The following is a 57,671-nucleotide window of genomic DNA, read 5'->3' as shown; positions in this document are numbered from 1 at the left end:
TTATCTCTCAAAGTTCTTTCCGTTAATTTTTCTGACGGATGCAGCCTTGTGAAGACAATTTCGGGCTATTGGTAATCAAGCGGGACATTTTGCTGAGGAAAGGGAACTCCTAAACAGGGAATGGGGAACAGATTTATCCCGATTTAGGTTGATAGCCTGTTAGTTAGCTTTTAGCTATGAGCAGCCATTGCCCCAACCAGAGCGATCGCAGCCTCACTTTCAACTGGCCTTGAGAAAAAGTTTCCTTGCCCATATAAGCATTTTAGGGATCTCAGGCAAGTAATTTGGTCAGTTGTTTCTATCCCAGTGGCAATGATATCCATTCCTAGTTCATGAGCGGTTGCCATGATTTTCTTGATAATATCTAAGCGCCCATTGCCAGTATCTATTTGACCGACGAGAGAGCGATCTAACTTCAAGGTATCAAAGTGACCAAGTTTCAAGTTCAATACCTGGCGGAGATAAATGAGTGAGAAATCGCTGAGTCCGCAATTATCAATTTGTAATTGCACGCCTAAACTTTGTAGTTTAAGAAGTACAGCGATAGCAAGTTCAAAATTCTTGCTAATCACGCCTTCTGGAATTTCTAATCTTAAACTACTGGCATTTAGGCGAGTTTCCTCCAAAATTTGGCAGATTTGCTTGACTAATTCGGGTTGGAAAAACTGTTTGCTTGTCAGATTAACGCTGATGGTTAGAGTTGGCTCCATCGGACATTCTAGATGCCAAGCACGCATCTGGCGGCAAGCTTCCCACAGTACCCACCAACCAATAGGGATAATTAGGCCAGTATCTTCAGCCAATGGGATGAATTCTGTTGGGAAAATTAAGCCACGAGTTGGGTGCTTCCAGCGCAATAGAGCCTCAAAACCAATTACTTTATCAGTGGCGAAGCTGATAATGGGTTGATAGTGGATCTGAAACTCGTGATACTCGATCGCTTGCTGCAAATCAGTTGCTAACTCAGGGGATGCTAAAGTCAGGTACTTTATCTTAGTCTCTGACTCTACATTTGTTTTTGTCGTCGAACTATCTCCACCTAAATTAGCTGTTGAATAGAGCGGGGTATATTCAGGTATCAATTGTTCGAGCAAAAACATAATCAAATTAGCATCATTTCGTTCAGCTGCTTCACATAGGGTTGCTATTTCCAGATCAATATTGTCTGGAAGTATCTGACTAGCATTAATGACTTTCAGAATCTTGTTGTGTTGAGTTCGTTCATATTTCTCGCCCGCAATAAACAATTCTTCAAATAATTTTTCTCCTGGACGAAGACCAGTGAAGACAATATCAATGTCTTTACTTACTTCATATCCTGAAAGACGAATTAAATCTGTAGCCAAGTCCACGATTCGCACGGGTTGTCCCATATCAAGCATGAAGACTTCGCTACCGCGACCGATCGCTGCTGCTTGCAAAACCAGTTGAACAGCTTCTGGAATCGTCATGAAATAGCGACGAATGTCTGGATGGGTAATTGTGACTGGCCCACCCTGAGCAATTTGTCGTTTAAAAGTGGGTATAACGCTGCCTCTACTGCCAAGAACATTACCAAAGCGAACCACAACAAAGGGCTTGTTGCTCTTTTGGGCAGCTTGCAGTACTAACATTTCCGCAACTCGCTTGCTAGCTCCCATAATATTGGTGGGGTTAACTGCTTTGTCTGTGGAAATCATGACAAAGTTCTGCACTTCATAGTGCAATACTAGGTCTAGTAAGTTTTTGGTTCCTCGCACGTTGTTTGTTATTGCTTCTGGTGGGTTTAATTCCATCATGGGAACGTGCTTGTGTGCCGCAGCGTGAAATACTACTTCAGGATGGAATTGTTCAAACACATACTTCATTCGTGGGAGCATTCTGAGGTCGGCAATGAAGGCAGTAATTTGAGGTAAATCTTCTGGTTCTTCGCCATGTTTTTTCCGTGATTTAATGATACCTCGCAGTTCTTGTTCAATGGTAAATACAGAATTTTCTCCATGCCCCAGTAATACCATTCGAGCAGGTTTGCATTTGAAGATTTGCCGACAAAGTTCACTACCAATTGAGCCTCCTGCACCTGTAATTAAAACTGTTTTTCCTTGGAGAAGTTGGGAAACTTTTTGGATATCGGTTTGGATTGGTTCGCGACGCAGTAAGTCTTCAATTTGTACTTCTCTAATGTTACCTGGGTTGGCACGAGAATAGATAATTTCATGGATTCCAGGTAATGTACTGGTGAGAATTTCATGGGATTGACAAATATTGACTATTTCCCGGATTACACTGCCAGAAGCACTAGGCATAGCAATAATTACTCGGTGAATATGTAGGGAGCGCACGATTTGGGGAATTTGGCTACGATCGCCAACTATATTAATGCCACAAATCTGTAAATTACGTTTTGTCGTGTCATCGTCAATAAACGCAACTGGATAAAGTCCTAATTGAGGATTTTGTTGTAATTTCTTGACTAAGGATACACCAGCACTACCAGCACCAACAATTAGCACGCGATCGCGACGATGAAATTTTTTATGTTGGTTGCTGATTCTTTCTAGAACTGGCACAGTGAAACGAATACTCCCAATTAACAAAAAACTGAGTATTCCATCAAGTAATGGCAATGACTTAGGTAGGCTGTTAACTAAAGGATTATGTAAATAAAAGATTTTGAAAATGATTACTTCTGCTACTACAGCAATAATCATGGCAAAACCTATCTGTTCGAGTTCATCAAGTCCCGCATAGCGCCAGCAACGTTTGTAAATACCAAGATAATAAACCACGGCAATTTTTACTAGGAAAAACAGGAGCGTTACTACTATTAATCCTGGTAGGTAAGGCGCGATCGCTACTTCATCATCTAAGCGAATATTTAAAGCAACTAGGGGACTAATTAAAAAAACGATTGAATCCAGTAGTAAAAAATGTCTATTTCTTAGCCCCCAAACTACTTTGGTTAATTTGTTTTTCATGCAGTTACCATCAACTATTTTTTCTAAACAGTTATTATGGAGAGATATTTACTGTAACAAACCCTAAATAAAATTTTTTATTGACCTAATACATAAATAACGTAGCGATCTCTAGAATGAAAATAGTTAGGGGTAAATTTCATTAAATCTTTAATCATTTTAATATAGCTCAGCAATTCTACGTAATTAGAATTACTTATTAGGCTGGCATACATCTTCCCATACTTAAACTAATTTATTAGTTGTGAAAATAACTCCTGTCTACTGCAAACTATTACTACATTTTTAGATAATTGAATACTTGATAAATTTATCATTTGCAGATGTAAGTCAATCCCATGAGCAGGCTATAGCTAAAATGAATAGGTAATTCTCAATAAACCAGCTGTATCTTTTTTCGACTAAAAATGTCACTTTTTATTATAGCCGAAACAGATTTTTTCTGGAAGCCAGGAAACTTGACGAAAAACGTTACATTTAATATCTTGACAAACTTTTTCTCTTTTCATAAGATAGATAAGGCTTAATTTTTGATAAATATATCTACCGAATTACTCGGATTAAGTAGACATTGAGATAATGAAAATTTATTAATTATCAATTGGTATATAAGTGCCTAAACTTTACAGATTCTTCATAATCATTAGCTTTGGAGTTCTGAAAGCTATCCAGTCAAGGTCTGCTGGGACGGGAGTTTCCTGGCGACATTTGAGATAAATATATTTTTCCAAATTTTAGTATGAAAATTTGTATAATAAGCTACTTATTAGTAACGAAGCTACCTGACTCACTACAGCTAGAATCTTTATAATGGTGCCTAATATAAGGGAAGAGCAAGTTTGGGGAAAGTTTACCGGAAAACTTTCCCAAATTTACGAATGTTGATACTTAAAGCCCCATTTTTTAGCTGGGAGTGGATGTCAAAATTTTCCCTACTAATTCATTGGTACTGAAAGAGGTGATAAATAACTATAGCTAGGTGAGTTAACATAAATCTATTCGGGAAAAGATTTTCATCCACTGTATATACTTGACTGGAGTCACAGATGGAATCTACAGAAACTTCCATAGGGTTGCAGCATTACTGGCTAATTCTCAAACGACGTTGGCAACCAGCCTCCGCGGTATTTATGTTAGTTGTTGTACTTTGCAGCCTAAGTACGTTACGAGAAAAGCCAGTTTATGAAGCAGTGGGAAAACTTTCTTTTAAAAAGATCAGTCCTACTTCTTCTTTAACAGGCTTAGGAAAAGAGATAGGAGAAGTTACTGCTATAGGGGAGAGTAATCCATTAAATACGGAAGTGGAAGTAATCCGATCGATGCCGATGCTCCAAAAAACCATTAATCAGCTAAACTTAATAGATGAAAAAGGAAAACATTTAAAAATTAAAGATTTTTTAGCAAGACTGAGCGTAACTAATATTAGGGGAACAGATATACTCGCTGTTTCTTATAAAGATCAAAATCCCCAGATAACCGTAGCAGTTGTAAATACATTAATTAACCGATATATAGAAAACAATCAAATCGTTAACCGCATGGAAGCAGCGGCGGCTCGCGAGTTTCTGGAGAAACAATTACCTCAAGCAGAAGCGTCTTTGCGGCAAGCAGAAGCGGCTTTGCGAAAATTTAAAGAACAAAATAAAGTAGTAGCTTTACAGGAAGAAGCTAGATCGGCAGTAGATGTAATTGCTAGGTTGGAAGAGCAAATTGGCACGGCAAAATCTCAATATGCGGATCTAGATGCTCAGATGCGTTCTTTTGCAAAAGAGTTGCAGATGAATTCTCAACAGGCTTTAACAGCAACTTCTCTGAGCCAATCTGCCGCAGTACAGGAAGCTTTGAAAGAATATCAACAGGTAGAACGTCAGTTGGCAATAGAAGCAACAAGATTTCAGGAAACACACCCTGTAATATTGGATTTAAGAAGTAAGAAAGCAACTTTGAAGGCTTTACTAGGGAATCGAATTAAAACAGTTGTTGGTGAAGAGGCAAAATTAAATAATGGAAATTTACAAATTGGAGATTTAAAACCAAAATTAATTGAAGAATTTGTGAAAGTGGCAGCAAAACGCCAGGGTTTAGCTAATCAGATTGTTGCTTTATCAAATGTGCAATTGGCGTATAAGCAAAGGATGAATGTTTTACCCAGGTTAGAGAAAGAGCAAAGAGAATTAGAAAATAGATTACAGGTATCACAATCTACTTATGCGCTACTGTTTCAAAAACTTCAAGAAATCCGCATTACAGAAAATCAAAATGTAGGTAATGCACGGATTATTGAAGCGCCGGAAGTTCCCGAAGAACCTATTGCTTCTCGGAAGAAGTTGTTTATTGTTTCTGGTATTCTGTTGGGTAGTTTGCTGGCGATGGCTACGGCGCTGGTTTTAGAAGCGTGGGATAAGTCTTTGAAAACGGTTGAAGAAGCAAAGGAATTTTTTGGGTTGACTTTGTTGGTGGTAATTCCGGCAATGAGAAAACCGGATAAAGTTGCTAAGGGTAATTTATTCTGGCGAGGTAAGTCTGATGATAAAGAATCTGAGCGACCAATTCCAAAGATTATGGTGAAAAATGATTTGCATACGCCAATTAGTGCTGCTTATCGGATGTTACAGGCGAATTTGCGGTTTTTGAGTTCTGATAAGGAGCTTAAGTCGATCGTGGTGAGTAGTTCGATTCCGCAAGAGGGTAAATCTACGGTGTCGGCGAATTTGGCGGTAGCGGTGGCGCAGGTGGGACGTAGGGTGTTGCTGGTGGATGCGGATATGCACCATCCGGTGCAACATCGGATTTGGGATCTGACTAATCAGGTGGGTTTGAGTAATGCTATTGTGGGACAGGCAGAATTGAGGATGGCTATTCGGGAGGTGATGCCTAATTTGGATCTGCTGACTTGTGGGGTGATTCCGCCTAATCCGATGGCTTTGCTGGATTCTCAAAGAATATCTTCGTTGATTGATGAATTTACGAGTTTGTATGATTTGGTGATTATCGATGTGCCTTCTTTGAATGTGGCTGCTGATGCACTGATTTTAGGTAAGAAGGCGGATGGTCTTTTGTTTGTGGTGCGACCTGGTGTGGTTGATTTTGCTAGTGCTGCTTTTGCTAAAGAGCTTTTGGAAAAGTCTAGTCAGAATGTGTTGGGTTTGGTGGTGAATGGAGTAATTCCTAATCACGAACCTCATAGTCGTTACTATTTCGCGAATGAGTCTTATGCAGACTCAGAAAATATGACAAATGTCAAGGTGAGTTGAGTGGTGCTTTATGTTGTCACTAATGTACCCTGCAAGAGGTGAGGGTGGGAAGTTAAGAAAATAAAATGCTGAAATGAAGTAACTAATTGAGCATAATATAGTTTCATACTCGATAGTAATGATCGGATGGCAGCTGGCTTGTGAAACTATTTATTTACCATACTCCTGAACTCACTCCTTCTAGCGGTGTTCCCGATTGTGCGATCGCAATTGATGTTCTGAGAGCGACAACTACAATGGTGACTGCTTTGGCGGCGGGGGCTGAGGCGGTTCAGGTTTTCAGTGATTTAGATAAGTTGATTAATGAGAGCGACAGTTGGCCCACTGAAAAGCGCATTCGCGCTGGCGAACGGGGAGGGGCCAAGGTTGCTGGTTTTGATATGGGTAATTCTCCGTTGGATTGCACTCCTGAGCAAGTTCAAGGGCGAAGGTTGTTTATTAGCACTACTAATGGTACGCGCTCTCTGGAACGAGTGCAAAAGGCTGGGGCTGTGATGGCTGGGGCTTTTGTGAATCGTCGGGCGGTGGTGAATTATATTTTGTCTGAAGCACCGGAGACGGTTTGGATTGTGGGATCTGGTTGGGAAGGTAGTTTTTCTTTGGAGGATACGGCTTGTGCTGGGGCGATCGCCCAAAGTTTAGTGACAGAATTAAATTTACCTGTTGAGCAAGTGGCTGGTAATGATGAGGTGGTGGGGGCGATCGCTCTTTATGAGCAATGGAAAGATCGTTTACTAGAGTTAATGCACCAGGCTAGTCACGGTCAACGCTTGCTACGCTTAGATTGTGATGAAGATTTGAAATACTGTGTGCAAATGGATTTGTTGGATGTTCTACCGATCCAACGGGAACCAGGAGTTTTAGTGAAAAGACGTTAAATTATCTAATGAGCGTCTAAAATTAAACGATTGGAACTACCTTTAAAAATATGCCCAGATCACAACGTAACGATAATTTCATTGACAAAACTTTTACGGTCATGGCAGATATGATTCTCAAAGTTCTGCCTGCTAATAGGAAAGCTAAGGAAGCTTTTGTTTATTACCGTGATGGGATGTCTGCACAGGCGGACGGAGAATATGCGGAGGCTTTGGATAACTATTACGAAGCTTTGAAGTTGGAGGAAGACTCTTATGATAAGAGTTATATTCTTTATAATATTGGGTTGATTCATGCTAGTAATGGTGAACATGAAAAAGCTTTGGAATACTATTACCAAGCGATTGATTTAAACCCACGTCATCCTTCGGCTTTGAATAATATTGCGGTAATTTATCATTACCAGGGAGACAGATTGAAGGAAGAGGGAAACTCGGAAGAGGCGGAAGCTTTGTATGATAAGGCTGCGGAATACTGGCGAGAAGCGATTCGGATTGCGCCGAATAATTATATTGAGGCGCAAAACTGGCTGAAGACTACTGGGCGATCGCAAATTGACGTATTCTTTTAATCTTATGATCCCTGACTTCTTGAAGAAGTCGGGATCTATAACCACCAACAATTAAAGTGAAGTTATGAGTATCGATCGCGAACAAGTTCACAAAGTTGCTTTACTTGCCCGTTTGGAATTAACCCCGGAAGAGGAAGAGATGTTTACTACTCAAATGGGCAGTATGTTAGATTATTTTCAACAATTGAGTGAGTTGGATGTTAGCAATGTTCAACCCACAACGAGAGCAATTGATGTGAGTAATATAACTAGGACGGATGAGTTGAAACCTTGTGCTGAACGGGAAGCTATTTTGAAGAATGCTCCCGATCAAGATGGAGATTTTTTCAAAGTACCACAAATTTTAGGTTCTGAGGAATAATTTAAAGTATTGTTACATAAAACTGGGAGGAAACACCTGCTTTTTGAAGTTAGAAGTTTCCTCCTTTTTTTTATAGTTTATTTTTAGAATTAAAGCTAGTTTTTTCCTGAGCGTTAGCAGTTAAGTAGGTAAGTAGAATGTAGCTTAGTTTCTAATTTGGTGTGAAGTAAAAGTATTATCAAGAACAAAAGAAACTAAATAAATCCTTGATTTCAGGTGCATCTCTATTGGTTGAAAAGTTCATTGCACACCTGAATAAATATGGCTACAAAACTTTTAATTGTTGGCAACACTATTCTCAAACAAGAACCAATTGAAAGCAGCTTATTGCCTCCAGAAAAAAAGTTCGGCATCAATGTAGGGAAAGAAATAGAACTGCAACGCTGGACAACAACAAATAATTCTCATATCAAAATTGAGCTAGCTGCACCAATTAACGGCAAGGAAACTTGGTTTGCTTTTTCTGACCACGTACAAATTCGCGAAAATGGAATTGATGTCCGGTTAGATGAAAGTCGCACAACCTCTGTAATGCTGAAAAATTACCAAAGTTGTTCTACTGCTGGACTCAAAGGACTTGACCAACAAATCATTGCTGAAATGAATGAAATTACACCTAATTCTTTAGTTAGGTTTGATGATTTGAATGTTAAGTTAGGGGCTGCGGCTTGGCCTTTGTTGCAGTTACCAGCGAAAAGAGCTTTGGCGAGAGCAATTGCCGATCGCGGTAGACAAATGTTTGTTAATTCTGGCTACCGAACTATTGCTCAACAACAAGTTTTATTCAATCATTATCAAGCTGGTCGATGCGGTATTCCGATCGCGGCACGTCCACCACGCAGTAATCATCAAAGTGGGTTAGCAATTGATGTCGAAGATTGGCGTGGTTGGAAACCATTTTTAGAAAGACATGGTTGGAAGCAATTAGCTGGAGATCCGGTTCACTTTGATTTTTTGGGAGGTGGAACTCGCGATATTCGCCGATTATCTGTTTTGGCTTTCCAACGGCTTTGGAATAAACATAATCTCAACGATCGCATTGATGAAGATGGGTTCTTTGGGCCGCAAACTGAGAGACGACTAAAGAACAGTTTTGTGGAGGGTTTTGATATTTCAAATCCCGAAGGTTTCCGAGTTCTTCGGTTGACTGAACCTTTAATGCAAGGTGATGATGTTCGCCAAGTTCAACAAGCATTAATTAAACTTGGTTACTCAGTTGGAGAGTCAGGCGCAGATGGTTTTTATGGCATGGAAACGGTAAATGCTGTGCGGAAATTCCAGCAAGATAAAGGTTTAGAAGTTGATGGGATTGTTGGCCCTGCAACTCGGCAAAAACTCGGACTTTAATTAACAATAAACACAATTTTCGGAGTTGGTAAAATGGGAAGAATTTTTATTTCTGCTGGTCATGATTTGAGTGACCCTGGAGCAGTAGCTTTTGGTACAACCGAAGCCAAAGAAATGATGCTCACCCGCGATTTAATCGTCAAAGAATTAGAAGCGCAGAGAGTAGAATTCTATTCGGTTCCTGACGATCTCTCTCTCAAAAGAACTATTGAATGGATTAATTCCAAAGCGAAAAAAGGAGATGTTGCTTTAGAATTACACGGTAATGCTTTTAATGGTAGTGCGCGAGGAACTGAAGCTTTTTATATTGCCGGAAATGAAAGGCGGAAACAGGATGCCGAATTGATATTAAAAGCTTTATTGGCGGAAGTTCCCGAACTGAATTTACGAGGACGAGTTTTATCTCGTGGTGCTAAAACTGATACTACGACACCGCATGGTAGGCTCGCTTTTTGTCGTCAGGTGGCTGTTGCTTCTATTCTAATTGAGTTGTGTTTTGTGGATAATCGAGAAGATTTGAGTTTGTTGCAAAACCATCGCGATCGCTTTGCCAAAGCAATAGCTAAAGCATTAATTGAATGGAGTGGGCAAAAAGGTCAAACACCAGAAGTTACTCAAGTTAGTCCGATTAATATCCGCATCAATAATTACGAATATGAGGAGAAAGGAATTTTAGTAAATGGTAATTCCTTTATTCCAATTGACTTAGTTGAACAGTTAGAAATTCCGCTGGTTAATCATCCCGAAGTTCGACAAATTCGTTATGGCGGCATCGTCTATGTTAAGGCTGTAGATCTGCAACCTTTTAATGTATCGGTAGGTTGGGATAGTGGAACAAGAACCGTAATTTTAAATAGAAAGGGTAACGGCGAACTGGAAGAAATTATGGGTTTTGGAAATGCTTCCGAAGTGCAACTGAATACTTTTTTAGAATCCCAAAATGAGGAAGCGTTGGCAAGGTTTCCTTTGTTACCCAAAGTGTATATTGAAGAAGCACAAATTGAGGGAGTGAACTACGATATTGCTTTCTGTCAAATGTGTTTAGAAACTAACTTCTTGCGCTTTGGAGGACAAGTTAAACCGGAACAGAATAATTTTTGTGGTTTGGGTGCGGTAGATGGTGGTGCAGCTGGTGCTTTCTTCCCGGATATGAGAACAGGAATTAAGGCACATATTCAACATCTTAAAGCTTATGCGAGTACCGATCCAATTAATAAAATGCCGATCGTCGATCCTCGTTTTCATCTAGTAAGGAGAGGGATTGCTCCTTTAGTGAAAGGTCTAACAGGACGTTGGGCAAGCGATCGCCTATATGACCAAAAAATCATGGCACTTGTTAGACGTTTACACGGCATTGTTTAAGCGAGTTGATTACTCAATTCTTGACTGTTGATTAATGTTAGGGTGCATCTTTTTTAATTTGCGATCGCTAAAATGGAATCCAATCCACTTGATCGATCCACTCTTCTGCTTCAGACGCTTCCCACATTATAAAAAGTGATTCTGCCCAAGTACGTATTGTGCCACTCGATCGCAACCAAACTAATCCCCAAATATGTCCTCCTGATTCCCAATGTACTTCCAAATGTCCCGGCATACTTTTACGGTTATCTGTCACTAATAAACGTTGCGATAATTCTAAATAATTTAAAAGTTCTGGATCGAGTGTTCCTAATGGTGGTGTATCTGAATCTCCAACCCGCAAAATATCGATCGCTGGATTAAGGCGTAAAACAGCAATTTTGAGCTTTGGGGACAAATTTTCATCAAGTAAAAAACGTATTTTCACAAATGATTTAGCATCTCCTTTTCTCGTTCAATTTTCCACTGCTTCAAGCGTTTTATTACAGGTGATGGTTCAGCAGATAAGGATTCCTGATAATGCTGTTCTTGCCACTTCGCCAACCGCAACATATAAGCATCCATTTCAGCGCGGTTATGCAAATAATAAGTAATAGCTGCGTGAATTTTTTCTAAACTCAGTGTAGGCAACTCTGACAAAATTTCTTCTGGCGAATAACCTTGCAAGTAATAGTTAATCACATTGTCAATGCCAATGCGATGCCCTTTAATGCGGATATCATCAGGAGCCAAAAATTCCAGATAATCTTCTAATTGCATCTGTCTACCTTTACCATTTCTCTGTATTTTATCTTAATCTAATCTTTAAGTGAGCGATCGCTCTGATTCTAAAGTTGCTAAAATTAGTTTAATACCCAATTAACTATTAACAGTAATGACAACTACACTTCTAGAACGAGAAGCTGAACCAATTTTAATTCATGAATTAACCTGGCGAGAATTCAAAGCAGTGGAACAGTTAATCGATCGTCCCGGAGTTAGGTTATCTTTTTTAGATGGAGTATTAGAGATTCGGAAAATGCCAGGGAAAAAACACGAAACTATCAAAAAACGTATTGCTGCTTTATTAGAAATCTACCTAGAATTTCTAGGTTTAGATTTTACCCCTACTGGATCTGTGACTCTAGAAAGTGAATCTGAGAGAGTCAAACGAGAAGCAGATGAATCTTACGAACTTAGTCCAGGTAAAGAACGTCCTGATTTAGTAATTGAAGTGGTTGTTAGCAGTGGTGGTATTAACAAGTTGGAAGCTTACAAACGTCTAAAAATTCCCGAAGTTTGGTTTTGGGAAAATGGACAATTATCATTTTATGTTTTGCGAAATGAGGAATACGAAAATGTTCCCCAGTCGCAACTTCTCCCCAATTTAAATGTATCTTTCCTCATCCATTGTATCAACCTAACCAATCACACTCAAGCCTTACGCGAATTTCGCCAAGAACTCCAACCTCAATAATACTTCTCTCTTTTCTTTCCTTCTCTGCGTCCTCTGCGCCTGGAGCTATTTCAATCATTCTTAATCCCCAGAAATATGCACTAATAATTCCCTTTGATGACTTCTTTGGCGATGTTCCCAAATATAAATTCCTTGCCAAGTTCCTAATGCTAACCTACCGCGATAAATCGGGATTTGTTCGGAAGTTTTAGTTAAGACTGTGCGGATATGGGCTGGCATATCGTCTGACCCTTCGGTAGTATGAATATACAAGCGATTATCTTCGGGAACTAATTTGGCGAAGAAGTTTGACAAATCAGTTAATACATCGGGATCGGCGTTTTCTTGAATTATTAAACTGGCGGAAGTATGACGCAAAAATATTGTACAAAGTCCGGTTTCTATGCCTGATTCAGCAACTACTGATTCTACTTTGGAAGTGATTTTATATAATGATTTACCTGCGGTTTTGATTTGTAAGAGTTTTTGGTAGTGAGACATGGCAATTTTGGATTTTGGACTTTAAATTTTAGATTTAAAATGGTTGACTATGGTTTGGGCAATTTTTTCTGTACCATCTTTTTTAATCATATCTTCTGATTGGCAGGGTGGCTGTAAATCTTGGTGCAAAAATTCCCAGTTACTCTCGAAAAATTCGCCAGGTTTAATAATTTGATGATAGCTGTAATTTTGAATACCTGCTAATAATAATGGTGATTCGGCAAAACCTTCTCTAGTTAGGGTGACAATGGGAGTATTTAATCTCAATGCTTCGGAAAAAGTGCTAAATCCAGGTTTAGAAACTACTCTGCCACAAATTGGCATAAAGTCGATCGGGCGATAGTTATGTTCAACTATTTTAATTATATTAGGATAGTCGGGCGCTTGGTTGTCAAAGGCGATAAATTTCCAATCAGGAAATTGCTGGATATTTTGATAGGGTATTTGTTGTAATCCTAAGCCGCCAAAGCTGAGTAAAATAGTTTTTTCTTTCGGTGTATCAATACCAAATTTCTGACGTAATTCTTCTAAGTTGAAGCGGGGAGTTCCTCCGGTTAATCCGACATCTTCTATAATTGGAAAAGCACTCATTGGTTCGTGCATGGGAACGCGGAAAAGGCGATCGCATTGACTAAAACAATCATGAATCCAATCAGCGATTTCAATAAATTCTCCGCCCCAAGCACCATAAATAAAATCCCAGCCAAAGTTACCAATCATCCAGCAAGGAATCCCCGCAGTTTTAGCGATTACTGGCGCTAATGGGGGAATGTCGGCTAATATTAAGTCTACTCGATTTTGCTGAATGAAACTTACTTCACTGGCAACGATCGATCGCTCTTTTTGTCGAATTTCTTTGAGTTTTTCCAAAGTCGCTGCTTTATCCATATTGATGCTATCAGACTGAATTACACCAATATCAAATCCGCGAGGACGATGAATAAAATCTCCCGGAATATAAGATTCCAACAACCAACGAGGCGCAGTTGTTACCAAAATAAGTAATATTTCTGGGTTTAACCTTTGAATTTCGGCTGCAACTGAAGCGGTTCTAGCTGCATGACCAAAACCGTGATTTGTGATAGAAATGTATAAGCTTGGTCTAGAAGTCATCAAAGATTTTTACTTTAAAGTTCAGTATATATGAGCGCACAGATTTCTATTATATTAGAATAGCATAAAAATAATTAATTTGGTAAGATCGGACCCCAATCTACATTAAAAAAGCATTAACCACCCAGCCAAAAATTAACGCTAACATCTGCGTTCATCTGCGTTTATCTGCATTCATCTGCGTTTCAAAAAAGCCTTAACCACCCCACCAAAAACTCGCAGCAACATCTGCATTCATCTGCGGTTAAATTTCCCAATTTCCTCCACCAACTGATCGATTTCCGAAGGCAAAGTAAAGTAATGAACACAGGCGCGGACACAATCGGGATAACGCAAAGTGCGAATCATAAAACCTTGCTTTTCCAAAGTTTGTACTAATTCCCGGTGGGAAACTCCAGTAACTTGAAAAGAAACTAAACCGGACTCTGGGGGGGAATTTAGCAAACAGTTAACCTGGGGAAGTTCGCTTAACTTTTGCCAAAGATACTTGCTTAAATTGCAGATTTGTTGATAGCGTTCTTGGGGAGAAGCGATCGATTGATGAGTATTAATTGCGGCAGTTAATCCACAATATAAAGGATAGGCAGAGGTAGCAACTTCAAATCTTCTCGCATCAGATTGCCAACCTGTAGGTTCCCCGGTTTTATTAGTAGTAATTCCCCGCCAACCGATAAAGGTTGGATGTAAACTTTCTAAACTTTCTGGGTTGACATAAAAACCGCCTACACCTTCGGGGCCACATAACCATTTGTGACCTGTAAAAGCGTAAAAGTCAACGTTTGTTTCTGCTAAATTTAAAGGTAACATTCCGACAGATTGGGCGGCATCAATTAAGACTTTTGTTTCGGGGGAATTTTGCCGACAAGCTTGCACAATTTCGGTTAAAGGTAATACTTGTCCGGTGTTCCAAACAACGTGACTTAATACTACTAATTTGGTGTTTGGTTTTAAGTGTTTGGCGATCGCCTCCAGCAAGTCACCCCCATTTAAAGTTTCTAACAGATTGCAGTAATCAACTTCTATGCCAAATCTGCGTTGAATTTCCTGAATAGTGGCGACAACTCCAGGGTGTTCGCAATCAGAAAGTAATAGGCGATCGCCACTTTGCCAATCAATTCCCCACAATCCAATATTGCAACCTACGGTAACATCTTCCGTTAAAGTAATAGTGGCAGGTGAGACATTTAATTCTTTGGCGATCGCTTCTCTAGTTTCCTGGGATTTTTGCCCGATCCAAACATTAACTTCCTCAGAAAAAGGCCCCGCATTTTGAATAGATTGATATGCTTGTAAAATTGCTGACAATGCTACTTGTGGCATTGGGCCTTGACCGCCATAATTGAAATAAGCTTTACTCGCCAAAGCTGGAAATTGCTGGCGAAACTGTGCTAAGGAAGTTAATTTTGGAAAAACGCTATTCATTGACACTTCAATTTAGTTATTTTAGGAAATTATCCCTTCAAAATTTGTTTTATCGGGCGAAAAACTGCTTTTAATTTGTCGATCGGTGAAGTAGTTTTTGGTAATACTTCTGCGGGAGTTTCGGGAGGTAAAACTGTTAAATTTTGCAATACAGCTTCGATGACATTAATCATCATTACTCTTTCTATACCGTTGCTGCAAATCATCTTCACCATCAACAATTCTTGCGAGATATCTGCTGCCGGATCTAAATAAAAAGAACAAGTCCAGCCGGAAACTAAAGCCCGTTCATCTTTCAGAAATTCTACCACATCAGGTCGAGGATAACAGGGTTTACATTTTTGGATTAATTGCCCATTCAGGAGAACTTGTACTTCTTTAATTTCATGAGTCCAGCTAGTATCTATTGCCCAACCTTGCAGGGTAATTTCATCATGTCTGCTGTAGGTACAAAAGTCAACAAAACCTCTTGGTCTTACCCCAAGATTTAAGGTAGAGAAATCTAATTTAGGGTCATTAATTACTAAATACAAATCCTGAATTAATAGCCCTCTTTTAATCCGGTGATAAAATGCTTTGCCATTGGAAGCTTTAGCGATCGCATCTGCCACAAAAGATTCTGTCACCCAAGTCGATCCATAGTCATCTGTACTTAAAGAACGACTTTCACTAAGGGGGGCAAAACTAATTCCATTATCTGGCATTACCTGTCCTTCAGGCATCAATGCCACATCATGAACAGTAAACATTAATATGCCATTGGGAGACAGCATACTATATAGTTTTTCTAACCAAGGAACAAAGGTTTTTTCCGGGAGATGACTGAACAAAGAAAAGACAAAAATACAATCGTACTTTCTCTCTACTGGATAATCCTTTGGATTAGTCACCGAAACAATTCCATTCACCCCAAATTGGAGTTTTTGGTATTCCACTGCTTCCGCATAAATATCCGATACCCAGATTTTTTTGGGAGGCATTTCTTGGACTAAATAGCGAGTCATTCTTCCATAACCGCAAGCAAAATCCAAGAAAGAGTTAACATTTTCAAAACTTTGGAATTTCCAATTTATAATAGAAGTAACTCGGTTCATTACTTCCTTACCAGAGGTGAAATATTCCACCAAAGCCCGATTTCTGTCTTTGTGAAAAGCATCTTGCAGATACAAAAACATTTCGTCTTCTGCATTAATGCTGACGTTAAAAGTATCGGGTGAGGCAATTTGATCTAAGACAAAGGCTTTGACGATGAAATTTTTTTCTTCCCAAGTGTGCGCGTACTTAAATTCCACTTTCTCCTCACAAGTTCAATCTGGATATATTAGATTTAACATATAGTAAGCTGCTTAACTTACCTAGACCTAGAGTTGGGGTTAGTGCAGCGATCGCGTAGCGTGCCGTAGGCATATCGCCATTTCCCTACAAAAAACTTTTCCTAGTTTAAAATAATGCTCCTAACTGCTGAACTGCTACTGCAATACCAACGCTGTCATCGACGGGCGTTTCTCGATCTTTATGGAAACAAGCAAGAACTAGATCCCCCTAATGATTTTCAGTTGAAACTAAAACACGATCGCCGAACACATCAAAAAATCGTTCTCAGCGAACAAACATATCATAAACCAGAGTACCCCGATCGCGATTGGCAAGCGGGTGCAGAGGCTACTTTAACATTAATGCGTCAGGGTGTCGAGCGAATTTACAAAGGAGTTTTAATTACCCAGGTAGACGGAAATCCTTTTCCCATCACCTTACTAAGTTTCCCTGACTTACTAGTAAAACAACCCGGAAATTCGATTTTTGGCGATTGGTGTTATATTCCAGTGCAAATTGAATTAGGAAAACGTCCTAAGCAAGAATATAAAATTAATGCCGCATTTCACGCCCAAGTTTTAACCACAGTACAAGAAGTACAACCTCCTGCGGCTTGGTTAATTTTACGAGAAAGAAAGCCTTATTTCGTACCATTAGAAACTTGGCTGCCGCAAATGCAGAAAATTTTTCAAGAGTGCAGCGAAACTTTACAGCAAACCGAAACGCCAGAAATTTTTATCTCCCGGCAAAAATGCAATATTTGTCATTGGTATAGTTCCTGTTATAACATAGCAAAATCTCAAGAACATCTCTCTCTTTTACCTGGTGTTACTCCTAGTCGCTACAAATATTTACAAGAAATTAATATTAATTCAGTAGAATCTTTAGCTAATGCTAGTTTTGCTGATTTAGCACCAGTTTTCGGTAGAGAAATCACCGAACAATTATTGCGACAAGCTCAAGCAAATTTAAAAAATCAAGTAATTTTTAATGCCAATTTACCAATAAATTTGCCTAATTCAGAAGTAGAATTATATTTTGATATTGAATCTCAACCGGAAATAGATTTTGCTTATCTTTTAGGTGTTTTAGTTGTAGATAAAAAAGCTAAAACCGAGAAATTTTATCCTTTATTAGCCGAAGATTTCTCAGAAGAAGCGGCGACTTGGCAGCAATTTTTAAGTTTAGTTTGGGATTATCCTGAAGCACCAATTTTTCATTTTTGTGACTATGAAGTATTTATGATTAAAGAATTAGCAAAACGCTATCAAACGCCGAATAATTTATGGCAACCTTTATTAAATCGCTTAGTTGATGTACATCAAAAAGTCACCCAAGCAGTAACTTTGCCAACGGAAAGTTATTCATTAAAAGCGATCGCCCGTTGGCTAGGTTTTAATTGGCGCAATCCTGCCGCTAGTGGTTCCCAAGCAATTTGTTGGTATGATGAATGGTTGAAGACGAGCGATCGAACTTTTTTAGAAAAAATCGTCACCTACAACGAAGACGATTGTTTAGCCACCTATTTAGTCAAAGATTGGCTAACCCAAAAAAGTTCGTAGTCAGCACTTAAGTGCTGACTACGAACTAACCTTTGACGCAGAGAACTTGCTTCAAAGTTGCGACAACTTCTACCAAGTCAGATTGATTTGCCATTACTTGTTCGATCGGCTTATAAGCACCAGGAATTTCATCTAAAACCCCCCGATCTTTGCGACATTCCACACCCTTAGTTTGAGCGATTAAATCATCCAAATTGTAGACATTTTTTGCCTTATTTCTAGACAGTAACCGCCCTGCACCATGACTACAGGAGCAATAACTTTCATGATTTCCCTTACCTTTAACGATAAAAGATTTTGCTCCCATTGAACCAGGAATAATCCCGTAATCTTCCTCTTTTGCTCTTACTGCACCTTTGCGAGTAACGTAAACTTCCTCACCAAAATGCAACTCTTTTTCCGCGTAATTGTGATGACAATTCACCTCTAATAAAGGTTTAATTGGCTTTCCGCCAGCTAAATGTTTTTCCACAATTCGCTTAACTCGCGCCATCATCACATCACGATTATAACGAGCATAATCTTGCGCCCATTGTAAATCATGCCAGTAAGCAGCAAATTCAGGTGTTCCGGCAACAAAGTAAGCTAAATCTGGATCTGGTAACTTAATGTTTGCCAGTTTTGTTAAATCTTTCCCAGTATCAATATGATTCTGGGCTAGCATATTTCCAATGTGACGAGAACCAGAATGTAGCATTAACCAAACTTGGTTTTCTGTGTCTAGGCAAACTTCAATAAAATGGTTACCACCGCCGAGAGAACCTAATTGTTTAATGGCTTTACTTTCTAAGCGTTGTACACCTGAATGTAAATCCTTAAAATCTTGCCAACCTTGCCAATTGCTGACGGCTTTTTCAACTTCTTTATTCTCGTCAAATCCTACAGGAATTGCTGCTTCAATATCGAGGCGGATTTTCTTCAGTTTGCCTTCTAATTGTTCGGCTATAAATGGCGTTTTAATTGCCATCATCCCGCAGTTATGAACAAAAACTCCTGCTGTTAGTGCAAAGTTGCCATATTGGGGAACTGCTAAACAGTAAACATCTTGTTTTTCCTCTAATGCTATAACTTCTACTACTTTATGGTTGTAGCCGTGATGTTTTTTTCTGTGATTATGAAGACCTATAGGACTTTTGACGGTATCTCCACAAATTTCACAAGTATAAAGCCGATTAGCGATTTCTTTGCTCTTAGCTCGTCCTTTTTCGCTGAGATTATAATTGATGAGATACTGTTTTCCTCTCACACCATTTCCTGAAACAGATTTTCGGAAATGTTCGGGACATTGTTCCATATAATTAACAATGTTTTTTGTCCCTCTTTGGGCGTAGTAATTGTGACCTTCTGGTGTGTTAGCTTTACTAGCTAAAGCTTGCTTTCTTTTAGTTTCAAACTCTGAGGATTGCCAATGAGAATTTCGTTCAATTAATGAACGGTGATAGGCTGAGTGATCGCGATCGCCCATAAATTCTAAATTCTCTGGGCGATTGTCAGAAGGCTGAAAGTTTTTATGATGAATAACTGTTTTCTGTCCTGAAAAACCAGGGACTTTTCCTAACATTCCAGAACGAGCAATAATCCAATGTGCCTTTTGCCATCTACCAGAATAGTTCTGTTGAATTAATGTATAACCATCTCGCTCAACTCGTGAGTAGAAAGGCATTAAAGATTTACCTGGTTTTAATTCTTTCGCTTGCTGATAGGAACCATCTCTTAACATGAATTGATGATCGGGAGTGCATTTAATTTCTTCTCCATTGTCTAGAACTACTTTTATTAGTTCTGCGTTGTTTCGAGTTAGTCGGGCGATCGCTTTAGCGGCAACAATTCTTCCTGTTTCAGTACAGGAGTAAGTAATAATTTCTTGCTGAGATTTAGCTAATTCTGCTATGGGATAAGATTTACCATCAACAAGCGGAATTAATGTATCACCCGTAAAACAACCAATATCTACCCCCACAGCAGCAGGCATAATTGCATCTTTAGTGGCAATTACTGAACCAACTAATGCTCCTTTTCCTAAGTGAACATCGGGCATTAATGCTACGTGCTTAAACACGAATGGCAAAGATGCCACATTTTTTGCCATCTTGGTTTCCTCAGAACTTAGTTCATGATTCGCCCAAGAAAGTACAGGTGAGTTTGTCGAAATGTTTAGCTGTTCGTAAGGCATAAATTTCTATTTTATTAACGACAGAAACACAAATAAATTCCTCTCGATCCTAACAAAAGGTGAGAGTTTGGGGTCTTTGAATTACATATACTACAATACTACATAAACTTAACCTTTGTCCAGTAATGTAGAGACGTTGTATACAACGTCTCTACATTAGATTTGTCGAAAATCGAATCAATACCCACGATCGACCAACAATCTATTAATATTTGTAAAGAAGGAGACTGTCTCAGCTATTTTTAAGTAATTTAGGAAACATTGACGAAAAGCTATGCCTAGCGCAAAAAACACAATTTGGGAACGTTTTTTAGCACCTCTAATTCGTCCATTGATTGACGAACCGGGGCTAAAGCGTTTTTATGAAAGTGTAGATTGGGAAACAGAAGCCGATCGCTTCCGTCAACCAAATTTAGAATATCCCGAATATTACAGTAGCCAGAACTTTCACGGAGTCAAAGGCGGATATCTCAATCCGGGCGCTTCCGTTTCCTACGATCCAGTGACACAATACGTTTTACCACCGAATGAAACTTGGATTAGACAGGGATTGGTCGATCGGATTGGCGGAAAACCGAGAAGAATTTTAGACTTAGGTTGTGGTACAGGTTCGACAACAGTTTTACTCAAACAAGCTTTTCCCGAAGCGGAAGTAATCGGTTTGGACTTATCACCTTATATGTTATTTATGGGCGATCGCAAAGCCAAACAAGCCGGACTGCGGATACAGTGGCGACATGGTAACGCCGAAAATACAGGTTTTCCCAATGCTTCCTTTGATGTAGTCACAGCTTCTTTGCTATTTCACGAAACTCCCCCAGCAGTTTCTAAAACGATTTTGCAGGAAAGTTTCCGCTTATTAGTTCCCGGAGGACAAGTGTTAATTCTTGATGGAAATCAGAAAACCTTGCGCCACACAGAATGGTTGACAGAGATTTTTGAAGAACCTTACATTAAAGCTTATGCTGAGGGAAATGTTGACGCTTGGATGGGCGCTGCGGGTTTTGAAGCAGTAGAAACCCAAGAACATTGGTGGGTGAATCAAATTAGTCGCGGGATTAAACCAATTCCAGGTGTAGAAACCAATCCGACAAAGCCTTTCTATCAGCAAGCAGGAAATAATATATCACCTGACAATGACGATTTGCCAGGAATTCCTGCACCAGCTTTTGAAAATTCATAACTTAGGAGGGGTACGGCAGATGATATATTTTGCAATACAACAAAAGATTAATCATACTGTACCCCGACAGTCAGATTTCTCTGTAGGTTTAATCCAAAATTTCAAATCTAAAGTCTAAAATCGAATGGCTCTTAAGGCAGTTTTGTTTGATTTTAATGGCATCATTATTAATGATGAACCAATTCATGAACAGCTGATTGAACAGATTTTAATTGCAGAAAATCTGCGACCAAAGCGGGATGAATTTCGCAAATTTTGTTTGGGAAGGAGCGATCGCGCCTGTCTAAAAGATATTTTATCGCGTCGCGGTCGAGTCATTAGCGAAACCTACCTCAATCAGCTAATTTCCCGCAAAGCTCAAGCTTACCAAGAAAGATTAGCCCAAATGGATGAATTGCCTATTTATCCAGGTTTAGAAGAGTTTATTCTCCAATTACAAACCGCTAATCTAAAAATTGGTGTAGTCACCGGGGCACTGCAATCGGAAGTAGAAAGAGTATTAACTCAAGCTAACTTAATGCAATACTTTTCCGTAATTATTTCCGCCGATGATTTGAAAATTAGTAAACCAGAACCAGACGGCTATCTACTGGGAATAGAATTATTAAACCAGCATTTTGAAAATCTTGACCTGCAACCTTCCGAATGTTTAGCAATTGAAGATACTCCCGCCGGAATTACCGCCGCCAAACGTGCAGGAATGCAGGTAGTAGGAGTAGCAAATACTTATCCGTTCCATATCATCCAGCGTCAAGCAAATTGGACTGTAGATTATTTTCGGGATTTGGAATTGGAACGCATCCAGCAAGTATTTTCTGGGGAAAAGTTTCCCTCAACCGTCAGGGAATGTTAAAATAGGTTTTTGATGGTTAAAAGTCGTTTACTCGTCGCTAAAGGACTTTCGATCGCCAAAAACTACAGAAACGGGGAATTAGCTCAGTTGGTAGAGCGCTGCGATCGCACCGCAGAGGTCAGGGATTCGAGTTCCCTATTCTCCATTTACCAGCCCTTTCAAGCTGTCGGTTGATTTCGGCGTTGAATTTGCTCTGGAAATTCTGTAATTAACTCCTGTTTGGACAATTTTATCGTAAACTACAATAATTCTAGAGTTGGAGAGAGCGATCGCACTCTTCAACCCATTCCCTTAAAGCATTCCTCGATTAGAAAAACTACGGCTTTCATAGATTTCTTTGATGATTTCTTCATCGGTGCGATCGTCCTCCCAAGCGCCAATATCTTCCATAATTTTTTCCAATTTCCCATGTTTTTCTTGTACATAAAGATAGCCTTGAATGGCATCTTTGATATTTCCAATTGCTTCATCTAAGGTTTTACCTTGACTTAAACAGCCAGGAAGTTCAGGAACTTCAGCTACATAACCTTCATATTCTGGATCGAATGTGAAAATTACTTTAAATTTCACAACAAATTCACCTTTTATTTTACTTGTTAGGCATGATCGGCAAGAGTAATTAAGTATTTAGCTATATCCAAAGCATTGTACATAAGGGCAACTTACCTTGAATACTAATAATTACGATTATATCAAAATTCAAGTCAATCCAGAAGCACTAAATATGCCTCTCCAACCATCTTTCCAAATCTGCCAAACTGTTAAAATCTAATAAATCTTCTGCTAAATTTTCCAAATTTTGCACAGATAAGTTTTCAATTTGGCTAGTTATTACTTCGGAAATTTCTCCAAAACGCTTTTTCAGTAAACGCATAACTAGAGCGATCGCTTCCGTGACACGCCCTTCTTCTCTGCCTTCTTCTATAGCATAAGTCAGTCGCCCTCTCTCATCTTGTAGAATCATCGCTCGCCGCTCTACTAATTCTAATTCTTCTACTGTCATATTCGCTTGGTTGGCGATATTTAATGCTAGTTCGATCTCGCTGACTTCTCCTAATCTTTCTGGGATTTCCTGCAAAGTTACTGCTTCTTTAATAAAATAAATCCATCGATCGCTTAAACTTGTTAACTCCAATAAATCTTTCTTGAATTTCGGTAACTCTATAAATATTAGCTGCAATTCAGGATCGGGATAGGCAAATTTTTTTGTCTTCTCCTGAAACTCAAATAGAGTGATTACATCCTCAGTTTGGTTAAACAAAATAAAATCGACGATCGTCACGCCAATTACTGGGGTAAGACTAAAATAGTTTTCGCAAATTCCTAATTGATTTGTATAAGCTTTTCCCACATTATAAATCACCCTTTTGCTGAAAGCACTCACTCGCGCTATTTGCATTTCTATGAGGACAACAGAGCCATCGTTTAAAATGGCTTTGACATCTAAATAAGTTTCTTTTAAACTGAGAACTTGACCGGGATTATAGGGGTTAACAATCGTTAAGGATTGAATAACTTTTTCTCCTGAATAAATAATCGCATTCAGAAAGCTAATTAAAATCTCTTGGCTTTGTGATGAACCAAAGATTTTTTTAAAAGCATAATCTACCTTGGGACTGATAAATCTCATTTTTTTCTCCCTTTTTAGCCTGGTAATGGGTAGTAAGAATTTTATTGCGATCGCACTTCTCAACAATTGTATCTAAAAAAATTAAATCAAATATTTCCAACTAAATTTTATCTCCTTTTCTGATAATTGTCATATCATGTCCGGTTAATTACCCATAATGTAGAGACGTTATATATAACGTCTCTACAGGGTTTTGCATTAAGGCTGATCGATCGGACATAATATCAGCCCCCACCCAGTTTTACCCAGGCGGGGGCATTTCAAAAGCTCAAAAAACTTAGTGGATTAATTCGATCGCTCTCTTAGTCAACGCCTCCGCAGTCAACCCATTAAACGCCATTAATTCACCAGCAGAAGCGGTAGTTTCTCCCCGCTTCCAAGCGAAAGTATCGCGTTTAGAATTACTGCGTAACATAATAGGTTCTAACATTCCAGAAGCGCCACCAGTTACACCAATTAACGCATCTCCATCAAAGATTTCAGCAAACTTTTCATCACTCAAAAATTCGCCATCTGCTTCAGAACAAGTATCCCAAGCGACATCAGTTGGACGATACAAACGGCGGGGATTGATAATAGAAACAATCTTCGCGCCAATACCTTCATTTTCTAAGAAAGTTGCCGCTTCAAACACTGGCATTAATGTCATGTCGCCCACAACTGCAAACACAACTTTCTTACCACCAGCAACTTCATGCAACACCACTGCGCCATCTTTTAAACCTTGGCGAGTTTGTGCAAAAGTAGTGCGAATTGGTAAAGGTGATTTACTTGCGGTAATCACAATTCCCTTGTTTTTTGTGGTTAAAGCCCACTCATAACAGGCTTGAATACTGTTAGCATCAGGTGGGAATAATGGGAATACATTGCCATTCCGCATCATCGCTGCAAAATATGCTTCAATTTCTGGGCGTTGGTGTGTCCAACCGTTGCGTCCTTGCTCTAAAGCACCCGCAGTAAATAAGGTAATTGTGGCAGGAGTTTTACGGCGTAATTCTGCCATTGCTTGCGTAACAGTTTGCCAAATTGGTAAACCATTGATGGCAAAAGATTCGTAAGAACACCACAATGTTCTGCCACCCATTAAAGATAATCCAACTGCCAAACCTGCACAAGCATCTTCACTCAAAGGTTCGTAAACTTGTCCGTTTGGTGATTGGTTGTAAAGGTCATCTGTGGTGGGGTGAATGATTTTTAATGCTTGGTTAATGTTGGCAATTCCTGATGCTTCGTTGCCATCAGCGTTGGTGACTAAAAATGTGCGATCGCTCTGTCCAACCTTACCCACCAAAACACCCATTGCCGTAGTTGCAACTTTCGGATCTCCGCCAACAGGATATTCTTCTAAAGGCAATTGTCCTAAGTCTGGCAATGGTAATTCAAACTCAGTTACCGCAGTTTTCGCCGCAGGACCACCACCAGCACGTTCGCAATTTGTTCTGACTAATTGCCATGTTTCGGCAGTTAATGACCGACCTTTCAAAGCATCAGAAATGTGGGGTGCATCTAAGGTATCTTTCGGATAAAGGTTATGAGATTTTGCACCTCTGGCGTGAACTCCTGCACCTTTTAATTGTTTGATAATAAAGACAGTTAATTTGCCGCTTAGTGCAGATTTTGCCGCTTTATCAACACCTTCTAATACTGCTTTGGTAAAGGCGAGACGTTGTTCAAAAGAAAAGGCGGTGCTATCGACATAATCGCCTGTTTGATTGCGATCGTCAAAATCTTTGGCATCAATTAAAACGACTTCTGCAAAACCATTTCCCCGCCAGTATTGCAACATTTCGGCATTGGTTTTTGTGGAAACCATGCTGTGATGTTCCTGACTGTAACCGTTCCAAATTAACACGGGTAAAAAGTTAGTTACTCCACCAAAAGCAGTGTTGAAATGTGCCATACTGCTCATTGGGTAAGGTTCACCCATGCCACCATCACCCATCGTAAAAGGGAAGAGTTTATCTCTGTGCAATAGTGCAGCTGCCATTGCAAAATGTTGCCCTTGTCCTAAAGGGCCAGCAGGTGCGAGAATGCCGGGAATATAACCGGAAAGGTGCCCTAAAAGACCGTGTTTTTCACGGAAACGATCGCGCAATTGTTGCACATTATAAATGCCCATGTCTTCCAAAGAGCGATCGAGAAACATCGAACTATAAAAACCTGGAGCGTGGTGCCCAACTTCTGTGATAATATTCTTGTAGCCCAGCATAATTAACGCCGCGTGAGCTTCCGCAGAACTGGCAAAACCGCCTGGGTGTCCAGAAGCTTTGGAACCTGTAATTTGCAAAGTTAAATAACGCAACGCATCAGCCAACAACAGAGTTTGATAAACTGCATTGGCATCACTCGGATCGGAAATTGCTGTTTTTCCCTCAGCAATGGCAGGAGTTTTACCATAAGTTTCAAAATTTGGTAGCGATTCCCCAAAATATTGAATACCTTCACAAAAATCGGGAAATGCTGAAGTTGCTTTTGGTGTGGTTGCAGTCATGCTGAGTTCCTTATCAGTATTAGGAGCGATCGAATTTACTCGATTTACTTAAGGAAAATTTTACAACTTTTAGGTTATAAAATTTTGAGAATTAGAAGTGCTAAAGATAACTAAGTCCGATGAAACCCATAGAAAAATTAGTTAAGTTAAGTTAGTTGAAGTTGCGAAAATAATAGGCAGCAGAGGCAATGAAACAACCACCTGTCGTTCAAAGACCCAAATTTATCCAAACACTGCAATGGGTTTTTCGCCCGATGCCATACATGGAAGAGTGCGCCAAACACTATGGCGACATATTTTATTTAAAATTAAGTAGTTTCGGCTCTGGGGTAATGGTCAGCAATCCCCAAGCACTTCAGCAAATTCTGTCCAACGATACTAAGCAATTTAGCGCCCCTGGTGAGACAAACCAGATTTTTGAAGTTTTTACGGGAAAGTACTCGGTTTTTACTCTCAGTGGCGCACAGCACCAGAGGCAACGCCAATTGATGATGCCTCCTTTTCATGGCGATCGAATGCGAACTTACGCGGAGACTATTGCCAAGGTGACAGAGGAAATCATGAGTCGCTGGCAGGTAGGCGAGTCTTTTTCGGCTCGGACTGCAACTCAAGCTATCACTCTGCGGGTGATTATGCAAGCGGTTTTTGGTTTGTATGAAGGCCCACGCGCTCAACAGTTGGAGAAACTTTTAGGAGAAATGCTTGATAAAGGAAGTTCTCCGTTGAGTGTTACTATGCTCTATTTTCCATTTCTACAAAAAGATTTGGGTTCTTGGAGTCCTTGGGGTCAATTTATCCGTCGCCGAGAACAAGTCGATCGACTTATTTATGAGGAAATTCGGGAACGGCGAGCAAATTTCGATCCATCGCGCACAGATATTTTGAACTTGCTAATGGCAGCAAGAGATGAAGCAGGAGAAGCGATGACTGATGAAGAATTGCGTGATGAATTAATGGCTTTGTTAACCGCAGGTCATGAAACTACCGCAACAGCTTTAGCTTGGGCATTATACTGGATTCACAAAATCCCAGAAGTCCGAGAAAAATTGCTGGCAGAATTGGATAGTTTGGGCGATAATCCAGACTCCAATGCTATTTTTAAATTACCTTACCTTAATGCAGTTTACTGCGAAACTTTGCGAATTTATCCTGTGGGGATGCTGACTTTTCCTAGAGTAGTGCAAGAACCTGTAAATCTAGTGGGTTATGATTTGCAACCAGGCACAGTTTTATTAGGTTCAATTTATTTAACTCATCAGCGTGAAGACTTATATCCTGAACCGAAAAGGTTTAAACCAGAAAGATTTTTAGAACGGCAGTTTTCACCTTATGAATTTCTGCCTTTTGGCGGTGGCGCACGTCGCTGCATCGGTTTTGCCTTTGCTCAATTTGAAATGAAAATGGTGTTAGCAAAAGTGCTTTCAAGTTTAGATTTGGCATTAGCTGACGATCGGGAAGTTACACCTGTACGTCGAGGTTTGGTGACAGCACCTAATCGGAGTATTCAATTGTTAGTTAAAGGTGAACGAAAAGTGAAATCTCGGAACTTAGAGACTGTTAGTAGTTAAGGGTTATGTAGCAGAGTTGGCGAAGATAGATCTTCGTAAATTTCAACTCTGTTGCATAATTGCGATCGCTACTTCCGAAAAAATCCTAATTTAGACAATTTAGATAGTAATTCAATCTAAAATTGAAAATCTCAAATGCAGAGTTTCCTATGACCCATTTTGGTATTATCTGTCCTGGCTCCACTGGCCCCCTGAACACCATGCTTCCCTTGGGCCAAGAACTTCAAAGGCGTGGTCATCGCATCACCCTATTCGCAATTACAGATGTGCAACCGAAGGTACTGGCAGCTGGATTGGAATTCAGCCCAATTGGTGAGAAAGAATTTCCAGCAGGATCAACAGCACAATACTTTACCCAATTGGGACAACTAAAAGGGCTGGCTGCATTGAGATATACCATTCATTTGCTCAAACAGACTGCTGCGGTTACGCTTCGGGATGCTCCATCGTTACTTAAAGCAGCAGGTGTAGAAGCTTTGCTAGTCAACCAAGGTTCCGTAGAAGGAGGAACAGTTGCAGACTTTCTGAACATTCCTTTCGTAACTGTGTGTAGTGCTGTAGTACTTAATCGAGAACTTGGTGTTCCTCCTTTTAACACCGACTGGGAATACAGCCCAGCTTGGTGGGCGCGTTTCCGAAATCAAATGGGTTATCTGTTACTTAGTCGTGTGGCACAGCCAATTCGAGATGTAATAGCTGACTATCGCCGGGAGTGGCACTTACCTCTATACGCTCAACCTAATGATGTTTACTCTCAACTAGCTCAAATCAGTCAAGCACCTGCTGAGTTTGAATTTCCCAGACAGGAATTACCTCCTTGGTTTCATTTCACTGGCCCTTACCATTCTTCAGCCAGTCGGCAACCTGTTCCTTTCCCCTATGAAAAACTGACCGGGAAACCATTAATTTATGCTTCGATGGGAACGCTGCAAAATCGTCTGATTAGGGTTTTTCAAGATATTGCTTTTGCTTGTGAAGGATTAGACGCTCAGTTGGTAATTTCTCTGGGGGGTTCAGCCGATCCAGAATCCTTACCGGAATTGCCAGGAAATCCCCTGGTTGTGAAATATGCCCCTCAATTGGAAATCCTCAAACAAGCAAAGTTTATGATTACTCATGCGGGAATGAATACAACTATGGAATGCTTAATGAATGGTGTTCCAATGGTAGCAATTCCAGTTACTAACGATCAGCCAGGAGTAGCAGCGAGAATTGCTTGGACAGGTGCAGGAGAGATGGTAAAGTTGAAAAATTTAAGTGTTCCCAAATTGCGAAATGCGATTGAAAAAGTGTTGACTGAAGATTCTTATAAAAAGAATGCTCTCAGGTTACAATCAGCAATTAGACAATCTGGGGGAGTGAGTCGTGCTGCTGATATTATTGAGCAGGTTGTTACTACAGGAAAACCTGTATTAGCTAAAACATTGTGAACTGAAATTGTTCACTCTAAAGAGCGATAGGTGCTACGCACACGCTACTCGATCGCAAATCTCCCTTGCTTACTTTAGCTTCGAGACATACTAGAAAAAACTCGAAAAATACATTTTATGACACTACCTCCAAGTCCAAAAAGTCCCGGAATTATCCAATTATTGCAATGGATAACTAACCCATTAGGATTAATGGATGATTGTGCTCGGCGTTATGGCGATACGTTCACATTGCGGGTGGGTACAAATTGTGCGCCGATCGTATTTTTAACCAACCCGCAAGCAATTAAAGAAGTTTTCACCGCTGATTATAGACAGTTTGCTAGTAGCAAAGCTAATGAATTAGCTAAACCTTTGGTGGGACAGAATTCTTTATTTTTAATGGATGGCGATCGCCACAAACGAGAACGTCAGCTATTAATGCCACCTTTTCATGGGGAAAAAATTCGCAGCTACGGCGAATTAATTAAAGATATTACCTTAGCAGTCACTAAAGATTGGCAAAGCGGACAAACTTTCATTGTTCGGGATGTCATGCAAGAAATTACTTTGGGGGTGATTTTAAGAGCAGTTTTTGGTTTAAACGAAGGAGAACGGAATCAAAAATTACGGCATCTTTTATGTGAAATGCTTGATAATATTAGTTCTCCCCTGAATTCTGCTTTGCTATTCTTTCCCCAATTACAAAAAGATTTAGGTTCCTGGAGTCCTTGGAGTAAATTCCTCCGTCGTCAGTCAGAAATTACCGAACTTTTAATGGCAGAAATTCAAGAACGACGGGAAAATTTCGATCCCTCACGAAGCGATATTCTTTCGCTGCTAATGTCAGCTAAAGATGAAGCCGGAAATCCGATGAGTGATGCCGAATTACATGATGAATTACTAACTCTTTTAGTAGCAGGACATGAGACTACAGCAACTTCTTTAGCTTGGGCATTATACTCAATTCATCATGTTCCGGGAGTGCTAGATAAATTATTGCATGAAATTGATAATTTAGGGGAAAATCCCGACCCAAATATAATTGCTAAACTCCCTTATTTAACAGCCGTTTGTAATGAAACTCTGCGAATTTATCCGATTCTTTTTATTACCTTTGGTAGAGTTGCTTGTTCTCCGGTAAAAATTATGGATCGGGAATTTGAAGTAGGGACATCGATCGCACCTTGCATTTACCTAACTCATCGTCGGGAAGACTTATACCCAGAACCAGAAAAATTTAAACCCGATCGCTTTTTAGAAAGACAATTTTCCCCTTATGAATTTTTACCCTTTGGCGGTGGTACTCGTCGCTGTATTGGTATTGCTTTAGCACCTTATGAAATGAAAATTGTTCTCGCAATAATTTTAGCAAATTGGCAACTATCTCTGGCAGATAAAACTCCCGTTCGACCGATTCGCCGCGGATTCACATTAGGGCCGAAAGGTGGAGTGAAAATGCTCATCAAAAATCAGCGATACCGATCCGTTACAGAGAAAATTGCGAATTAGATTAATTGTAGAGACGTTGCATACAACGTCTCTACAATTAACAAATTTATGGCACAAAAGTTAGAAAATTTATTCAGACTAAATATAGATTAATTCTCCTAGCTACAGCCCTAAAGTAAGCAAGTATAGGCTAAATAGGGGAATTAACAAATGTCACAAGAAGATCAACCCAACTTAGAAGAAAAAGTAATCTCAGCAGCAGTAGAAATGGGGCTATCTAGTAAGCTAGATTCCGCAGAAAACCTTGATGTAGATGTGCAAACCAATTTGGTTGATATAGTCCAAGGACAAGCAAATTCTGTTTCAGTTTCCGGTCAAGGTTTGGTAATGCAAAAGGATATCCGTTTGCAAGAAATGGAAATCCACACAAATCGGATTACTATTAATCCTTTAAGTGTACTTTTTGGCGAAGTTGAACTTTCCCAACCAACGGACGCGGCGGCTCGAATTGTTATTTCAGAAGTAGATATTAATCGGGCATTAAATTCCGATTATGTCCGCAGACAGATGCAAAATTTACAGTTAGATGTAGATGGGGAAATTGTCACTTTAGAATTGCAGAAAATGCGGATTGAGCTACCGGATTCTAAGACAATTATTTTCAATGGTAGTACCATATTGCACGAACGAGAAAGTACTCGATCGCTAGATTTTCAAGCCGTAATTCACCCAGGTACTATTTTTGAACCTTTGTTAATCGAATCTTTTCGCTGCACTCCCCCTCCCGGTATTTCTTTACAATTCGCTGTTGCTTTAATGCAGAAGTTTAAAGAATTGGTATTCTCACCATATTTTGCCGTGGATGGAACAGCTGTGCGGGTGCAAAAGATGGAGTTGCAAAAAGGTAGATTAACCATTTATACCACAGCGAAAATCACAGAGATTCCCTCTTAAGACATAAATAAACTTGCTGATTTTTACTCCTGAATAAATACAGATCAAACTCTGTCGAGATGTAGATACAATTCTGGATGAAAACAACCTAAATTGTATGTTAGTAATCTCACATTTGAAGATTCAAGATGTCAGCAGATCAACCAGGGTTAGGGGAACAAGCACTTAGTAAAGCCGCCGAAGTGGGATTATCTACTCAGTTGGATGAAGTGGAGGAACTGAATGTAGATGTTCGCACTAATCCAATTCAGGTAGTTCAGGGAGAATTAGATTCTGTCTCCATTGAAGGCAAAGGTTTGGTAATGAAAGAAGAGTTGCGAACCGAGAAATTGCAAATGGAAGTGGGTAGTATTGCAATTAATCCTCTGAGTGCAGCTTTTGGCAAAATTGAACTTTCTCATCCTACGGAAGCAGCAACGAGAGTTGTGCTAACTGAAGAAGATATTAACCGCGCTTTTAATTCTGATTTTCTTCAGGAAAAGTTGCAAAATATCAAGGTAGATTTCCAGGGTAAACCCGCAACTGTAGATACCAAAAAAGTAGAATTTCGCCTTCCTGGTAATGACAAATTTAGTCTCTCGGCAACTTTTCATTTACGAGAAACAGGAGAAACAAAGCAAACTGCTTTTACTGCTGTTCCCCAAATAGCATCGGGAGGAAATCGCATTTCTCTAGAACAGGTGGAATATAACGAAGGTGAAGAAATTTCGCCAGAACTAACGCAAGCTTTGTTAGGCAAGACTAGCGAATTGTTGGATTTGAGTAACTTTGAACTCAAAGGAATGTCATTGCGCTTGAAAAAGTTAAATGTGCAACCGGAAAAACTGATTTTAAAAGCTGAGGCTTATGTAAAAGATTTTCCTTCTTCTTAAAGTAATACTACCAAGTCAAAAGTGATTTCTTGCTTTTGACTTTCTAATTTCTAAAAAATCATTTATTAAATTCCCTATCGTAAACAACTAACTACTATGAGACAACAAACAAGAGATGTAGAACAAAAAGCCAGACAACTTGCTGCCGATCCTTGGGTAGAAAGATTAGCCAGACTTGGCTTAGTTTCTAAAGGAATAGTTTATTCAATAGTCGGGATTTTAGCGGCACAAGCGGCTTTTGGTACAGGTGGCAGAACTACTGACACCGCAGGCGCTTTGCAAACAATTGTCACTCAACCTTTTGGCAAGTTTTTATTAGTTTTGGTGGCAGTTGGTTTGTTGGGTTATATGCTTTGGCGATTTATCCAAGCATTTTTAGACCCGGAAAATAAAGGTATTTTTGGACGCTTAGGCAGTTTTATTGCTGGTGTAATTTATGCAGGTTTGGCTTTAACTGCTGTAAGATTAATTATGGGTTCTGGAGGTGGAAATAGCAATTCTACGGAAGATTGGACGGCGCGTTTAATGTCACAACCTTTTGGTCAATGGTTAGTAGGAATTGTGGGAGCATTAATAATTGGTTTCGGATTTTATGAGTTTTATAAAGCTTTCACTGCTAAGTTCCGCGAACATTTAAAGTGGCTACAAATGGATCAAAAAGAGAGAGCTTTTGCTACTAATGCTGGTAGATTTGGTTATTTTGCTAGGGGTGTGGTTTTTGTGGTGATTGGCTTTTTTCTAATTCAAGCGGCGCGTTTTTCTAATCCTAATCAAGCTAGAGGTTTTGGTGAGGCATTAGCGACGTTAGCAGGACAACCTTATGGGCCTTGGGTTTTGGGAATTGTGGCGATCGGTCTTTTAGCTTATGGTATTTATACAATGGTGGAAGCTAGATATCGCCGGATTGTCACTACATGATTTGTTATAAACTAAAAAAAGTGTGAACAATCGGACAAAAAAGAGGGAAAATAGAAACTTAAATGTTTTCCTCTTTTCTGTCTCTTTTCGTTTCAATTGATGCGATCGCCATAGCAAAAATTTCTGTAATTCGACAGATTTTTTACATTTATTTATTTTTTAGAATCGAGGAAATATGCTACCGCCCGGAGTTGGATAAATGGAAACTTATGATGTGGTAATTATCGGTGCAGGTCACAATGGATTGGTTTGTGCTGCCTATCTCTTAAAAGCAGGATACAGCGTTTTATTGTTAGAAAAGCGATCGGTCCCTGGAGGTGCAGCAACTACAGAAGAAATCATCCCAGATAAAGCACCTGGTTTTCAATTTAACCTCTGTGCCATTGACCATGAATTTATACACTTGGGGCCAGTAGTTGAAGAATTAGAACTGGAAAAATACGGCTTAGAATATCTCTTTTGCGACCCAGTTGTATTTTGTCCCCATCCTGATGGAAAATACTTTTTAGCGCACCGTTCTGTAGAAAAAACTTGTGCAGAAATTGCCCAATTCAATGCAAGAGATGCTCAAAAATATGCCGAATTTACTAACTTTTGGCAACGGGCAATTGGGGCAATGATTCCCATGTTTAACGCCCCACCAAAATCAATAGTTGATATTGCTGGTAACTACGATTTAAAAAAGATTAAAGATTTAATTTCGGTCATTGGTTCTACTAACAAAACCCTTGACTTTTTGCGTACTATGCTTACCAGTGCTGAGGATATTCTTAACGAATGGTTTGATGAGGAATTTATTAAAGCACCTTTAGCTAGATTAGCCTCAGAATTAGGTGCACCTCCTTCCCAAAAAAATCTCGGAATCGGAGCAATTATGATGGCAATGCGTCATAATCCAGGTATGGCTAGACCTAAAGGGGGTACTGGTGCTTTAGTGAAAGCTTTAGTAAATTTAGTTAATAGTTTGGGTGGCAAAATTCTCACCGATCAAAAAGTAGAAAGAATCTTGGTTGATAATGGTCAAGCTGTTGGAGTGCGGGTAGCTGGTGGCACAGAATATCGCGCCAAGCGAGGGGTAATTTCTAACATTGACGCAAGGCGAGTTTTCTTACAATTAATGGATGAAAGTGATGTAGATGCTGCCGATCCAGAATTGCGAGAACGCTTAGAACGTCGCATCATCAATAACAATGAAACTATCCTGAAAATTGATTTGGCAATGGATGAACCTTTGCGGTTTGTGCATCACAATCACAGAGATGAATATTTAATTGGTTCAGTGTTAATTGCCGATACCGTCAGACAGGTAGAAATTGCCCATAGTGACCCTTCAGTTGGTAAAATTCCGTTAGAAAATCCTTCGATGTATGTGGTACAACCAACTATGTTAGATCCTTCGATGGCACCGGAGGGAAAACACACTGTTTGGATTGAGTATTTTGCGCCTTATAATATTTTTGGCGCTCAAGGAACGGGTTTAAATGGTACTGGTTGGACGGATGAATTGAAGAATAAAGTTGCCGATCGCGTCATCGATAAACTAGCAGAATATGCCCCAAATGTAAAAACTGCAACTTTTGCCCGTCGCGTGGAAAGTCCCGCAGAATTAGGCGAACGTTTGGGAGCATATAAAGGTAATTATTACCACATTGATATGACTTTGGATCAAATGGTGTTTCTCCGTCCTTTACCAGAATTAGCTAACTACAAAACACCAATTGAAGGACTATTTCTAAGTGGTGCGGGGACTCATCCCGGAGGTTCAATTTCGGGAATGCCAGGAAGAAATTGCGCTCGTGTTTTCCTGCATTCTCAACAACCCTTTGCCCAAACTTTAACTGATGCGGCAAATTCATTAAGATCGACAGCAAAATCGATTTTTAAGACATCATAATTATCTAGGAGTTCCGAATAAATCTAAATTTGGAACTCCTCACAATTTCCTAATTGCAGTTAAGCAAGAGCATTTTGACATGGGAGAAAAAATCTTAATTATTGGAGGAAGCGGCAGAATTGGTAGCAGTGTGGCAGCAGATCTAGTTAACCACACAGAGGCGGACATTACTATTACTGGCAGAGAAACAGAAATAGGAATTAAGGTAGCAGAAAGCTTAGGTGAAAGAGTCAATTTTTTAGCTTTAGATTTGGCAGATACAGAGAAACTAAAAGAGGCAATTACTGCCAGTAGAATTGTCATTCATTGTGCTGGACCTTTTCATTACCGCGATGCTAATGTTTTAAAAACTTGTATTCAGGAAGGTGCTGATTATTTGGATGTTAGCGATCATCGATCGTTCACCAGTAAGGCATTAGAATATAAATCTGCGGCAGAAACAGCGGGAATTACTGCAATTGTAAATACGGGAATTTTTCCCGGTATTTCTAACAGTATGGTGCGCCAAGGTGTCGAACAATTAGACAAAGCAGAAAAGATTCATTTAAGTTATGTAGTTTCGGGATCTGGTGGCGCAGGAATTACGGTAATGCGAACCACTTTTTTAGGTTTGCAACGTCCGTTTGTGGCGTGGATTGATGGCAAATGGCAAGAGTTGAAACCTTATAGCGATCGCGAAACTGTAGAATTCCCTGCACCCTACGGAAACACAGGCGTTTACTGGTACGATATGCCAGAAACCTTTACTCTTCCTGATACTTTCCCCGTCCAAACTGTAATTACAAAATTCGGTTCTGTACCCGACTTTTACAATTATCTTACTTGGTGGGTGGCGAAAACTTGGCCTAATAGTTGGATTCAAAATCGCAATGTAATTGAATTTTTGGCTAATGTTAGTTTTAAAATGACTAATGTTAGCGATCGCTTTAGCGGAATAGGTGTAGCCATTCGTTCCGAAGTCACCGGGCAAAAAGATGGAAAAAACACTAAATATTGTTCTACTTTAGTCCATCAAAATACCGCAATAGCCGCAGGTTATGGCACGGGTAGTATAGCCGAATTAATCTTAGATGGCAAACTGAAAAAACCCGGAGTTTGGGCTGTAGAACAAGCACTTCCGACCGATTTGTTTGAGCAAACAATGACAAGTCGAGGCATAAAAATTCAGGAAGAGTGGTTATATTAGATTAGGTTGATAAATGGTCAAAAAGCTTTGCTAAGTGTGTATGACGACAACTTAGCAACATCCTTTTAGAATCCCCTGTGTTTCTAACCAGGGGAGATGTCAAACATCTGTTTCTCCAGGATGTCGAAAATCTTCCCCAACAATAAACCTCGTTGTACTATCAGCAGGATATGTCTTAACGTAAATAAGACAACCATCTTTTGAAGCTGGGCTATAAGGGCAATTTGGTGCATACCGTAGCCAACTATAAGTTGGGTAATCTCCTAACTCATCACTCCAAGTTCCTTGGATAACAAAGATTTCTTTAACCTCAGTCTCAACGACATTAGATAACTTAGTACCAGGCTGCCACCGTTCAATCCAGACCTTTTCTGGGTATCCCACTTGCTCGTAGAGGGGTTGAACCTCAATTTCTGCCACAGTTCCAGTTTGCCAAGGCAACTCGAAAATATTCGTTCTTACTTGCTGACGAGTCTTGCCACCGTGTTGACGTAATTTAACAAAAGTTAGGCATCCTTCATCACTAAAGGGGCGGTGGATAAAGCCTTCAGGATTCAGCATATAAGTTCCTGGTGGATGCACACCTGTTTCGTCTTGAAAGTTTCCTTCAAGTACCAAAATTTCCTCTCCACCAGGATGACCATGCAACCCGAAAAACCCACCAGGCTCGAATCGAGTCAGCATTGTTACTGGATGTTCTTGAACTTCTTGATCAGATTCAAAACAACCAAACAAAATCCCATGAAAGTCTGTTTGATGCCAAATTAAGGAGGTTGGTAGTGCAGATGTGTGGATGCGTAAGTCTGCGCGAATTTTCTGGGGTTGCCACAGAACAGAAGAAGATCCCATGTTTAAAATTGAATTAATATTGGCGATAAAGGTTGTTATTTTTGCCAATTTTATCACGAAGAGGCTATTAGCTGAAATTGCAAATAAAGATAAATAATGACCAATTAAACAAGCTATTTTTAGCAAAAACTTGTAAATTAGTCAATAACCTTAATTTGGTAGAAAATTTCCCTTCTTAAACCATACCGCAGTATAGTCAATTCGATGAAGGTTAAATTGTTCCCCTCTCAAACGTTCAAAATCATGTAAAGCTTTCTTGCAACCGTCCCAATAACCGTAGTCATCCACCTGAATCAGACCATTAGGAACAACGCTGTCATAAAGTGTATTAAAGATGTCCATTGTTGATTCATACCAGTCTCCATCAGCGTGTAGTAAGGCAATATTACCGATCTCTGATTTATATTGAGGCAATGTTTCAGCAAACAAACCTTTAACAGGTACAACAATATCTTCGACGTTTAACAATTTGCAAATCGACTTTATATTTTCTGCGATTGGAGCTTTTAAAGCGCCAACTCCAAATCCTGTGAGATTTGCAGGTATTCCATTGTATATATCAACTTCACTTGGATCTGGCATTCCTGCAAAAGTATCACAGGCATAAAGTAAGCGTGGGCGAAGGCTGTAGCGCTTTATTACGAATGCTAAAAGTGCTGCTGCTCCCCCTTTATAACTTCCACATTCAACAAAGTTTCCGGGAATATCTTCTATACAAACTTTCTTCGCTAGAGAGTAGAGTGAAAATAAACGTGCTTCACCTAATAAGGTATAGGGTCGGATAGCCGTAACAATTTCCAGGAATTCTTTGACTAAATCAGCTGATAAATTACTTACTGAGTAGTTTGGCAAATGCTCTGGTAAATTCCAATTCACTTTGGGGTCGGGCTGATGTTGAACTGGCTCAATATTCCCCCGCCAAGCAACTCCCATGATTTGCATAGTTTGATAGATCATTGTATTCCAACCCTTTTGTTTTAAGTAATCTAAACCTTGGGCAACATCAGGAGAATTTAAATCATGAAATAAAATTAAAGCATCTGTCTGTGCCAATTGTTCGCAGATTATCGCATCATTGAGTGGACTTGGAGCATCATGAGAGCCATCAATGAAAAAGAACGACCACTTGCGTTGTAATTGTTGTGCTAATTCCTCTACTTTTTGTGGGCTATAACCGATGACTAGATTAACTAAGTCCATCACACCTGCACATTGCAGAGAATTAGTTACACTTTCATAGATATCTTCTTTGGCTAATAGAGGGTCAATTACATCTAATTCCACTCCTGCTAAAGCTATATGACAGGCAGACCAACCATACCAACAGCCAATTTCTAAAGCTCTTTTACCTCTAAATTTTAGGGCAGTATTATAAACAATATTGGCTTCATCTCGACTGAGAAATCCCACATAATTGTTTCTTTGATCCACATACCAATTGTGAGGAATTTCCCGTCTTAGATAAGGCCAATCGGAAGCACTGGTATCTTCCACAATCATATTAGGGAAACATTTGTCTGGCTTGATAATTTCCAAACCAGGGGAAACATAATCTCTATCTGTTAACAATTCTCTGTCAATAACTTCTACTGTTTCTTTGTTCATCTTTTCTTTCTTATAGGGACAACACTACTCCAACGGGTCATGTAAAGGCGGCTCTAAAATTTAGCTTCTAGGTCAACCTTTAAAATTAACTAAGGCCACTCATTCACGGTTGTAAAGAGAGATGACTAATGACTAATTAAATAAGCTATTTTTAGCAAAAGCTTGTAAATTCGTCAATAATCTGAACATAGTTTTTAATTAGGTGACGAAAATCAAAATTTTGTTTGGCATATTCTACAATTTCATGGCGATAAAATTGATTCTTTTCAATTAACTCCCCAATTGTATCGCCAACAATTTGTTGATTTTCTTCCGTAGCATTACTTAAAATATCATCTGGCAAAACTCGAATAAATTCTTTGTCATGTAAGTTAGCACTAGCTGATTCAGAAACAACAACGCATAAACCTGCTGCCATCGCTTCCAGTACTACGAGTGGTGCAACTTCTCCATCACTAATTAACACCAAACAGCTATAATTTGTGAGATTGGCATAAACTTGTGGTAAACTCCAAAGTCCTAAATGTTTTGTCGTCTTTCCTTCTCTAAAATCAGGATCGTCTAAAGGCCCAATCAAATCTAACTCTATCTTTCCATCGATCGTTTCTGCCAGTAATCTCTGTTGTTTTCTTGGTTGAATCCAACCTAAACAAACGGCTTTATTATTCCCTTTTTCTTTAAAATTGAATTTTTCAGTATCAATTCCGTTAGGTTGAACTTTGATATATCCAGAATATCCTTTGTTTCTAAAAAACTCTTCTGTTAGACGAGAAGGAGTAATTATCCCAGGCACGCTGATGAAAGAGGCAAAAGCTTGTTTAAATTCTTCCTCCCATCTATCTTCTTTCAATAAGTAACCATAATGGCAGGTTAAACAATATTTTCTTTGAAGTTTTTGATTAAACCTGTCTACAAAATTAATAGCGTGTGAATGGACGAAATCATAATTTCCCTCATTCAAGTATTTGATAGTTATATCAGGGTATTTTTCATTAAAAAAATCAACGGTATGTCCCAGATTTTCTAAAAATGTTTTCGATTCATTCATCAAAGTATATATAGAGTTTGATAATGGTGGTTCCGGCGCATAACCCCAACCAACGATCGCAATTTTCATGAGCGAGCTCTTTTAGTGAACAATTAAATTGAAAGAATATTCTCTTCTGATTTTTGAGCCAAGCCAAAAATGGTCGAGAGGGCAACCCGATTTATCTGCGGCATAAATCTAAAATTCATCCCCGAATATTTTATCACAAAGCAAGGTATTATTCCAAATTTGTAAAAAGAAGGGGAAGAGGTTGAGAATATTCTTTCACCTTTCCTATGATTTAGTTGGTATCCCAAATTACTTCTAGTCGCTCTTGGGCTTTTTGTAAAGCTTTTTTGGGAGACTCACCTAACAATGCTGCTTCAATAGCTCGACCAAGACTGTCTGAGAGACGGCTATATCCAGCAATAATTGGCCGATTTCCCGCCCATTTCATTTGTTCTAAAAAGACTTTTAACACAGGTTTTTGGGCGAGAAATTTCTGATAAGCTTCACTTTGGGCAGATTTGATATTAACTGGCAAAAAACCAGTTCCGATACTAAATTCAGTTTGAAATTGCTCGCTTAAAACATACTCTAAAAATTTCAGCGCTGCTTGCTCTCTTTCGGGCGTTGTTTTCATGACAAATACGTTTCCGGTGCTTCCGACTGTGGCTCTTTTTTTATCAACAGGTATGGTAAATACATCATAATCAACTTTACTTTTCATGATATAAGTCCAAGGCCCTGTCAACTGCATTGCCACACGCCCATTAATAAAATTGTCTTCCTCATAACCGCGATCTGGAAGAGAAAGTAAAGCCGAGCCATCTTTGATAAAATCTTGCCAAAATTCTAAGGCAGCGATCGCTCCTGTATTAGTCAAATCAGGACGATTATTTTCTACTAGTTCTCCTCCGGCGCTCAGCAAAAAAGGAAACCAAGTAAAAACTGTCCATTCTCCCTTACCCAATGGTAATAACATTCCATACTGTTCTGGGCGATGGTCACCATTGCGATCGATAGTTAGTTTTTTGGCAACTTGTCGCAACTCTTTCCAAGTTTTAGGAACCTCAGTAATACCCGCTGCGGCAAATAGTTTTGGTCGGTAAAAAATGGCAATGTTACCACTATAATATGGTACCGACCAAAGATGTCCATCCAGCCACAATTCTTTAATTGTACTTGGAATAATTTCTGACTTTATTGGTAACTTATCTAGCCAATCTTCTAGCGATATAATTGCTCCCAAGTCTACAAACCGACCTGTAATTTGTGGATCGGATACGAGAAGATCTGGCGGAGCATTACCGACGACTGCTGTTAAAACTTTTGGTAATTGCAGTTCGGTTCCACCAACAAATAGAGATTCAACTTTAATATCAGGATGTGTTTGATTAAATTTATCTACCAATTTTTCAAACACATCTCGATTAGCCGGAGGATTAATACCTTGCCATAGTGTCAAATGAACTATATTACTCTCTTTATTGACAGAATTTTGACAACTGGATAAAAATACTAGACACAAGCTGAGGAAAATTCCTAAAACAAAAATTTTCTTTTTGACCGCTACTGCTTGGATAACAAAGGTTATGTAATTAAGGAAAAACTTTTTTAAGATCATAAATATTATTTATTGTTAACCCAATTAACCATCAAGTTTTTTGATTCTCTATAAGTAAATTTTATTATAAAATTCTGGCTAATGATGTATACTTAACAAAAGTTAAATCAAACAATCATATAAGTAAATTTAAGAAGACTGGTGGAAATAAAATTATGCAAATATTAACAAATAAATTATTGTTTATTTCCACTCCTGTTGGTGCGTTAGGTACAGGTCTTGGAGGTGGTGTTGAATTGACACTATTCAACATTACCAAAGAGATGACGCGACGAGGATACGAGGTGGAAATTATCGCACCTTTGGGATCTGTTATGCAGCCATTTATGGTGAAAGAAATTCCTGGGGAATTACAGATACCTGGACAAACACAAACCCGTACTAGCCCAATTACGATACCAAAAAATTCTGTTTTGGCAAATATGTGGGAATATGCACGACAAGTGCAAGCTGATTATGATTTAATAGTGAATTTTGCTTATGATTGGCTTCCTTTGTATTTGACACCATTTTTTCAGATTCCGATCGCTCATCTGATCAGTATGGGTTCTTTGACAGATGCAATGGATTGGATTATTGAACAGGTAGCAACTAAATTTCCAGGTACTATTGGCTTTCATACTCAAACACAAGCAGCGACTTTTGGGTTGAAAGAGGAATATACTTGTTTGCTAAATGGTATGGATTTATCTATTTATCAGTTTTGTAATCAACCAAGTCAAACTTTGGCTTGGGTAGGTAGAATAGCACCGGAAAAAGGACTAGAAGATGCTGTAGCGGCAGCAAAAATCACAGGCATTCCTCTGAAAATTTTTGGGATGAAACAGGATGAAAGTTACTGGCAGAAGATTTTGCAATACTACCCAGATATGTCGATCGAATACATGGGTTTTTTACCTACGATCGAGTTACAACAAGAATTAGGTAAATGTCTAGCTTTGTTAGTAACTCCCCGTTGGGTAGAAGCTTTTGGAAATGTTGCCATTGAAGCTTTAGCCTGCGGAGTGCCTTTAATTGCTTATCGGCGGGGTGGTTTGACAGAAATTGTCCGGGAGGGCAAAACTGGCTTTTTGGTAGAACCGGATAGTGTACAAGGTTTGGTAGATGCTATTGGTCGGTTAAATGAAATCGATCGCTATGCTTGTAGGAAACAAGCAGAAACGGAATATTCTTTAGAGGCGATGGGCGATCGCGTGGAACAATGGTTGAAAGGTATTCTCAATAAATGATGCTCTGGTTTTAATGTTGGGATTACTGGATTAAAAATGGAAATAATTCTTTCTAGAAACAGGCTACGCGATCGCCCTTACCCAAAGAAAACCCCAGAGGTATTCCCTTGTAACTTAACCAAGGAGTATTGCCCTTGTCTCCTATTCATTGCCAAATCCTTGGGTAAAAATGCCTTCTTTTTCTGATTGGAAAATGTACTCATAGTCAAATACTAAAGACTGAGGATGGCGAATGATGGAAAATCCTAATTCGCTAACTGTATCTATGGAAAAAGTAAACATAACTAAATCGATTAGTCGTTTCTCTGGAATGCTAGGTACTTGCACAAAGTAATCATGCTTTTCAAAGAAAACTTTCTCGTGCTTGGGTACAATTATCCCATTCAACCGATGTGATTTTTGAATTGGTTTAATCAAGTTTTTTACAAAACTTGTGGGAGACTTTTGTAAAGCTGTCAATCGTTCATGTTGCGACCAACTCATTTGGAAAATCATTTTTAACAATTCAAATCCCAAAATGTAGTTGAAAACACTATTGCTTTCTTTCGTACTTAGGACTAAACGTAAAGCTGATTCTAAATATAAATCGGGCTGGCGGCGTAAATCTTGAGAGGAATGAATAAAAGATTGCCGAACATAAGTTTTTAAAACTGGTTGATTAATTTCGGTACTAATGTAAAATCTCCGCAAATATTTTTCTAATTGTTGTTGCGCGTCTCGATCTTCTAACATTCGCGAAACTAAGCCATCGGCTGTGTAACTATCTAAAAAATCCGCCTGTACTTCTGGCGAAGCAGCACATAATAAATGACACAAAGATAAGACATAGCGACGCTGTTCCCAAGGTAGACTTTCAGCCCATTCTCTGGCTGGTGGTGGTAATTTTTCCAGCATACTTTTGGCGGTATTGGATTGAGTAATATTAATTGTTAGAGAGTTGAGTTCAGTCATAGCCCGCAACTAGGGATAGATTAAGAAGAATTTAAATAAGAATATTACTAAGGCGAAAAATGTTTACTGCTTGCAGCCAAAAAACTTGCAAAAGTAATACCACAGCAAGTTTCACCTTAGTCCTACTCCATCTACCACTAGTATTCCCAGATTTTGGCAAATAAACCCACTTTTAGATTTAACTATTTTTAACAATTAAGTTGCTTGCGAATGCCAAAAGTCGGTAACATCGTATCCGAGTTCATCTAACATCTGACGCAGTAGAGGTAAGCTGAGCCCGATCACGTTGCTGTGACAACCAGAGATTTTTTCGACGAAAAGACCTCCTTTACCTTCTAATGCAAAGCATCCTGCACATTTAAGGGGTTCACCTGTGGCGACATAAGCGGCTATTTGCCGATCGCTAACCTCTGCAAAATAAACCTCACTCACCTGACAACGGACTAAGGTTTTACTCTGTTGTAAGTCAATTAAAGCATGACCTGTTAATAATTCGCCAACTTTTCCCCGCATTTGTTGCCAACGGGCGATCGCTTCACTAGCATCAGCTGGTTTTCCGTAAATTTCTCCCTCAATCGCCAAAACTGAATCACAACCTAATACTAACCCCTCCGTTTGTTGCGCCGCTACAGTTTCCCCTTTTCGCAACGCCAAAATTTTCACTAATTCTTTAGGATCGCTAACATTCACCAACGACTCATCAAAATCACTCGGTAAAACAATCGGATCGATTCCCACATTTTGTAACAGACGAAGACGCGCCGGAGAAGCTGAAGCTAAAATAAATTTTGGCATTTTGTTACTAGTCGTTTGTCATTTGTCATTAGTCATTGGTCATTAGTTATTGGTGATAACAAATGACCAATGACTAATTTAATAAACTTGGAATGAATCAACAACTTGTTGGAACTGATCTTTTACTTTTTGCCAACGCTTTTCGGTAGTTGAAGCATTAAAGGTGTAAAGTTTACCGTGACTCATCACTACACTAGCGAGATTATGCCTTTCTTGGTTTGGCAATTGGACAGCATATTCCAAAAGGTAATAAGTTTTTCCCGCACCTTCTTTTGCTTCTGCGTTAACTAATTCTGCTTCTCTTCCCGATCCCGGAGGTGCGATCGCACTTTTTGATAATTTGTATCCTACCTCACCAGGACTTCCCAATTCTTGAAGCGTTTTCCCAGATATTACCGGACTAATTACCACACTCACATTTTCTGTTTCTTCAATTAAATCACGAAATACCACATCAGGGCCATTTGCTACTTGCACTGGAATCCAACCATTAGGATATAAGAACTGGTACCCATCGCTGGTATCAATATAGCTTTTCAACCCGCCTGTTGCTGAAACACAACCACTTAAGGTGACAGTCAGAAAAACTAATAGTAATGCGATAACTCGTTTGATCATTTTTTAGATTTCCTTTATGAATGATGTAATTTTCTAAGCGGTTATATTTTCCCATTTATGGGACACTTTTTTAGAATTAACAATTTTCGGAGAGTAGATAATGCTGATTACTAGCGAAATTAGATGGTTTTATCAAGGTACAGTACCCCCAGCTATTGAAAGTTGGTTTGCTGCAAATGTGCTTAAGGAAAATTATCAAACTTATGAAGATCGAGAAGATTGGTACTTACTAATACCTGGATGTGAATTTTTGGGGGTAAAACTACGCCAACAGCAGTTAGAAACTAAGTTGCGCGTCTCAGATTTAGGAGTTTTGCAGTTAAGAAATAATATCATAGGTGCAGCTGAAAAATGGATAAAATCTACTTGTGAAGATGCGAAATTAGAGAGTTTAATTACTCCAGATGTAATTGTTAAAGGTCAGTGGGTGAAAGTGGAGAAAGTGCGATCGCAAATTCGCTACTTAGTTGATGACGATCGTAGCTTAACTCCCGCTTCCACCGAACAAAATTCTCAAGCAGGTTGTAATGTAGAACTTACCCAACTAATTGTTAATCATAACCCTTGGTGGACTTTAGGTTTTGAAGCTTCAGGAACAGACGACAAACTAACATCCTGTGTGGAAACTGTAGCCAAAAAAGTATTACAAACCTTCCCCGAACAAAGATTAAACTTGGTAGATTCCTATGCTTATCCCAAATGGTTATCTGTTTTTGTTTAATTGATTGGATGAATTTTAAATTTGTTTTTTTTACCACAGATATCCACAGATAAACACAGATGAACACAGATGTTTTTTATTTAACGCTTTGCCAAAACCAATTTTCTCTAAGTCTTCTCCTCCCCAGTAAAGTTATTTCTGACCCATCTGAACGGTAAACAAAACCTTTAATCCCTTGAGAAAAACGCGATCGATCTTGACAAAAAAAGATTTCCGTCGCGTTTTTCTGCTGTTTAACAACTATTTTTCGATTCGGACAACCAACCAAATAACGATATTTACAAGGCAGTTTAATTTCCGATACTTGATTATTACTTGTGTCTGCTGACAATTCTCCCGTTTCTACCATAATAGCTACTTCTTTAAATGAGGCAAAGTAGCGATCGAAAGTTGCCAAAGTCGGATTTGGTACATTCAATAACTGAATTGCTATCAGAGTAAATAGGCTAATTACAAAAGGTAATATAACTTTTTTTAAATCCTGCCTTAACTCTAAAAAAGCATAAATAGGCCAGATAACTATTAACGGCAAAAATAACAAATTATCGCTAATTCCTTGCTGTAAATAACTTAAAATAAAAGCCATTAAAATAGCTATAAATAACATATAAAAAGCTACTTTTAACAAAATATTAAAAAACAAACTAAACCGAATTGCTAATGAGTTAGGTAAATCACCTTTAAACTTCTTCGCCAAGTAAGGAGGCCAATAAAATAAGACCAATAAAAACAAGAAATTAACCCAAAATAAACCGAAAAATTCCCCCAGATCGCATTTAAATCTGCGGAAAATCAACTCCAAAAAACTAACAATCAATACAATTAACGCCACCCGCAAAACCAGAAAATTATTAGCGGAAGTTCGCATATATTTAGAAAATTGAAATTATTTTGAACCGCTCTAGACACAGAGGACACAGAGATCAGAAATGAAACTTTTCCCAGTCCCCAGTCCCCAGTCCCCAGTCCCCAGTCCCCACTCACTCAGCCATTAAACTAATCTTACGCGCCGTTCTCAAAATTTGTCCTGCCAAAATTGCTGCGCCAAAACCATTATCAATGTTCACCACACCTATTCCCGCAGCACAAGAATTCAACATTGTCAATAGTGGGGCAAGACCGCCAAAACTTGCGCCGTAACCAACGCTAGTCGGAACTGCAATCACCGGACAATCTGCCAAACCTGCCACCACGCTTGGCAAAGCGCCTTCCATTCCCGCCACCACAATTAGAACATTAGATTGGGCGATAACGTGACGGTTACTCAGCAAACGGTGAATTCCGGCGACTCCCACATCCCAGAGACGCTGTACCTGAAAACCGCAAAGTTCGGCGGTTACTGCGGCTTCTTCTGCTACTGGTAAGTCAGCTGTTCCCGCGGAAAGAATGCCAATTGTCCCGGAATATTGCGGTTCTAAAGCAGTGAGAACGGTGGCACAAATTCGGGCATTTGGGTAGTAGTAAAGATGAGGAATCTTTTCTTGAATTTCGGCGTAAACTTCGGGAGTAATTCTAGTTGCCATTACTACCGGATTTTGTTGTCGCATTACCCGGAAAATTTGGGCAATTTGATCGGGTGTTTTACCGGGTCCCCAAATTACTTCGGGAAACCCGGTTCGCAGTTGTCGATGATGATCGATTTTGGCAAAATCACCCACTGATTCAAAGGCAAAATGCTTGAGTTTTTCCATTGCCATATCTGGGCTAACTCTACCACTTGCAACTGCTTCTAGTAGAGATTGTAATGTTTCGGGTTGAGACATTCGATTTCCGATTTGCGATTTTATCGATTACTAATTTTCGCTTAATGTGAGTTCGTGAATATTCCAGAATGCGCCGCCTAATGCTGAGTATTTTACTCCTTCAATTCGATCGCGCACAGCTGCCAAGGATAAAGGATTCACCAAGTAAATAACTGGCACTTGTTCCTGCACAATATTCTGAAATTCCGCATAAATTTCCTTACGCTTCGTTTCGTCTAATTCTTGTGCTCCGGCAATCATTAAGCGATCGATCTCTTTCTCCCAATCAGAAACTACCCAACCCTTAATCGGCGGTTCACCTGGCGCTGGCCCTTGGTTAAAACTATGTAACCCACCTTTGCTATTCCAAACATTAGCACCATCATTTGGTTCCACTCCTCCAGTTAATCCGAGTAAATAACTTTCCCAATCTCTAGTATTAGAAAGTTTATCTACCAAAGTGCCAAAGTTAATCGGTGTAAAGTCAACTTGAATGCCTATTTTACTCAAATCTTGCTTGATTTGGGCTCCCATTGCTTCCCGAATTTTATTACCGCTATTCGTCATCAATGTGAAGCGGACACGATTACCATCCCAATCTAATAATTGACCTTCAGCGTTATATTTAAATCCCGCTTTTAAGAGTAATTGTTTGGCTTTTTCGATATTGTAATCATAAACCTTTAGCCCTTTTTCAGGAGGTAGGTAATAAGGACTTTGCACCGAAATTGGAGAATTTTGGGGTTCACCTAATCCGCGGAAAGTATTGTTGATCATGGTTTGGCGATCGATCGCATAAGCCACCGCTTGGCGAAACTCCTTAGTATTAAACCACCGCGACTTCACTGGATTTACTATTGGGTTTCCCTTAGCATCTTTCGCTTTATTCAAATTAAATGAGATAAAAGTTGTCCCGGAAGCAGGGCCACCATTATAGATCGAGAAATTCCCTCGTTTTTCTTCTCGTTTGACTAAAGAAAAAATGTCCGGTGATACAGATATTGAATCCAAACCTCCCGAACGGAACTGCATTAAAGAAACATCAGTGGATTCAACAATTTGCCAAACCCATCTTTCAATATATGGTTGTTGCTGACCTTGGCTACCTTTCCGCCAATAATAAGGATTACGACGAAAGATTATCCGCTGACTTGTATCATATCTTTCTAAGGTGTATGGCCCATTAACTACTATTTCATTAGGTGGTGTATTCACTCCCCAAGTGGTTAGAAATGTAGGTTTACCATCTTGGTTTTTCCTATTAACATATTTTCTTAAAATATGTGCAGGTAATATCGGCACTCCAGTTACTCTTAAAAATGGGGCGAAAGGTTCAGGAACCGTAAATTCTATTCTCCGATCGTCTAATTTTTTTACTGTTGGTAAAGCGCGACTTTCACCAATTCTTAATACATCTCTGGTATCAGTAGGAATTGCTTCATTCAAGTAGACTTCATTATAAGTAAAAATTACATCATCTACCGTTAATGGTTTCCCATCTGACCATTTTAAATTCGGTTTGAGAGTAAAAACTATCTTTTTCTTATCTTCCGAAATTCTCCAAGATTCTGCTAAAGCAGGTTCAATTTTCCCAGTTAAACTATTCTCTGTCACTAACCCTTCAAACATCACGCTAGTAGGACTAGGCGCTTCTTGAACAAATGGTGGATTAAAAGTTTTTGGATCGCTAAGTACGCTAGTTACAATTTGCGGAACTTCAGCACTTGCACTTTTTATTCTTAAGGCGTTACAACTGGTAAGTGCGATCGACCCAATGAATAACAAAACTAAGAGAAATCCTGAAAATCTAGTTCGTTTAATAGCCGAGTATTTCATCATTTATCTTCTCTAAAAATTAGCTAGTAAAATCTAATTCGATTCTAACCAACCCAGAAAATTTTGGGTTCGGCTAAAATAACTTATACCTGCATCACGCAGAACTTGTTGAACTGCTGGCGTACCAAAATCTCTAGTGTTTCCACTCAGAAATACCTTGATTTCATCTGGATGTAAAGCTGCATGATTTAATATGGATTTGATAATCAAATTATCTACAATATCATCTTTAATCATCAAACTCTCCGGTTGTGAAAGACTTATTTCTGATATCTCCTGAAGTGTATCTTCATTTAAGGTTATCATTTCCGCTTTCCAGCACTACCTCAGATTTTGTTGTTCCATCTGCTAACAGTTGTAATAAACCAATTTCTTCTACTCGATCTGATGCAGGTGGCTTTTCTGATTTCCAGTGATAAGCTAAATCTCGTAACCATGCTTCCAGCAATGTTTCAAAATATGGATCGAAAATTTGTTTAGTAGCAAATTCGGGGTCATAGTAGCTAAGTATGTCCGCAGTTTTGAGAGTCAGCAAAGGTTCCGAAATATTAACACTTTCTCCTGAAAAAATCTCAATTTCTGACAAATCAGCTAACATTACAAAAGAGATAGATCGATTCCCAGATTGCCAGTAAGACTTTAGTTGAGAGAAAGCTTGCTGTTTTGCTTGATGATTTTTAAATCCTAAAGCTTTTACCTCAGCAATTAAAATTGCTTGTTCTTCACTATTGTAGGCGATAACATCTATCTGTCTTTGGGGGATAAAATTTGCCGTTTCCATTACTTTCATCCTTTTAGCAAATCTCAGTTTTTAAAGCGACTTAATCAGCGGTTACAAGTAAAGCTACAGAATAAGCAGAAATTCCTTCTTCTCTTCCCTCTGGGCCTAATTTTTCGTTAGTGGTGGCTTTAATGCCAATTTGGTCAGGTTTTAATTCTAAAACAGCTGCTAAGCGATCGCGCATTGCCAAAATATGCGGCTTCAATTTCGGACGTTCTGCCACAATTACCGAATCAATATTACTAACTCGCCAACCTTTTTCTCGAATCAGTCGATCGACCTGACTTAACAACATTAAACTATCCGCCCCCGCCCATTTTGAATCGCTGGGCGGGAAATAATGACCGATATCCCCCAAACTTAACGCCCCCAGCATTGCATCCATAATCGCGTGAGTCAGAACATCAGCATCACTATGCCCTAATAATCCCATTTCGTGAGAAATCTGGACACCTCCCAAAATTAAAGGTCGTCCAGATACCAATCGATGAATATCGTAACCGTTACCTATGCGAATGTTCATGCCAGTTGCATCATATTTGCGTACTCACTTAACATTTCATCATAAGTTAGGCTTTCTGTGTCAGATTGGGGAGTCCAAAGTAACTCAAATACCGAAAGATATTCTGGTGGAGTAGCCGCAATTTTTTCTAATGCTTGCTGCAAATCTTGGGTTGAGTAGACATCGCCAAACAAAGGGCGATCGTTTTCCGTACCAATTAATAAAGTAACAACAATGTAAGTTCCCGGTTCTCGATCTGGTTTCACATCTTGTTGCAATCGGCGAACTTTTCCCTTAACATTAGTCAGAGTTTCCGCACTAAATTTGCTGCGTTCTTCGATCGAAATTTGATTGAAAACTTTTTCCGCTTCTTCCCGATTCTTCACAGTTTTGGAACTAGCAGAAACGTGCGTCCAATTTTCGGGAGTTCGCAACAATGCTAAGACAGTTTCCTGCATTAATTCGGTTAATCCTTCAGGAGTACTAGTATCAATTTGCAAGCTTAAATCTGTTAGCTGTTTCTGCACTACATGAGCTTGAGATAATAACCCAATTTGCACTTTACTGACAGTAACAATATTATTATCTAACTCTTTGTTACCCGTTGAATAAGTTACTATTTCATCCCCAGAAATGTTACTGCTTCTAAAGGAGTTTTTCAGTGCAGAGACGATCGCCCACCCCACAATTGCCAGAATCAAAATTAACACAATTAGCGGCAAAGGTGAATAGGAATAACCGTAACTACCACCATAATAACCACCAGGCGCAACATATACATTCGGTCTTGAATAAGTAGGGCTACTGCGATAACCTCCTGAATCATTATCAGAATATCCTCTACTACGACTCGGCGCACTGCGGGAAGGCGAAGACCTCCGAAAAGAACCCCCTCCACTGCGCCCCCCAGCACGTCTAGCTAATGCTTCTTGACCAACATTTAAATTTACTTGTTTCTGGGTTGGCGTAAACTCAATGTTGACTGCGTTAACTAGCAAAACCGAAAGGGCAGCTGTACACCAAAATTGCAACTTAGATTTACTCTTCATATTTCAAATTCAGAAGTTTTACTTCAATCTTAACTTCTTCATTTAAGTTGCCCTTACTTTCGTAGATCGGTGGTTTTCTTAACACTTTTTTATATAAATTACTTCCGGCGACAGATGTCACTTCAAACTTAACCAGGATTGATTAATTTATTTGGTAAGGAGAATTAATTCCGAGATCTGGTAAATCAGCAAATACTAGTCAAAGCTTGCCTGCTTAATCAGCAGCTTCCCCGCTGGATTGTTGTAACCAAATCTCATACAAATCAGGACGACGTTGGCGAGTTCTCTCAATTTGTTGTTGCCGTCGCCACCGGGCAATTTCCCCGTGATTTCCTGATAATAATATATCCGGGACTCGCCAACCGCGAAATTCTGGCGGGCGGGTGTACTGAGGATAATCTAACAAAATAGCTTCAAAACTCTCGGCTTTCAAAGATTCTTCTTTACCCACCGTTCCTGGTAGCAATCGCACTACGCCATTAATTAAAGTTAATGCGGGAATTTCTCCACAAGTTAAGACAAAATCTCCCAAAGATACCTCACGAGTTACCAAATTTAACACTCGTTCATCCACGCCTTCGTAATGACCACAAATTATCACCAGTTGGTCAAAATTTGTCGCCAATTCTTTCAATAATGGTTGATTGAGAGTTTCCCCTTGGGGGGTCATTAAAATGACATCCCGTTTTGGTAAAATTGGTAAAGATTCCACAGCAGCAAAGATCGGTTCTGGCTTCATTAACATTCCCACGCCACCACCGTAAGGTTCATCATCTACTCGTCGATGCTTATCTGTGGCATAATCTCTGGGATTGACCAGATTTACAGCAGCAATCTGTTTCGCTAAGGCTTTTCCCAACAACCCGGAACTCAGCGGGGAAGTGAAAAAATCAGGAAACAGGGTAACAACATCTATTCGCACAATTTTACAATTTGAAAGGAACAATTGTCTAGTTTAGCTACAAAAGTTACCGAAGTATCACAATAATAGTGTTAAGGATTGAGACTCATTACCAATTCGTTTAATTAGCAGTGTGACATGACCTGGGAGTGTGAAATCATCATAAAATCTGAATATTTTATCGTCTCGATCATCTGCGATCGTAAGATATGAATAATTTTGTAAATATTGACTAATTTCTGACAATGACGGACAAAAAAATTCATAAATGTTTAATAATAGGTTTAATAAACGACCATTATGTGTTAAAGATTACGATCTAGAGCGATAACCATACCAGTACTGAGTTCTGAGTAGGGAGTTACTTACTTTACGATCGTTTGCTTTCTCGTCTAATCACAGGAGATGAGATGGCTTCTGAAAAGGACTCAGGACTAAAAAAGAGGAGAACAATTTTGTCAAGTATGGCTTAAAACTCAAGTTAACCGGAGAAGAGGAAACATAAAATGCTGCAATTAGAAGTTCAAGCACAAGAACAAAGAAAACCCCAACCGATGAAAACAGCTGTAATGGTAATTGGTGGTGCCGAAGATAAGGTACATGGCAGAGAGATTTTACACGCTTTCTTTAATCGTTCTGGGGGAACTGATGCTCAAATAGCTATCATACCATCAGCTTCCCGCGAACCTGCAATTATTGGCGAAAGATACCGTACTATATTTCAGAATATGGGGGCGAAGCGAATTGAGTTGTTGGATATTCGCGATCGCGTCCAGTGCGAAGACTCCGCTTACCATGAATACTTGGAAGTTTGTACGGGCGTATTTATGACAGGTGGAGATCAGCTGAGATTATGCGGATTGCTGGCTGATACGCCTTTTATGGAAAAATTACGTTTGGGAGTTTGGCAAGGTAGACTAACTTTAGCCGGAACGAGTGCCGGGGCAGCGGTGATGGGACACCACATGATCGCAGGTGGTGGAAGCGGCGAATGTCCTAACCGTTCTTTGGTAGATATGGCAACAGGTTTAGGTTTTTTACCAGAAGTGATTGTCGATCAACATTTCCATAATCGAAATCGCATGGCAAGATTAATGAGTGCTGTGTCTGCTCATCCCGATCGCTTGGGCATCGGCATTGATGAAGATACCTGTGCTTTATTTGAAGGCGATGGGATTATTCAAGTTTTAGGAAAAGGTACAGTCACCATTGTCGATCCCTCCGAAATGTCTTACACTAATCAACCCTACATTGGTGCTACCGATCCAATCAGTATCTATAATTTGAGGGTTCACATTCTTAGCTATGGCGATCGCTATGATATGCGAGAACGGAAAATAATTCCTTCTCTAGGTGAAGGATGCGTAACCGATCAAACACGAACATAAAATTACTACTTTTGTTCGTTTCTCCTCTGACTGAAAATGCTGAATATGGGTGCTAGCTATTACTCTGAACTAGTAGTATTTTTGACATTGCAGGTTAAATTACTTCTTTAACATAGGAAGGAAAAACAGAAATGTCAGCAAGAAAATGTTACTAGCGAACAGTTTAGTGAAGCCGCTGAATTGGAAACTAGATAATTGTGTTTATTGCTGTCCTGCTGCTCAATGACTCTCGGATACTGCCATGAAAATTCTTAAAATCCAGACGTTACGCGGTCCTAACTATTGGAGCATTCGACGACACAAACTTATCGTGATGCGTCTCGATTTGGAAGAACTTGCCGATCGCCCGTCAAACGAAATTCCCGGTTTTTATGAGGGATTGGTCGAAGTTTTACCTAGCTTAATAGAGCATTTTTGTTCCCCAGGGTGTCGCGGTGGTTTCCTAAGTAGAGTCAAAGAAGGCACGCTGATGGGGCATATTGTCGAACATATCGCCCTAGAACTACAAATGTTGGCAGGCATAGAAGTGGGATTTGGTCGGACTCGCGAAACGCCTACATCTGGGATATATCACGTTGTAGTTGAATACAAGGACGAACAAGCTGGTCGCTATGCAGTGCGGGCAGCGGTAAGGTTGTGCCAAAGCTTGATCGACACAGGTAGTTATCCTGCTTCCGAATTAGAGCAAGACCTGCAAGATTTGAAAGAAATGGCGGCGGATGCTGCTTTAGGGCCTTCTACAGAAACAATTGTTAAAGAAGCAGAAATTCGGGGAATTCCTTGGACAGCTTTGAGTGCCCGTGCTTTGGTGCAATTTGGTCAGGGGGTATATCAAAAGCGGATTCAGGCTACTCTGTCGTCGCAAACGGGAATTTTAGGTGTAGAACTAGCTTCGGATAAGGAAAGCACCAAACAAGTTTTGCGGGAAGCGGGAGTACCTGTTCCCAGAGGAACGGTGATTAATTTCTTGGATGAGTTGGAAGATGCGATCGCAGATGTGGGCAGCTATCCAATTGTGATCAAGCCGTTGGATGGAAATCACGGTCGCGGCATTACAATTAACATTGGTTCTTGGGAAGAAGCCGAAGAAGCTTACGACGCAGCGAAGGAAGTTTCTAAAGCGGTGATTGTGGAACGCTATTATCAAGGACGGGATCACCGGATTTTAGTTGTCAATGGTAAAGTTGTCGCCGTTGCGGAAAGAATCCCCGCCCATGTTGTCGGAGATGGGAAATCAACGATTCAAGAATTGATTGATGAAACTAATCGCGATCCGAATCGGGGTGTGGGACATGATAATGTGCTGACGCGGATTGAACTCGATCGCACTTCCTGGCAATTGTTAGAAAAGCAAGGTTATACCCTGGAAACAGTTTTAGCAAAAGAGGAAATTTGTTATCTGCGGGCAACGGCTAATTTGAGTACTGGGGGGATTGCGGTCGATCGGACCGATGACATTCACCCGGAAAATATTTGGATTGCCCAAAGAGTCGCCAAAATTATCGGCTTGGATATTGCCGGAATTGATGTGGTGACAGATGATATCACCCGTCCGTTAAAGGAAATGGATGGGGTAATTGTGGAAGTGAACGCTGCGCCCGGATTTAGAATGCACGTCGCGCCGAGTCGGGGAATCGCCCGCAACGTTGGGGCAGCGGTAATTGATATGCTATACCCCCCTGGCGCACCTTCCCGCATCCCGATTTTGGCAGTTACAGGTACGAACGGGAAAACTACAACTACTCGCTTGTTGGCGCATATTTGCCGCCAAACAGGTGTGGTGGTGGGATACACGACGACTGATGGCACTTACATCGGGGATTTCTTGGTGGAAAAAGGTGATAACACTGGGCCCCAAAGTGCTCAATTGATTTTACAAGACCCAACGGTAGAAATGGCGGTGTTGGAAGCTGCTAGGGGTGGGATTTTGCGATCGGGATTAGGATTTGATGCCTCAGATGTGGGTATTGTCCTGAATGTCGCCGCGGATCACTTGGGAATTGCTGATATTGACACGGTAGAAAAGTTAGCTCACGTTAAAAGTGTGGTAGCAGAAGCGATTCACCCCAATGGCTATGCTGTACTCAATGCTGACGATCCCTTAGTTTCGGCAATGGCGCAGCGGACAAAGGCACAGGTAGCTTATTTTTCGATGAATCCTGAGTCGGAGTTAATTAAAGAACATACTCGTTCTGGGGGAATTGCCGCAGTTTATGAAAATGGCTATATCTCAATTTTGAAGGGCGATTGGACGATTCGGATCGAACAAGCAATTAATGTTCCCTTGACAATGGGCGGGAGAGCACCTTTTATGATTGCTAATGCGTTAGCGGCTTGTTTAGCGGCATTTGTCCAGGGAATCAATATTGATGTGATTCGATCGGCAATTAAGACTTTCCGCGCTTCCAGCAATCAAACGCCAGGGAGAATGAACTTGTTTAACTTGGGTAAATATCATGCTTTAATTGATTATGCCCACAATCCCCACAGTTACGAGGCTTTAAGCAGTTTTGTTCGCAGTTGGCCCGGTGAAAGAATTGGGGTAGTGGGGGGCCCTGGCGATCGCAGAGATGAAGATTTTGTTCAGTTAGGGAAGTTGGCGGCGCAGATGTTCGATCGAATCATCGTCAAAGAAGATGATGATAACAGAGGCAGAGAAAGAGGCGACGGCGCAAGATTAATTATTGAAGGAATCAAGCAAGCTAAATCAGATTTTAATTACGAAACAATTCTCGATGAAACAAAAGCGATTAATACCGCTTTAGATAGTGCGACTGTCAACAGTTTGGTCGTAATTTTACCCGAAAGTGTCAGTCGTGCTGTTAGCTTAATTGAAGCCCGCAATCCCATCCCTGATGCAGTAGAACAATCGGCAAAGGTAGAATCTAACAATGCCGTTACTTCGTCAGTAGGGAATTAGAAAAGGCAGAAGGGAAGAAAGGAAAAAGTAAAAAATTATTCTCCTTTGTTTCCCTTCTCCTCTGCTTCCTTGCTCACCTGTTCTTCTGTTCCCTGCTGAGTTTTGTTCATTTCATCTTTGAAACCGCGTAAAGTTTTACCTAAAGCACTGCCCATTTCCGGGATCTTTTTTGGGCCGAAAATTAGTAGGGCAACTACAGCAATAATGCCAATTTCTGGTAATCCTAATCCAAACATTTGTGCCTCCTAAAAAGTAGCTTTACTAATAGTTTATCCTGATTAGGAGCGTTAAGAATTTTTTAAACCGCAATAGTTAACTTTGATTACAGTTTATCTCAATGTCGCAAGAAGACTCCCGTTACACCCGACAGGGTTAGCGGGAGATGAATTGCGACCAAGGACTCAGACTGAGCGTAGCGAATCAATATAATTTGACGCTGACATTTTCCCAAGCTATACTATTACTAATT

Annotated in this window: 49 protein-coding genes and 1 tRNA gene; 23 read left to right on the top strand and 27 right to left on the bottom strand. The window is 39.7% G+C overall.

Translation table 11 applies throughout. The features are described 5' to 3' along the window. Positions 1–170 precede the first annotated feature (170 nt). Positions 171–2,957 carry a polysaccharide biosynthesis protein gene (locus ACE1B6_RS01085; RefSeq protein WP_413255383.1) on the bottom strand — a complete coding sequence of 929 codons (2,787 nt, stop codon included), beginning with the start codon at positions 2,955–2,957 and terminating at the stop codon, positions 171–173. 1,046 nt (positions 2,958–4,003) lie between these two features. On the opposite strand from ACE1B6_RS01085, the gene ACE1B6_RS01080 reads away from it, so the two are divergent. The 6 genes from ACE1B6_RS01080 to tftA all read left to right on the top strand — a co-directional run bounded on the left by ACE1B6_RS01080 (position 4,004) and on the right by tftA (position 10,731). After that, the gene (locus ACE1B6_RS01080; protein WP_413255382.1) at positions 4,004–6,211 is read left to right on the top strand and encodes a GumC family protein; all 2,208 of its coding nucleotides are present in this window, start codon (positions 4,004–4,006) and stop codon (positions 6,209–6,211) included. A 140-nt stretch (positions 6,212–6,351) separates the two neighbouring features. Further along, positions 6,352–7,089: a 2-phosphosulfolactate phosphatase family protein gene (locus ACE1B6_RS01075; protein WP_413255381.1), complete on the top strand. Its 738-nt coding sequence runs from the start codon at positions 6,352–6,354 to the stop codon at positions 7,087–7,089. 50 nt (positions 7,090–7,139) lie between these two features. Beyond that, positions 7,140–7,661: a photosystem I assembly protein Ycf3 gene (locus ACE1B6_RS01070; protein WP_413255380.1), complete on the top strand. Its 522-nt coding sequence runs from the start codon at positions 7,140–7,142 to the stop codon at positions 7,659–7,661. Between the two features lie 64 nt (positions 7,662–7,725). Beyond that, positions 7,726–8,022 (top strand): Asp-tRNA(Asn)/Glu-tRNA(Gln) amidotransferase subunit GatC, encoded by a 297-nt coding sequence (gene gatC / locus ACE1B6_RS01065; RefSeq protein ID WP_413255379.1) that lies wholly within the window; start codon positions 7,726–7,728, stop codon positions 8,020–8,022. A gap of 261 nt (positions 8,023–8,283) precedes the next feature. Then, positions 8,284–9,369, top strand: a complete 1,086-nt coding sequence (locus ACE1B6_RS01060; protein ID WP_413255378.1) for a peptidoglycan-binding protein — start codon at positions 8,284–8,286, stop codon at positions 9,367–9,369. 33 nt (positions 9,370–9,402) lie between these two features. After that, positions 9,403–10,731 (top strand): hormogonium tapered terminus morphoprotein TftA, encoded by a 1,329-nt coding sequence (tftA, locus tag ACE1B6_RS01055; RefSeq protein ID WP_413255377.1) that lies wholly within the window; start codon positions 9,403–9,405, stop codon positions 10,729–10,731. Positions 10,732–10,798: 67 nt separating this feature from the next. Here tftA and ACE1B6_RS01050 read toward each other — a convergent pair whose 3' ends face one another. Further along, positions 10,799–11,158, bottom strand: a complete 360-nt coding sequence (locus tag ACE1B6_RS01050) for a hypothetical protein (RefSeq protein ID WP_413255376.1) — start codon at positions 11,156–11,158, stop codon at positions 10,799–10,801. Continuing rightward, a complete protein-coding gene (locus ACE1B6_RS01045) occupies positions 11,155–11,490 on the bottom strand; it encodes a DUF433 domain-containing protein (RefSeq protein WP_413255375.1) in 336 nt (111 codons plus the stop codon). Before ACE1B6_RS01045 ends, ACE1B6_RS01050 begins: the two co-directional genes overlap by 4 nt. Positions 11,491–11,605: 115 nt before the next feature. On the opposite strand from ACE1B6_RS01045, the gene ACE1B6_RS01040 reads away from it, so the two are divergent. Beyond that, a complete protein-coding gene (locus tag ACE1B6_RS01040) occupies positions 11,606–12,187 on the top strand; it encodes a Uma2 family endonuclease (RefSeq protein ID WP_413255374.1) in 582 nt (193 codons plus the stop codon). A 60-nt stretch (positions 12,188–12,247) separates the two neighbouring features. Here the strand turns inward: ACE1B6_RS01040 and ACE1B6_RS01035 are convergent, their stop codons facing one another. The 4 genes from ACE1B6_RS01035 to ACE1B6_RS01020 form a co-directional block, all read right to left on the bottom strand. After that, the gene (locus ACE1B6_RS01035; RefSeq protein ID WP_413255373.1) at positions 12,248–12,667 is read right to left on the bottom strand and encodes a secondary thiamine-phosphate synthase enzyme YjbQ; all 420 of its coding nucleotides are present in this window, start codon (positions 12,665–12,667) and stop codon (positions 12,248–12,250) included. Positions 12,668–12,688: 21 nt separating this feature from the next. After that, on the bottom strand, positions 12,689–13,780 hold the full coding sequence (locus ACE1B6_RS01030) for a glycosyl transferase (protein WP_413255372.1): 1,092 nt from the start codon (positions 13,778–13,780) through the stop codon (positions 12,689–12,691). A 234-nt stretch (positions 13,781–14,014) separates the two neighbouring features. Continuing rightward, positions 14,015–15,202: an aminotransferase class V-fold PLP-dependent enzyme gene (locus ACE1B6_RS01025; protein ID WP_413255371.1), complete on the bottom strand. Its 1,188-nt coding sequence runs from the start codon at positions 15,200–15,202 to the stop codon at positions 14,015–14,017. A gap of 29 nt (positions 15,203–15,231) precedes the next feature. Further along, complete coding sequence (locus ACE1B6_RS01020) at positions 15,232–16,494, bottom strand: class I SAM-dependent methyltransferase (RefSeq protein WP_413255370.1); 1,263 nt, start codon at positions 16,492–16,494, stop codon at positions 15,232–15,234. Between the two features lie 156 nt (positions 16,495–16,650). Here ACE1B6_RS01020 and ACE1B6_RS01015 point away from each other — a divergent pair, with 156 nt between their 5' ends. Further along, positions 16,651–18,078, top strand: coding sequence for a TM0106 family RecB-like putative nuclease (locus tag ACE1B6_RS01015; protein WP_413255369.1), 1,428 nt, complete (start codon positions 16,651–16,653; stop codon positions 18,076–18,078). Between the two features lie 25 nt (positions 18,079–18,103). Here ACE1B6_RS01015 and ACE1B6_RS01010 read toward each other — a convergent pair whose 3' ends face one another. Further along, a complete protein-coding gene (locus ACE1B6_RS01010) occupies positions 18,104–20,251 on the bottom strand; it encodes an intein-containing RctB family protein (protein ID WP_413255368.1) in 2,148 nt (715 codons plus the stop codon). 274 nt (positions 20,252–20,525) lie between these two features. Here ACE1B6_RS01010 and ACE1B6_RS01005 point away from each other — a divergent pair, with 274 nt between their 5' ends. The 3 genes from ACE1B6_RS01005 to ACE1B6_RS00995 all read left to right on the top strand — a co-directional run bounded on the left by ACE1B6_RS01005 (position 20,526) and on the right by ACE1B6_RS00995 (position 22,432). Continuing rightward, positions 20,526–21,434: a class I SAM-dependent methyltransferase gene (locus ACE1B6_RS01005; RefSeq protein ID WP_413255367.1), complete on the top strand. Its 909-nt coding sequence runs from the start codon at positions 20,526–20,528 to the stop codon at positions 21,432–21,434. Between the two features lie 124 nt (positions 21,435–21,558). Then, positions 21,559–22,287: an HAD family hydrolase gene (locus ACE1B6_RS01000; protein WP_413255366.1), complete on the top strand. Its 729-nt coding sequence runs from the start codon at positions 21,559–21,561 to the stop codon at positions 22,285–22,287. A 72-nt stretch (positions 22,288–22,359) separates the two neighbouring features. Then, positions 22,360–22,432 (top strand) — tRNA-Ala (locus ACE1B6_RS00995). A 146-nt stretch (positions 22,433–22,578) separates the two neighbouring features. Here ACE1B6_RS00995 and ACE1B6_RS00990 read toward each other — a convergent pair. The 3 genes from ACE1B6_RS00990 to ACE1B6_RS00980 form a co-directional block, all read right to left on the bottom strand. Next, complete coding sequence (locus ACE1B6_RS00990) at positions 22,579–22,857, bottom strand: type II toxin-antitoxin system HicB family antitoxin (RefSeq protein ID WP_413255365.1); 279 nt, start codon at positions 22,855–22,857, stop codon at positions 22,579–22,581. Between the two features lie 148 nt (positions 22,858–23,005). Continuing rightward, positions 23,006–23,917, bottom strand: a complete 912-nt coding sequence (locus ACE1B6_RS00985; protein ID WP_413255364.1) for an Rpn family recombination-promoting nuclease/putative transposase — start codon at positions 23,915–23,917, stop codon at positions 23,006–23,008. A 277-nt stretch (positions 23,918–24,194) separates the two neighbouring features. Continuing rightward, the gene (locus ACE1B6_RS00980) at positions 24,195–26,408 is read right to left on the bottom strand and encodes a phosphoketolase family protein (protein WP_413255363.1); all 2,214 of its coding nucleotides are present in this window, start codon (positions 26,406–26,408) and stop codon (positions 24,195–24,197) included. A gap of 188 nt (positions 26,409–26,596) precedes the next feature. On the opposite strand from ACE1B6_RS00980, the gene ACE1B6_RS00975 reads away from it, so the two are divergent. The 8 genes from ACE1B6_RS00975 (at position 26,597) to ACE1B6_RS00940 (ending at position 36,661) form a co-directional block, all read left to right on the top strand. Then, positions 26,597–27,976: a cytochrome P450 gene (locus tag ACE1B6_RS00975; RefSeq protein WP_413255362.1), complete on the top strand. Its 1,380-nt coding sequence runs from the start codon at positions 26,597–26,599 to the stop codon at positions 27,974–27,976. 149 nt (positions 27,977–28,125) lie between these two features. Beyond that, positions 28,126–29,406 (top strand): glycosyltransferase, encoded by a 1,281-nt coding sequence (locus ACE1B6_RS00970; protein WP_413255361.1) that lies wholly within the window; start codon positions 28,126–28,128, stop codon positions 29,404–29,406. Positions 29,407–29,523: 117 nt separating this feature from the next. Further along, positions 29,524–30,897, top strand: a complete 1,374-nt coding sequence (locus tag ACE1B6_RS00965; protein ID WP_413255360.1) for a cytochrome P450 — start codon at positions 29,524–29,526, stop codon at positions 30,895–30,897. A gap of 150 nt (positions 30,898–31,047) precedes the next feature. Beyond that, a complete protein-coding gene (locus ACE1B6_RS00960; protein WP_413255359.1) occupies positions 31,048–31,791 on the top strand; it encodes an LmeA family phospholipid-binding protein in 744 nt (247 codons plus the stop codon). A 128-nt stretch (positions 31,792–31,919) separates the two neighbouring features. Beyond that, complete coding sequence (locus ACE1B6_RS00955) at positions 31,920–32,663, top strand: LmeA family phospholipid-binding protein (protein ID WP_413255358.1); 744 nt, start codon at positions 31,920–31,922, stop codon at positions 32,661–32,663. Between the two features lie 96 nt (positions 32,664–32,759). Continuing rightward, positions 32,760–33,581, top strand: coding sequence for a DUF1206 domain-containing protein (locus ACE1B6_RS00950; protein ID WP_413255357.1), 822 nt, complete (start codon positions 32,760–32,762; stop codon positions 33,579–33,581). Between the two features lie 199 nt (positions 33,582–33,780). Next, positions 33,781–35,475 carry a beta-carotene ketolase CrtO gene (crtO, locus tag ACE1B6_RS00945; RefSeq protein ID WP_413255356.1) on the top strand — a complete coding sequence of 565 codons (1,695 nt, stop codon included), beginning with the start codon at positions 33,781–33,783 and terminating at the stop codon, positions 35,473–35,475. Positions 35,476–35,554: 79 nt separating this feature from the next. Continuing rightward, positions 35,555–36,661 carry a saccharopine dehydrogenase family protein gene (locus ACE1B6_RS00940; protein ID WP_413255355.1) on the top strand — a complete coding sequence of 369 codons (1,107 nt, stop codon included), beginning with the start codon at positions 35,555–35,557 and terminating at the stop codon, positions 36,659–36,661. A gap of 99 nt (positions 36,662–36,760) precedes the next feature. On the opposite strand, the gene ACE1B6_RS00935 is transcribed toward ACE1B6_RS00940, so the two are convergent. The 4 genes from ACE1B6_RS00935 to ACE1B6_RS00920 form a co-directional block, all read right to left on the bottom strand. Further along, positions 36,761–37,510 carry a cupin domain-containing protein gene (locus ACE1B6_RS00935; protein WP_413255354.1) on the bottom strand — a complete coding sequence of 250 codons (750 nt, stop codon included), beginning with the start codon at positions 37,508–37,510 and terminating at the stop codon, positions 36,761–36,763. Positions 37,511–37,660: 150 nt separating this feature from the next. Further along, entirely contained in the window at positions 37,661–39,115 is a 1,455-nt protein-coding gene (locus tag ACE1B6_RS00930) for a class I SAM-dependent methyltransferase (RefSeq protein WP_413255353.1), read from the bottom strand. Between the two features lie 151 nt (positions 39,116–39,266). Next, positions 39,267–40,232: a glycosyltransferase gene (locus ACE1B6_RS00925; RefSeq protein WP_413255352.1), complete on the bottom strand. Its 966-nt coding sequence runs from the start codon at positions 40,230–40,232 to the stop codon at positions 39,267–39,269. Between the two features lie 211 nt (positions 40,233–40,443). Then, positions 40,444–41,769 carry an ABC transporter substrate-binding protein gene (locus ACE1B6_RS00920; protein ID WP_413255351.1) on the bottom strand — a complete coding sequence of 442 codons (1,326 nt, stop codon included), beginning with the start codon at positions 41,767–41,769 and terminating at the stop codon, positions 40,444–40,446. A gap of 155 nt (positions 41,770–41,924) precedes the next feature. Here ACE1B6_RS00920 and ACE1B6_RS00915 point away from each other — a divergent pair, with 155 nt between their 5' ends. Beyond that, positions 41,925–42,998, top strand: a complete 1,074-nt coding sequence (locus tag ACE1B6_RS00915) for a glycosyltransferase family 4 protein (RefSeq protein ID WP_413255350.1) — start codon at positions 41,925–41,927, stop codon at positions 42,996–42,998. A gap of 141 nt (positions 42,999–43,139) precedes the next feature. Here ACE1B6_RS00915 and ACE1B6_RS00910 read toward each other — a convergent pair whose 3' ends face one another. The 3 genes from ACE1B6_RS00910 to psbP form a co-directional block, all read right to left on the bottom strand. Further along, the gene (locus ACE1B6_RS00910; protein ID WP_413255349.1) at positions 43,140–43,949 is read right to left on the bottom strand and encodes a cobyrinic acid a,c-diamide synthase; all 810 of its coding nucleotides are present in this window, start codon (positions 43,947–43,949) and stop codon (positions 43,140–43,142) included. 195 nt (positions 43,950–44,144) lie between these two features. After that, the gene (locus ACE1B6_RS00905) at positions 44,145–44,744 is read right to left on the bottom strand and encodes a Maf family protein (protein ID WP_413255348.1); all 600 of its coding nucleotides are present in this window, start codon (positions 44,742–44,744) and stop codon (positions 44,145–44,147) included. A gap of 78 nt (positions 44,745–44,822) precedes the next feature. After that, complete coding sequence (gene psbP, locus ACE1B6_RS00900; RefSeq protein WP_413255347.1) at positions 44,823–45,362, bottom strand: photosystem II reaction center PsbP; 540 nt, start codon at positions 45,360–45,362, stop codon at positions 44,823–44,825. 100 nt (positions 45,363–45,462) lie between these two features. Between psbP and ACE1B6_RS00895 the strand changes: the two genes are divergently transcribed. Continuing rightward, the gene (locus ACE1B6_RS00895) at positions 45,463–46,083 is read left to right on the top strand and encodes a hypothetical protein (RefSeq protein WP_413255346.1); all 621 of its coding nucleotides are present in this window, start codon (positions 45,463–45,465) and stop codon (positions 46,081–46,083) included. A gap of 76 nt (positions 46,084–46,159) precedes the next feature. Here the strand turns inward: ACE1B6_RS00895 and ACE1B6_RS00890 are convergent, their stop codons facing one another. The 8 genes from ACE1B6_RS00890 to trmD all read right to left on the bottom strand — a co-directional run bounded on the left by ACE1B6_RS00890 (position 46,160) and on the right by trmD (position 52,915). Beyond that, positions 46,160–46,951, bottom strand: coding sequence for a hypothetical protein (locus ACE1B6_RS00890; RefSeq protein WP_413255345.1), 792 nt, complete (start codon positions 46,949–46,951; stop codon positions 46,160–46,162). A 112-nt stretch (positions 46,952–47,063) separates the two neighbouring features. Next, positions 47,064–47,846 carry a nickel pincer cofactor biosynthesis protein LarB gene (larB, locus tag ACE1B6_RS00885; protein ID WP_413255344.1) on the bottom strand — a complete coding sequence of 261 codons (783 nt, stop codon included), beginning with the start codon at positions 47,844–47,846 and terminating at the stop codon, positions 47,064–47,066. Between the two features lie 30 nt (positions 47,847–47,876). Next, complete coding sequence (locus ACE1B6_RS00880; protein WP_459562954.1) at positions 47,877–49,661, bottom strand: ABC transporter substrate-binding protein; 1,785 nt, start codon at positions 49,659–49,661, stop codon at positions 47,877–47,879. Between the two features lie 33 nt (positions 49,662–49,694). Next, the gene (locus tag ACE1B6_RS00875) at positions 49,695–49,967 is read right to left on the bottom strand and encodes a hypothetical protein (RefSeq protein WP_413255342.1); all 273 of its coding nucleotides are present in this window, start codon (positions 49,965–49,967) and stop codon (positions 49,695–49,697) included. Beyond that, positions 49,951–50,442 carry a hypothetical protein gene (locus tag ACE1B6_RS00870; protein ID WP_413255341.1) on the bottom strand — a complete coding sequence of 164 codons (492 nt, stop codon included), beginning with the start codon at positions 50,440–50,442 and terminating at the stop codon, positions 49,951–49,953. The genes ACE1B6_RS00875 and ACE1B6_RS00870 overlap by 17 nt, the downstream gene beginning before the upstream one ends. A 40-nt stretch (positions 50,443–50,482) precedes the next feature. After that, the gene (ispF, locus tag ACE1B6_RS00865; RefSeq protein WP_413255340.1) at positions 50,483–50,965 is read right to left on the bottom strand and encodes a 2-C-methyl-D-erythritol 2,4-cyclodiphosphate synthase; all 483 of its coding nucleotides are present in this window, start codon (positions 50,963–50,965) and stop codon (positions 50,483–50,485) included. Continuing rightward, a complete protein-coding gene (locus tag ACE1B6_RS00860; protein WP_413255339.1) occupies positions 50,962–51,993 on the bottom strand; it encodes a DUF1517 domain-containing protein in 1,032 nt (343 codons plus the stop codon). The genes ispF and ACE1B6_RS00860 overlap by 4 nt, the downstream gene beginning before the upstream one ends. A 214-nt stretch (positions 51,994–52,207) precedes the next feature. Further along, complete coding sequence (gene trmD, locus ACE1B6_RS00855) at positions 52,208–52,915, bottom strand: tRNA (guanosine(37)-N1)-methyltransferase TrmD (RefSeq protein WP_413255338.1); 708 nt, start codon at positions 52,913–52,915, stop codon at positions 52,208–52,210. Positions 52,916–53,400: 485 nt separating this feature from the next. Between trmD and ACE1B6_RS00850 the strand changes: the two genes are divergently transcribed. Both ACE1B6_RS00850 and cphA read left to right on the top strand, forming a co-directional pair. Continuing rightward, positions 53,401–54,282 carry a cyanophycinase gene (locus ACE1B6_RS00850; RefSeq protein WP_413255337.1) on the top strand — a complete coding sequence of 294 codons (882 nt, stop codon included), beginning with the start codon at positions 53,401–53,403 and terminating at the stop codon, positions 54,280–54,282. A 241-nt stretch (positions 54,283–54,523) separates the two neighbouring features. Next, positions 54,524–57,202 (top strand): cyanophycin synthetase, encoded by a 2,679-nt coding sequence (gene cphA / locus ACE1B6_RS00845; protein WP_413255336.1) that lies wholly within the window; start codon positions 54,524–54,526, stop codon positions 57,200–57,202. Between the two features lie 35 nt (positions 57,203–57,237). On the opposite strand, the gene tatA is transcribed toward cphA, so the two are convergent. Next, positions 57,238–57,438, bottom strand: coding sequence for a twin-arginine translocase TatA/TatE family subunit (gene tatA, locus ACE1B6_RS00840; RefSeq protein WP_413255335.1), 201 nt, complete (start codon positions 57,436–57,438; stop codon positions 57,238–57,240). Positions 57,439–57,671: the final 233 nt, after the last annotated feature.

It is taken from the genome of Floridaenema fluviatile BLCC-F154 (assembly GCF_041929135.1).
Taxonomy (GTDB): Bacteria; Cyanobacteriota; Cyanobacteriia; order Cyanobacteriales; family Aerosakkonemataceae; genus Floridanema; species Floridanema fluviatile.
The sequence above is the reverse complement of the archived record's forward strand: the minus strand, read 5'-3'. Positions and strand labels throughout refer to the sequence as shown.

What these genes read in the sequence shown, in the direction of transcription:
- ACE1B6_RS01085 (WP_413255383.1), bottom strand. Translation starts at nt 2,957, where the DNA reads ATGAAAAACAAATTAACCAAAGTAGTTTGGGGGCTAAGAAATAGACAT.
- ACE1B6_RS01080 (WP_413255382.1), top strand. Translation starts at nt 4,004, where the DNA reads ATGGAATCTACAGAAACTTCCATAGGGTTGCAGCATTACTGGCTAATT.
- ACE1B6_RS01070 (WP_413255380.1), top strand. Translation starts at nt 7,140, where the DNA reads ATGCCCAGATCACAACGTAACGATAATTTCATTGACAAAACTTTTACG.
- gatC (WP_413255379.1), top strand. Translation starts at nt 7,726, where the DNA reads ATGAGTATCGATCGCGAACAAGTTCACAAAGTTGCTTTACTTGCCCGT.
- ACE1B6_RS01060 (WP_413255378.1), top strand. Translation starts at nt 8,284, where the DNA reads ATGGCTACAAAACTTTTAATTGTTGGCAACACTATTCTCAAACAAGAA.
- tftA (WP_413255377.1), top strand. Translation starts at nt 9,403, where the DNA reads ATGGGAAGAATTTTTATTTCTGCTGGTCATGATTTGAGTGACCCTGGA.
- ACE1B6_RS01045 (WP_413255375.1), bottom strand. Translation starts at nt 11,490, where the DNA reads ATGCAATTAGAAGATTATCTGGAATTTTTGGCTCCTGATGATATCCGC.
- ACE1B6_RS01040 (WP_413255374.1), top strand. Translation starts at nt 11,606, where the DNA reads ATGACAACTACACTTCTAGAACGAGAAGCTGAACCAATTTTAATTCAT.
- ACE1B6_RS01035 (WP_413255373.1), bottom strand. Translation starts at nt 12,667, where the DNA reads ATGTCTCACTACCAAAAACTCTTACAAATCAAAACCGCAGGTAAATCA.
- ACE1B6_RS01030 (WP_413255372.1), bottom strand. Translation starts at nt 13,780, where the DNA reads ATGACTTCTAGACCAAGCTTATACATTTCTATCACAAATCACGGTTTT.
- ACE1B6_RS01025 (WP_413255371.1), bottom strand. Translation starts at nt 15,202, where the DNA reads ATGAATAGCGTTTTTCCAAAATTAACTTCCTTAGCACAGTTTCGCCAG.
- ACE1B6_RS01015 (WP_413255369.1), top strand. Translation starts at nt 16,651, where the DNA reads ATGCTCCTAACTGCTGAACTGCTACTGCAATACCAACGCTGTCATCGA.
- ACE1B6_RS01010 (WP_413255368.1), bottom strand. Translation starts at nt 20,251, where the DNA reads ATGCCTTACGAACAGCTAAACATTTCGACAAACTCACCTGTACTTTCT.
- ACE1B6_RS01005 (WP_413255367.1), top strand. Translation starts at nt 20,526, where the DNA reads ATGCCTAGCGCAAAAAACACAATTTGGGAACGTTTTTTAGCACCTCTA.
- ACE1B6_RS01000 (WP_413255366.1), top strand. Translation starts at nt 21,559, where the DNA reads ATGGCTCTTAAGGCAGTTTTGTTTGATTTTAATGGCATCATTATTAAT.
- ACE1B6_RS00985 (WP_413255364.1), bottom strand. Translation starts at nt 23,917, where the DNA reads ATGAGATTTATCAGTCCCAAGGTAGATTATGCTTTTAAAAAAATCTTT.
- ACE1B6_RS00980 (WP_413255363.1), bottom strand. Translation starts at nt 26,408, where the DNA reads ATGACTGCAACCACACCAAAAGCAACTTCAGCATTTCCCGATTTTTGT.
- ACE1B6_RS00975 (WP_413255362.1), top strand. Translation starts at nt 26,597, where the DNA reads ATGAAACAACCACCTGTCGTTCAAAGACCCAAATTTATCCAAACACTG.
- ACE1B6_RS00970 (WP_413255361.1), top strand. Translation starts at nt 28,126, where the DNA reads ATGACCCATTTTGGTATTATCTGTCCTGGCTCCACTGGCCCCCTGAAC.
- ACE1B6_RS00965 (WP_413255360.1), top strand. Translation starts at nt 29,524, where the DNA reads ATGACACTACCTCCAAGTCCAAAAAGTCCCGGAATTATCCAATTATTG.
- ACE1B6_RS00960 (WP_413255359.1), top strand. Translation starts at nt 31,048, where the DNA reads ATGTCACAAGAAGATCAACCCAACTTAGAAGAAAAAGTAATCTCAGCA.
- ACE1B6_RS00955 (WP_413255358.1), top strand. Translation starts at nt 31,920, where the DNA reads ATGTCAGCAGATCAACCAGGGTTAGGGGAACAAGCACTTAGTAAAGCC.
- ACE1B6_RS00950 (WP_413255357.1), top strand. Translation starts at nt 32,760, where the DNA reads ATGAGACAACAAACAAGAGATGTAGAACAAAAAGCCAGACAACTTGCT.
- crtO (WP_413255356.1), top strand. Translation starts at nt 33,781, where the DNA reads ATGGAAACTTATGATGTGGTAATTATCGGTGCAGGTCACAATGGATTG.
- ACE1B6_RS00940 (WP_413255355.1), top strand. Translation starts at nt 35,555, where the DNA reads ATGGGAGAAAAAATCTTAATTATTGGAGGAAGCGGCAGAATTGGTAGC.
- ACE1B6_RS00935 (WP_413255354.1), bottom strand. Translation starts at nt 37,510, where the DNA reads ATGGGATCTTCTTCTGTTCTGTGGCAACCCCAGAAAATTCGCGCAGAC.
- ACE1B6_RS00930 (WP_413255353.1), bottom strand. Translation starts at nt 39,115, where the DNA reads ATGAACAAAGAAACAGTAGAAGTTATTGACAGAGAATTGTTAACAGAT.
- ACE1B6_RS00925 (WP_413255352.1), bottom strand. Translation starts at nt 40,232, where the DNA reads ATGAAAATTGCGATCGTTGGTTGGGGTTATGCGCCGGAACCACCATTA.
- ACE1B6_RS00920 (WP_413255351.1), bottom strand. Translation starts at nt 41,769, where the DNA reads ATGATCTTAAAAAAGTTTTTCCTTAATTACATAACCTTTGTTATCCAA.
- ACE1B6_RS00915 (WP_413255350.1), top strand. Translation starts at nt 41,925, where the DNA reads ATGCAAATATTAACAAATAAATTATTGTTTATTTCCACTCCTGTTGGT.
- ACE1B6_RS00910 (WP_413255349.1), bottom strand. Translation starts at nt 43,949, where the DNA reads ATGACTGAACTCAACTCTCTAACAATTAATATTACTCAATCCAATACC.
- ACE1B6_RS00905 (WP_413255348.1), bottom strand. Translation starts at nt 44,744, where the DNA reads ATGCCAAAATTTATTTTAGCTTCAGCTTCTCCGGCGCGTCTTCGTCTG.
- psbP (WP_413255347.1), bottom strand. Translation starts at nt 45,362, where the DNA reads ATGATCAAACGAGTTATCGCATTACTATTAGTTTTTCTGACTGTCACC.
- ACE1B6_RS00895 (WP_413255346.1), top strand. Translation starts at nt 45,463, where the DNA reads ATGCTGATTACTAGCGAAATTAGATGGTTTTATCAAGGTACAGTACCC.
- ACE1B6_RS00890 (WP_413255345.1), bottom strand. Translation starts at nt 46,951, where the DNA reads ATGCGAACTTCCGCTAATAATTTTCTGGTTTTGCGGGTGGCGTTAATT.
- larB (WP_413255344.1), bottom strand. Translation starts at nt 47,846, where the DNA reads ATGTCTCAACCCGAAACATTACAATCTCTACTAGAAGCAGTTGCAAGT.
- ACE1B6_RS00880 (WP_459562954.1), bottom strand. Translation starts at nt 49,661, where the DNA reads ATGAAATACTCGGCTATTAAACGAACTAGATTTTCAGGATTTCTCTTA.
- ACE1B6_RS00875 (WP_413255342.1), bottom strand. Translation starts at nt 49,967, where the DNA reads ATGATAACCTTAAATGAAGATACACTTCAGGAGATATCAGAAATAAGT.
- ACE1B6_RS00870 (WP_413255341.1), bottom strand. Translation starts at nt 50,442, where the DNA reads ATGGAAACGGCAAATTTTATCCCCCAAAGACAGATAGATGTTATCGCC.
- ispF (WP_413255340.1), bottom strand. Translation starts at nt 50,965, where the DNA reads ATGAACATTCGCATAGGTAACGGTTACGATATTCATCGATTGGTATCT.
- ACE1B6_RS00860 (WP_413255339.1), bottom strand. Translation starts at nt 51,993, where the DNA reads ATGAAGAGTAAATCTAAGTTGCAATTTTGGTGTACAGCTGCCCTTTCG.
- ACE1B6_RS00850 (WP_413255337.1), top strand. Translation starts at nt 53,401, where the DNA reads ATGCTGCAATTAGAAGTTCAAGCACAAGAACAAAGAAAACCCCAACCG.
- cphA (WP_413255336.1), top strand. Translation starts at nt 54,524, where the DNA reads ATGAAAATTCTTAAAATCCAGACGTTACGCGGTCCTAACTATTGGAGC.
- tatA (WP_413255335.1), bottom strand. Translation starts at nt 57,438, where the DNA reads ATGTTTGGATTAGGATTACCAGAAATTGGCATTATTGCTGTAGTTGCC.